The 43196-nt window shown below is 65.6% G+C and carries 33 protein-coding genes (1 of these 33 cut by a window edge); 17 read left to right on the forward strand and 16 right to left on the reverse strand.

Going from position 1 to position 43196, the window contains the following annotated elements; all coding sequences use genetic code 11:
• Positions 1 to 146, reverse strand: partial view of a tetratricopeptide repeat protein gene (locus G4L39_RS04055; RefSeq protein WP_165106124.1) — the beginning only. It extends 2116 nt beyond the left edge of the window; only the first 146 of its 2262 coding nucleotides appear in the window; it begins with the start codon at positions 144 to 146; its stop codon lies off the left edge, out of view.
• 268 nt (positions 147 to 414) lie between these two features.
• Here G4L39_RS04055 and G4L39_RS04060 point away from each other — a divergent pair, with 268 nt between their 5' ends.
• On the forward strand, positions 415 to 1284 hold the full coding sequence (locus tag G4L39_RS04060) for an HD domain-containing protein (RefSeq protein WP_165106125.1): 870 nt from the start codon (positions 415 to 417) through the stop codon (positions 1282 to 1284).
• Positions 1285 to 1326: 42 nt separating this feature from the next.
• On the opposite strand, the gene G4L39_RS04065 is transcribed toward G4L39_RS04060, so the two are convergent.
• Genes G4L39_RS04065 through G4L39_RS04080 form a run of 4 tightly spaced genes read right to left on the reverse strand, consistent with a single transcriptional unit; the run spans position 1327 to position 5374 of the window.
• Positions 1327 to 2793 (reverse strand): sigma-54-dependent transcriptional regulator, encoded by a 1467-nt coding sequence (locus G4L39_RS04065; RefSeq protein ID WP_165106126.1) that lies wholly within the window; start codon positions 2791 to 2793, stop codon positions 1327 to 1329.
• 3 nt (positions 2794 to 2796) lie between these two features.
• Positions 2797 to 3222 (reverse strand): hypothetical protein, encoded by a 426-nt coding sequence (locus G4L39_RS04070; RefSeq protein WP_205880768.1) that lies wholly within the window; start codon positions 3220 to 3222, stop codon positions 2797 to 2799.
• A 14-nt stretch (positions 3223 to 3236) separates the two neighbouring features.
• On the reverse strand, positions 3237 to 4718 hold the full coding sequence (locus tag G4L39_RS15715) for a tetratricopeptide repeat protein (RefSeq protein ID WP_165106128.1): 1482 nt from the start codon (positions 4716 to 4718) through the stop codon (positions 3237 to 3239).
• Complete coding sequence (locus tag G4L39_RS04080; RefSeq protein WP_165106129.1) at positions 4715 to 5374, reverse strand: hypothetical protein; 660 nt, start codon at positions 5372 to 5374, stop codon at positions 4715 to 4717. Before G4L39_RS04080 ends, G4L39_RS15715 begins: the two co-directional genes overlap by 4 nt.
• Positions 5375 to 5858: 484 nt before the next feature.
• On the opposite strand from G4L39_RS04080, the gene G4L39_RS04085 reads away from it, so the two are divergent.
• From G4L39_RS04085 to G4L39_RS04105, 5 genes are all read left to right on the forward strand, one after another.
• Entirely contained in the window at positions 5859 to 6374 is a 516-nt protein-coding gene (locus tag G4L39_RS04085) for a VanZ family protein (RefSeq protein WP_165106130.1), read from the forward strand.
• 20 nt (positions 6375 to 6394) lie between these two features.
• Positions 6395 to 8821: a ComEC/Rec2 family competence protein gene (locus tag G4L39_RS04090; RefSeq protein WP_165106131.1), complete on the forward strand. Its 2427-nt coding sequence runs from the start codon at positions 6395 to 6397 to the stop codon at positions 8819 to 8821.
• 173 nt (positions 8822 to 8994) lie between these two features.
• Positions 8995 to 11367 (forward strand): glycoside hydrolase family 95 protein, encoded by a 2373-nt coding sequence (locus tag G4L39_RS04095; RefSeq protein ID WP_165106133.1) that lies wholly within the window; start codon positions 8995 to 8997, stop codon positions 11365 to 11367.
• Positions 11368 to 11460: 93 nt separating this feature from the next.
• Complete coding sequence (locus G4L39_RS04100; protein WP_165106134.1) at positions 11461 to 12699, forward strand: ArsB/NhaD family transporter; 1239 nt, start codon at positions 11461 to 11463, stop codon at positions 12697 to 12699.
• 139 nt (positions 12700 to 12838) lie between these two features.
• On the forward strand, positions 12839 to 16333 hold the full coding sequence (locus G4L39_RS04105; RefSeq protein WP_165106135.1) for a pyruvate carboxylase: 3495 nt from the start codon (positions 12839 to 12841) through the stop codon (positions 16331 to 16333).
• A 654-nt stretch (positions 16334 to 16987) separates the two neighbouring features.
• Here G4L39_RS04105 and G4L39_RS04110 read toward each other — a convergent pair.
• The 3 genes from G4L39_RS04110 to G4L39_RS04120 all read right to left on the reverse strand — a co-directional run bounded on the left by G4L39_RS04110 (position 16988) and on the right by G4L39_RS04120 (position 21201).
• Positions 16988 to 18019, reverse strand: a complete 1032-nt coding sequence (locus tag G4L39_RS04110; protein WP_165106137.1) for a pectate lyase family protein — start codon at positions 18017 to 18019, stop codon at positions 16988 to 16990.
• A 224-nt stretch (positions 18020 to 18243) separates the two neighbouring features.
• On the reverse strand, positions 18244 to 18615 hold the full coding sequence (locus G4L39_RS04115; RefSeq protein ID WP_165106138.1) for a hypothetical protein: 372 nt from the start codon (positions 18613 to 18615) through the stop codon (positions 18244 to 18246).
• A gap of 168 nt (positions 18616 to 18783) precedes the next feature.
• Positions 18784 to 21201, reverse strand: coding sequence for a glycoside hydrolase family 127 protein (locus tag G4L39_RS04120; protein ID WP_165106139.1), 2418 nt, complete (start codon positions 21199 to 21201; stop codon positions 18784 to 18786).
• A 387-nt stretch (positions 21202 to 21588) separates the two neighbouring features.
• Between G4L39_RS04120 and G4L39_RS04125 the strand changes: the two genes are divergently transcribed.
• Entirely contained in the window at positions 21589 to 22905 is a 1317-nt protein-coding gene (locus G4L39_RS04125) for an AAA family ATPase (protein ID WP_165106167.1), read from the forward strand.
• Positions 22906 to 22908: 3 nt separating this feature from the next.
• Positions 22909 to 23550 carry a 5-formyltetrahydrofolate cyclo-ligase gene (locus G4L39_RS04130; RefSeq protein ID WP_165106140.1) on the forward strand — a complete coding sequence of 214 codons (642 nt, stop codon included), beginning with the start codon at positions 22909 to 22911 and terminating at the stop codon, positions 23548 to 23550.
• Between the two features lie 36 nt (positions 23551 to 23586).
• Here G4L39_RS04130 and G4L39_RS04135 read toward each other — a convergent pair whose 3' ends face one another.
• From G4L39_RS04135 to G4L39_RS04155, 5 genes are all read right to left on the reverse strand, one after another.
• Positions 23587 to 24876, reverse strand: a complete 1290-nt coding sequence (locus G4L39_RS04135; protein WP_165106141.1) for a glutamate-5-semialdehyde dehydrogenase — start codon at positions 24874 to 24876, stop codon at positions 23587 to 23589.
• A 36-nt stretch (positions 24877 to 24912) separates the two neighbouring features.
• Positions 24913 to 25914: an SDR family NAD(P)-dependent oxidoreductase gene (locus G4L39_RS04140; protein ID WP_165106142.1), complete on the reverse strand. Its 1002-nt coding sequence runs from the start codon at positions 25912 to 25914 to the stop codon at positions 24913 to 24915.
• 100 nt (positions 25915 to 26014) lie between these two features.
• Positions 26015 to 27007, reverse strand: a complete 993-nt coding sequence (locus G4L39_RS04145) for an NADPH:quinone reductase (RefSeq protein ID WP_165106143.1) — start codon at positions 27005 to 27007, stop codon at positions 26015 to 26017.
• A 51-nt stretch (positions 27008 to 27058) separates the two neighbouring features.
• Complete coding sequence (gene dprA, locus G4L39_RS04150; protein ID WP_165106144.1) at positions 27059 to 28165, reverse strand: DNA-processing protein DprA; 1107 nt, start codon at positions 28163 to 28165, stop codon at positions 27059 to 27061.
• A 90-nt stretch (positions 28166 to 28255) separates the two neighbouring features.
• Positions 28256 to 28648, reverse strand: a complete 393-nt coding sequence (locus G4L39_RS04155; RefSeq protein WP_165106145.1) for a polysaccharide biosynthesis C-terminal domain-containing protein — start codon at positions 28646 to 28648, stop codon at positions 28256 to 28258.
• A 144-nt stretch (positions 28649 to 28792) separates the two neighbouring features.
• On the opposite strand from G4L39_RS04155, the gene G4L39_RS04160 reads away from it, so the two are divergent.
• The 4 genes from G4L39_RS04160 to G4L39_RS04175 all read left to right on the forward strand — a co-directional run bounded on the left by G4L39_RS04160 (position 28793) and on the right by G4L39_RS04175 (position 33291).
• Complete coding sequence (locus tag G4L39_RS04160; RefSeq protein WP_165106147.1) at positions 28793 to 30172, forward strand: response regulator; 1380 nt, start codon at positions 28793 to 28795, stop codon at positions 30170 to 30172.
• A 173-nt stretch (positions 30173 to 30345) separates the two neighbouring features.
• Complete coding sequence (locus G4L39_RS04165) at positions 30346 to 31590, forward strand: MFS transporter (protein WP_165106148.1); 1245 nt, start codon at positions 30346 to 30348, stop codon at positions 31588 to 31590.
• A gap of 482 nt (positions 31591 to 32072) precedes the next feature.
• On the forward strand, positions 32073 to 32270 hold the full coding sequence (rpsU, locus tag G4L39_RS04170) for a 30S ribosomal protein S21 (RefSeq protein ID WP_165106150.1): 198 nt from the start codon (positions 32073 to 32075) through the stop codon (positions 32268 to 32270).
• Between the two features lie 106 nt (positions 32271 to 32376).
• Positions 32377 to 33291, forward strand: a complete 915-nt coding sequence (locus tag G4L39_RS04175) for a sugar phosphate isomerase/epimerase family protein (protein ID WP_165106151.1) — start codon at positions 32377 to 32379, stop codon at positions 33289 to 33291.
• Between the two features lie 64 nt (positions 33292 to 33355).
• On the opposite strand, the gene G4L39_RS04180 is transcribed toward G4L39_RS04175, so the two are convergent.
• Positions 33356 to 34246, reverse strand: coding sequence for a phosphoribosylaminoimidazolesuccinocarboxamide synthase (locus G4L39_RS04180; protein ID WP_165106153.1), 891 nt, complete (start codon positions 34244 to 34246; stop codon positions 33356 to 33358).
• Positions 34247 to 34608: 362 nt separating this feature from the next.
• Between G4L39_RS04180 and G4L39_RS04185 the strand changes: the two genes are divergently transcribed.
• The 5 genes from G4L39_RS04185 (at position 34609) to G4L39_RS04205 (ending at position 39510) form a co-directional block, all read left to right on the forward strand.
• Positions 34609 to 35409, forward strand: coding sequence for a hypothetical protein (locus G4L39_RS04185; protein WP_165106154.1), 801 nt, complete (start codon positions 34609 to 34611; stop codon positions 35407 to 35409).
• A gap of 78 nt (positions 35410 to 35487) precedes the next feature.
• Entirely contained in the window at positions 35488 to 35823 is a 336-nt protein-coding gene (locus G4L39_RS04190; RefSeq protein WP_165106156.1) for an FmdB family zinc ribbon protein, read from the forward strand.
• A gap of 25 nt (positions 35824 to 35848) precedes the next feature.
• Positions 35849 to 37306 carry a hypothetical protein gene (locus tag G4L39_RS04195; protein ID WP_165106157.1) on the forward strand — a complete coding sequence of 486 codons (1458 nt, stop codon included), beginning with the start codon at positions 35849 to 35851 and terminating at the stop codon, positions 37304 to 37306.
• A gap of 197 nt (positions 37307 to 37503) precedes the next feature.
• Complete coding sequence (locus G4L39_RS04200) at positions 37504 to 37980, forward strand: ACT domain-containing protein (RefSeq protein ID WP_343203295.1); 477 nt, start codon at positions 37504 to 37506, stop codon at positions 37978 to 37980.
• Between the two features lie 15 nt (positions 37981 to 37995).
• Positions 37996 to 39510, forward strand: a complete 1515-nt coding sequence (locus tag G4L39_RS04205) for an alpha-amylase family glycosyl hydrolase (RefSeq protein ID WP_165106159.1) — start codon at positions 37996 to 37998, stop codon at positions 39508 to 39510.
• A 36-nt stretch (positions 39511 to 39546) separates the two neighbouring features.
• On the opposite strand, the gene G4L39_RS04210 is transcribed toward G4L39_RS04205, so the two are convergent.
• Together G4L39_RS04210 and G4L39_RS04215 are read right to left on the reverse strand one after the other, a co-directional pair.
• Positions 39547 to 41073, reverse strand: a complete 1527-nt coding sequence (locus G4L39_RS04210; protein ID WP_165106160.1) for a PLP-dependent transferase — start codon at positions 41071 to 41073, stop codon at positions 39547 to 39549.
• A 400-nt stretch (positions 41074 to 41473) separates the two neighbouring features.
• Entirely contained in the window at positions 41474 to 42862 is a 1389-nt protein-coding gene (locus G4L39_RS04215) for a PhoPQ-activated protein PqaA family protein (protein ID WP_165106162.1), read from the reverse strand.
• Positions 42863 to 43196 lie beyond the last annotated feature (334 nt).

Raw genomic sequence — 43196 nt, forward strand, 5'->3', positions numbered from 1 at the left:
TAGCGGCTGAAAGCGGCGCGGTCGGCCGGAGTGAGGGTGGCGGGTGCATCGGGTGCACCTGCGGTGAGGCCCGGGGACGGGGCCGGACTGTCCGGGAGGAGGCACCAGAGCAGGGCAGCGACAACGGCGGGCCAGGCCACCGCCATTGGATGAGGTGGGCGGGCGGTTTGGCTTGGTTTGGCGGTGCGCTGCTTCACGGGCTCGGTTGGTCGGCTCCGGTCTCGCCGGGTGCGGTTTGAGGATAGAGGCATCGTTTGAGTGGCGCCAGCGGATGGGCGATTCTGGATGAGACAATGGTTGGGTTGGCCTGCGGAGACGCGGTTGGGGGATGTGAGGGGCCGGGCCGGGGTGGGGCGGACAGGGGTTGGAAAAGTCGTGCACGAACGGGTCGGTCCTTGTAGGTTTTGGGGCGCCATGCCGGTGCACGTGAGCTCCCGTGACCCTCACGCGGTGGCTGCTGTGGTGCAGGCCGCGTATGCGGAGATGTTTCCGGAGGGCGATCCTTTGTTTGTTTCGCGGGTGTTTGGTTGGGCGGTGCAGGCGTTTCGGGGCGAGTTGCCGGGTTATCAGCCTGCGGACACGGGGTACCACGACCTGGAGCACACGTTGCAGGAGACGCTGTGTTTTGCGCGGTTGTTGTTGAACTGGCATCGGGCGGGGTCGGAGCCGCGGCTGACGCGGCGTTGTTTTGAGCTGGGTTTGGTGGCGGTGCTGTTTCACGATACGGGTTACTTGAAGCGTTCTGGGGACACGGAGGGGACGGGGGCGAAGTACACGTTGGTGCACGTCCGACGGAGTGCCGAGTTTGCGCGGGTATTTTTGGAGGGGCGGGGTTATCCGGAGGAGGACATTCGCGCGGTGGAGAACATGATTTTGTGCACCGGGGCGGATGCGGAGCCGGCGCAATTGCCTTTTGGGGATGAGTCGGAGCGGCTGGTGGGTTGTGCGTTGGGCACGGCGGATGTGCTGGCGCAGATGGCAGCGGAGGATTACCTGGAAAAGCTTCCGGCGTTGTACGAGGAGTTTGCCGAGGCGGCTGCGTACGTGCGGGATCCGGAGAGTTACGTGGCCTCGTACCGGAGTTCGGAGGACCTGTTGCGGCGGACGCCGTCGTTTTGGACGGACTGGGCCCGGCCGAGGCTGGAACGGGAGTTTCGGGGTTTGTACCGGTACCTGAGCGATCCCTATCCGGACGGCCCGAACGAGTACCTGGAACGGATTGAGGCGCACATGGAGCGTTTGCGGCAGCGGTTTGGGGGCGGATCGGGCGGCGGGCAGGGGTAAGGGCCGACCCGGCGTGCGTGGGCCGGGCCGGGTGAGGAGGGGTCAGTCTCCGGTTTCGGCGGTGGTGACTTCGGGGTTTGTATCGGGTTGGTCTTCCTTGTCTTCGGCCTGGGGCCGGGTGCCGTGGATTTCGTGGAGTTTGTTGCGGAGGGTGCGGATGCTGATGCCGAGGATTCGGGCTGCGTGGGTGCGGTTGCCCTTGCAGTAGTCGAGCGCCGCCAGGATATGTTGTTTTTCGAGCTCGGCCAGGGTGGGGAAGTGGCCGTCGGGTGCCGGACCGGGTCGGGCGGCCGGCACAGCGGTGGGTTGTGGGTCCGTGGGCGGGCTGGAATGCAGCTGGATGGGGGTGGCGAGGCCGAGGTGGCCGGGTTCGATCAGGCCGTCGTCGCCGCAGAGGATGACGGCCCGTTCCACCACGTTTTGGAGTTCGCGGACGTTGCCGGGCCAGGAGTGGGATTGCAGTGCCGCCAGGGCCGCCTCGGAGAAGCCTTTGACGTGAACGCCGTGTTTGCGGCTGAACCGGCGCATGAATTCCTCGGCCAGCGGGATGATGTCGGAACGCCGTTCGCGCAGTGGGGGCAGGTGGATGGGCACGACGTTGAGGCGGAAGAAGAGGTCCTGGCGGAACTCTTTACGTTCGACGCTCTGTTCGAGGTTGCGGTTGGTGGTGGCGATGACGCGGACATCCACCTTGATGGTGCGGGTGCCGCCGACGCGTTCGAATTCGCGTTCCTGCAGCACGCGCAGCAGTTTGGCCTGGACGCTGGTGGAGATTTCGCTGATTTCATCCAGGAGGATGGTGCCGCCGTGGGCGAGCTCGAACCGTCCTTCGCGTTTGGCGATGGCGCCGGTGAAGGCGCCCTTTTCGTGGCCGAAAAATTCGCTTTCGATGAGGTTTTCGGGAATGGCGGCGCAGTTGACCTTGATGAAGGGGCCGTTGGCACGCGGGCTTTCCCGGTAGATGGCGCGTGCCACCAGTTCCTTGCCGGTGCCGCTTTCGCCCTGGATGAGGACGGTGGCCTGGGTCCGGGCGACCTTGCGGATCAACTGCCGGAGCTCCTGCATGGCGGGGCTGTTGCCGAGGAGCTCCTGTTCGGCCTCGTCGGTTTCCTGGGAGAGGAACCGGTTGACCTTGAGGAGTTGGGTGAATTCCTCGGCCTTGCGAAGGACGACTTCGATCTGCTCGGTGGAGAAGGGTTTGATGAGGTAGTCGAATGCGCCGTTTTTCATGCATTCGACGGCTGATTCGACGCTGCCGAAGCCGGTGGTGATGACCACCAGGGGCCGTTGGGGCCGTTGTTGCAGGGCTTTGAGCAGGTCGGTGCCGTCGCCGTCCGGAAGCCGGACGTCCAGGATGATGAGGTCGAAATTGTCCGCCTGGAGGTATTCCTGGGCCTCGGCGATGGTGGAGGCCAGGGCCACGTCGTAGCGGCGGCGCCGCAGCGTCTGCGCCAAGTTGTTGCGCAGGATGGCGTCGTCTTCCAGGACGATGATTTTCTCGATCGGCATGCTTCAGGCCGCGGAGTGACGACGGTATAGGTTGGCGACGTAATGAGGCTGCTGGGCGGCCGGCTTGGGCAGGTGATCGGCCGGCAGTAATCCCCTTCCCAGCAGGGCCTGCCGGTTGTCGCGATCCAACTGGAGGATTCGCATCAGCATGGTTTGGATCTCGTCGGTCAGGGCGCGCAGCTCGGTCCCGGGAACGGGGACCGCCGGGTCGCCGCTCCGAATCTGCCCGCGCCACCGCCGAATCTCAGTCAACGCCTTCTCCAATCTTGGAAGCAAGTCCTTTCTGCGCCGGTAAAAGAGGAAGGCGGGGTACTCTTGTCCGTTTTGGAGGAGCTGTTGTTCCTCCCGGTAGAGGGTCAGGGTTTCCTGGCAGACGGCCCAGTATTCCCGGAGGGCCGACCACAAACCGTTTTCGCTCGATGCCGTCATGGACGCGTTCATGGTTAGGGTGTTGATGGGATGGCCGATTCCAGCGGGGTGGTGCTGGCTTGGACGGGCGGGGCCAGACGCCGCAAGGCCAGCTCCGCCCGGGTCTGCCATTTGACGAAATCCATTCGCCAACGCGCCATTTGAATCAGGGCTTGCAAGCCCGGGGTGGCGTTGGTGCCCAGTTCACCGACCCGATCGAGGATCCGCTGGTATGTTTGGGCGGCCAGTTCCGGTTGTTGCAGGCGTTCGTAGGTCATGCCGACCTGGTAGAGCACCGGCAGTTGCCAGGCCGGCGAGGAATCCAGTTGGGCCAGTGTCAGGTAAATGTCGAGGGCCCTGGTGTAATCGCCTTCGCGGTAGAGTTGGTTGGCGATTTCGTTTCCGGTCCGACGCTGCCAGTAGGCCCAGACCTCAGGGCGGTCGGCCGTGCGGGCACGTTGTTCGGTGAGGAGCTTGAGCACCTGCTGGAGGGCTTCGCTGTTGCGTCCCAGTTGCTTCAAGGAGGTGGCAAGGAGGAACCGTACCTCGGGTTGCTCGGGCGCATCGGGGAAGCGGTCCAGGAAGTCATAAGCCTGGCTGGCGGCTTCATCGTGACGACCGACCGCGGCCAGCGAGCGGATCAATCGGTACTGGACGAGGGCACGGTTCAGGAAGGGGTTGTTCTGCCGCAAAAGGCGCTGGTAAAACTCGGCGGCCTCGGCAAATCGCCCGCTGAGGTAGTGGGTTTCGGCGATTTCGATCTGAGCCTGCAGCACCAGCCGCTGGTAGTATTCGAAGTAATCCGTCTTCAAAACCAGTGCCGCGGTCATGACACTGTAGAACTTGGCCAGGGCGAGGTTGTTGAGGCCCATGCGGCGAAAGAGCAGCCCCTGGCGAAGGAGCACCTCCGGCACGCGGGGGTCGGCAGGCCATTTTTGGACGAACTGCGCGTAAACCTGCTGGGCGCGCGGCAGATCATTTTCGTCCTGCGCGACCAGGGCCAGTTCCAGCAGGGCCGACCGCTGGATTTCCTCGGGGACGTCTTCGGCGAGAAGTTCCACTAGGAGGGGCGTGGCCTGAGCGGTTTGTCGGGTCAGCCGCAGATGCCTGGCCAGTTCCAGCTGACCCTGGAGTTGTTTGAGACGGTCTGCGGTTTCGGCAGCGATGGCGATTTCGGGGCGTTTGGGGGGCCAAACCAGAGGCGGTGCGGGTGAGTTGGTGGTGTCCAGGCCCACCAGGTTGGGAGGTTCGGCCGCGGTTACCGTGGCGGGCTGGGCATTGGAGAGGAGGTTGGGCGTGGGGGCGTTCGAGGTTCCCTGGGCGGGGGTGGGCGTGGACGGGACGGTGTTGGACGGGGGACCTGAGAAGCTGGGTGCCGTGGCAACTTCGCCCGACACGGGATGTTGTACGGCCAGCCAGAGGAGGGCGGCGACGCAAAGTCCGGGCACGAGGATCCGGCCCGGACGCAGGTCCGGCCGCCACCTGAGAGGGTCAGGTATTTTGCAAGCGACGCTCACTGGGTACGGTATATGGCCTGACTGGCTGGCGCCGGGCGGGCCAGGGGCGGCTGAAACTGGATGTCCGCCGGCACGAGGACCCGGACGGGCGCGCTGCTGGTCACGCCCGGCGTCGGTTTAAAAAACTCCACCAACATCTGCGGTGTCACGAGAAGCAGATCGCTTGCCGGACCGACGGTGTTGGTGGTTGTGGCGGTGGGGCTGGTGTTTGTGGTGGTCAGCAGCGGGTCGGCCAAGACGAACTCGTATTGGGGCATGGCTGGAGTTGGGTTGGCTGGCGGCGAGCTTGGTCCGGGGGTGGTGGGGTTGACGGTTTGGGCCGCCACATTGGTGGCCGTGCTGGGCGCGCTGGTGGCTTCTGGGGTTTTTGTTGACTGGTTTTGAGCGGTTACGGTTTGGTTCGTAGCCGACTCTGCTGCTTTGGCAATTTGTGACTCAATAACGATATCGACGTCTGTGAATAGGGATGTGCTGCCGCCCTGTAACGTTGTAAATCGCAGTGGCGGCGGGCCAAGCTCGGTCAGGTACCCTTTGGCGACGGCTGTCTCTGTGGCCAGGGTCAAAACAAGAATCTGCCACGTGAGACGGCCGGGTCGGCGCAACCGCCCGACGCAGTCGTAGACCAGAACGAATACGGTGTTGGCGATGTTCTTCACGGCCGGCCTTCGGCTATGAACCCGGTCGCGGTTGGGCCCGCCGGCCCTGGCTTTGGGTGGGCCGGTCAAAACCCGGTTCCGGCCGGGGTCGGCATTTGGCACCTTGCAAGGGACACGACTTGCTCATGGACGTTATCGGCAAATCGTGCCCGGACTTGAGGCAGATTTTGCAGGCAAAGATTTCCCGGAGGTGATTCATGGCCAGCTGGTGGGGTGGACCTTTGGCAGGGGTTGGCGGCCGTTGAGCCGCGTTTGCGGCCCGGGTCAAGAGTAGGCAGAGGAGGAATCCGGCGGGTTCGGTTTGACGGTCTCCGAGGGTGCCCCCGTACGGGGGGTGCGCGGCATTTTCTCAAGGAGTCTTGGTGGCGTGGATTCCCATGCCCGTGCCCCGTTCTAACAGGCCTTGGGCGCGTCTGCGGCTTTGGGGACATTGGGGCTGGCTGGGTGCTTGCGGGGTGGGGGGCTTGGTGGTTGTTTGTGGTGCGTGCGACGGTTGCGTGGTTGGCTGTGGTATTGGGTGCCGGTCGGGCTGTGGATGGCGCTGATCTTTACGGCTTCGGCGGACAGCGCGTCGGCACCGCGAACTTCCCGCATTATCGGTCCGTTGGTGCGGTGGTTGTTTCCTGACTGGCCGGAGGCGTGGGTTGAGGTGGCGGTGTTGGTTGTGCGGAAACTGGCGCATGTGGTCGAGTACGCCGTGTTGGCGTTCCTGGTTTGGCGGGCCTTATGGCGGCCGCGACGACCGGAGTTGCGGTTTTGGGAATGGCGTCCTGCGGTGTGGAGCCTGGTGGTGGTGTTTCTGTATGCGGTAACGGACGAGTACCATCAGACGTTTGTACCGGACCGGCAGGGGAGTCTGAGGGATGTGCTGCTTGACACGGCGGGTGGAATTCTGGGTCTGGCGTTTGCGTGGGGGCTGACGCGGTGGTGGTACCGGAGTCCGGCGCGCAAGGAGCGCACCGCCGGGGCGGCGGCGTCGCTGGGTGCCGGTGGTTCGTGACGGAGCGGTAGGACGGTGGCATGCGGCGTCCGGGGGTTTGGCTGGCGCTGTACTTTGCGGGTGGAATTTGGGCGGGGTCCTTTCTGCGTCCTCCGTTGCCGTGGGTGTGGGTATTTGTGCTGGCGTTGTGGGGGGTGTGTTGGCTGTGGCCCCGGGGCCGGGGTTGGCTGATTCCGATTCTTTGCGCGGCTCTCGGGGTGCTGGCGTTGACGCAGGAAACCACGGCCATTTGTCCGGTGGATTTGCGGCATGTGGTGGGAGATCGCGTGCCGGCCCTGGTGACCTTGCAGGGGCGGTTGCTGGAGACGCCGGTGGTACGGATGCGTGTGCGCGACGAGGAAACCTCGTTGCGGACCCTGGCGCGGCTGGAGGTGACCGCATTGTATCGGTCTGACCGATGGGAAGCCGCTCGGGGTCGGGTTCTGGTGATGACTTCGGGCGAATTGCCGGCCGGGTTTCATGAGGGGCAGCCGGTGGAGGTGCAGGGGGTGTTGGATGAACCGCCGTCGGCGGTGGCACCGGGGCTGTTTGATTTCCGACGGTGGCTGGCATGGCGCGGTGTGTACTACCAGTTGCGGGCGGCCGGCGTGTCCGACTGGCGGTTGTTGGGTCCGGAGGTGCCGGTGCCGTGGACGGATCGGTTTGGGGCGTGGGCGACCCGGCGGTTACAGGTGGGTCTGCCTCGGGACGCTGCGGTGGATTTGCTTCGGGCGATGACCTTGGGCTGGCGCACGGCTCTGACGGACGAGGCGGCGGAGGTGTTCATGCGGTCCGGGACGATGCACGTGTTTGCGATCAGCGGGCTGCATATCGGGCTGTTGAGCGGATTGTTGGTGGTGCTGCTGCAGGTTTCAGGGTTGCGACGGCCGGTGTGTGCGTGTGTGGTGGTGCCTCTGATTTGGTTTTACGTGGCGGCCACCGGGTGGCAGCCCTCGGCGGTGCGGGCGGCGCTGATGATGAGCGTGGTGGCCGGCGGGTGGCTGTTGAACCGGCCGGTGGACCTGCTGAACTCGCTGGGGTGGGCAGCACTGCTGATTCTGGTGTGGGATCCCCGGCAGTTGTTTCATGCCGGGTTCCAACTTTCGTTTGCGGTGGTGGGGAGTTTGGCGTTGTGGATGCCCCGGGTGGAGGGGTGGATTCGGAACTGGTTGCGCACCGATCCGTATTTGCCGCCCGAACTGACGAGCGGTTGGGGGCAACTGTGGCGTCGGGTGGCACGGCGGGTGTTGGAGGGTGTCGGGGTTTCCGCGTGTGCGTGGATCGGGTCGCTGCCGCTGATTGCCTGGCATTTTCATTGGTTTACGCCGGTGACCCTGGTGGCGAATCTGGTGGTGGTGCCGTGTGCGGCCCTGGCGCTGATGAGTTGTGTGGGCAGCTGGGTGGCCGGTGGGTTCGTGGAATGGATGGGGGAGCTGTTCAATCACAGTGCGTGGTTGTGGATGCGGGTGATGCTGAAGGCCAGTGAGTGGGCGGCCGCGGTGCCGGGGGGCAGTTTTTCCGTGGCAGCGCCCTCGATGGCGGAGATGGCGGGCTACTACCTCTGGCTGACGGGTGCGGCCGTAGGGGCGTTGAGCCGGGTCGGTTGGCGGTGGGTATGGGTTTTGGCCGGATTGGTGGGCTTGGGGCTGAGTGGCTGGCAACGTTGGGAGTCGGGCAGGGATGCACGGCTGACCCTGCTCCCGGCGCCTGAAGCGCCCGTGGCGTGGGTCCGGACGCACGTTTCGCCCCGGAGCTGGCTGATCAACACCGGCACTGCGGAGGATGTGGAATTTGTGGTGGGACCGTATCTGCGAAGCCGGGGGGTGAACCGTTTGTCCGGGATTCTGGTGAGCACGCCGCTGGCGGCGTACGCCGGAGGTGCGGGCGCGGTGGCGGAAAGGGTTGCGTCGGACCGGTTGTACCTGGGAGCGGGATTGGTTCGGTCTCGTGTTGTGCGGGAGGTGCTGGGAGCGGTCGAGCAGGCGGGTGTGGAGGTGTGCCGTGTGGAACGGGGCGTGCCGGTGGACGCCGGGACCGTCCTGCATCCGGGCGGTGCGGACCGGTGGGGGCGTGCCGCGGACGGCGCGGTGGTGTGGCTGGGGACGGTGCAGGGGATACGCCTTCTGTGGTGGGGTGGTTTGGGCGGGGAAGGTGCCCGGACGTTGTTGGCGCGGGAAAGGGATCTGGAGGCGGACCTGCTGATTGTGGGCGGGCCGGATCTGGACGTGCGGGTGTTGCCGGTCCTGTTGGAGCGGGTGAAGCCGCGGTGGGTCCTTGTGGCGGATGGAGTGCCGGGCCGGCCGGTTCGTGAACTGGGGGTGGTGCGCGAGATTCTGGGCCGCAACGGTGTGAATTTCTGGTGCACCAGCGAGGCGGGCGCGATTGAATGCTGCTGGAACGGGCGGTGGTGGCGGCTGAGTTCGGCCCGGGGCTGGCGATGGGAGATGGACCGGTCGGATGTGCCGTGAAAGGTCGGCTCCGGGTTGGGGACGGTCCGGGACATGGCGCTGGGGTTGCGGGAGGCGACCGGGTGACAGGTTGGGCATTTTGGTTGCCGGCGGGGTTCTGTGTCGCTGCGGAGTGGTGGGAGGGGTGTGGGTTGGGACTGGCTGACGGTTGAGAGAGTGTGCATGATCGAGCCATGCGAAAGATCGGTGGGTTTTGGCTCGTGGTGGGGTCGGTGTTGCTGACCGCGTGGGTTCGGGGGGCTGCAAGCCGGGATGAGTGGGATGCATCGCGCTGGGTGCTCTGGTACCGGCAACCGGCCCGCGAATGGACGGAGGCCCTGCCGGTGGGCAACGGGCGGTTGGGTGCGATGGTGTTTGGCGGGGTTTTGGAGGAGCGGATCCAGTTCAACGAGGACACCCTCTGGCTGGGCGAACCTCGCGACTATTCCCGGCCGGGCGCCTGGCGGCATTTGGAAACGCTGCGCCGGTTGTTGTTTGAGGGACGGCAACGGGAGGCGGAGGAACTGGCCATGCGGGAGTTCATGAGCGTGCCGTTGCGTCAGATGCCGTATCAACCGTTTGCCGATTTGATGCTGCGGTTTGCGGATCGGGGTCCGGTGGTGGCGTATCGGAGGGAACTGAACCTGGACGAGGGGGCGGTGCGGGTTCGTTACGTGGCAGGTGATGCGGCCTTTGAGCGGACGGTGTTTTCGAGTGCTCCGGACCAGGTCCTGGTGGTGCACCTGAGGGTCGATCGGCCGGGGACCCTCTCGTTTCGCGCCGGCTACCGGTGTCCGCACACCAACGCCACGGTCACTGCGCGGGGCGGACGGCAATTGATTCTGGAGGGGCGAGTACGCGACTTCGACGACAGGAACAAGATTCAAATCCTCAATCCGCTGCGGTTTCGGGCCGTTTTGGAGGCTCGTGTGCAGGGCGGGGCGGTGCGGGCCGAGGGTGGTGAACTGGTGGTGGAGCGGGCCGATGAGGTGACGTTGTTGCTGGCGGCGGCCACCAGTTACGTGAATTTTCAGGATGTCTCGGCGGACCCTGCCGGACGATGCGACGCGGTGTTGGAACGGGTGCGTCGCAAGAGTTTTGAAGACCTGTGGCGTGCTCACTTGAAGGAGCATCGGGACCTGTTCCGTCGCGTGACGCTGGATCTGGGGCGGGGTCCGGGGGATGAGTTGCCGACGGACGAACGGCTTCGACGCGCGCGGGACGCTGACGATCCGGGACTGGCGGCGCTGGTGTTCCAGTATGGTCGGTACCTGTTGATTGCGAGCAGCCGGCCGGGGACACAGCCGGCCAACCTGCAGGGGATCTGGAATGAGAGTTTACGGCCGCCCTGGGACAGCAAATACACCTGCAACATCAACGTGGAGATGAACTACTGGCCGGCCGAGGTGACGCACTTGGCGGAGTGCCATGAACCGTTGTTTGATGCGCTGGAGGAGCTGGTGACGTCGGGTCGGCGCACGGCGCGGAATCATTACAATGCGCGGGGCTGGGTGTTGCATCACAATTTCGATCTCTGGCGCGGGACGGCTCCGATCAATCACAGCAATCACGGCATCTGGGTGACCGGGGGTGCGTGGCTGAGCCTGCATTTGTGGGAGCATTATTTGTACGGGCAGGACCGTGAGTTTCTGGCGCGGCGGGCGTATCCCATCATGAAGGAGGCGGCGTTGTTTTTTGTGGATTATCTGGTGGAGGACCCGCGCACGGGTTGGCTCATCAGCGGGCCGTCCAACTCGCCCGAGCAGGGCGGGCTGGTGATGGGGCCGACGATGGACCATCAGATCATCCGTGCGTTGTTTGCCGCGGTGAGCGAGGCGGCGCGGATTCTGGGTCGGGACGAGGCCCTGGCGGCGGAGCTGGACCGGTTGCGTGCGCGCATTGCGCCGAATCAGGTCGGGCGTTGGGGGCAGTTGCAGGAGTGGCTGGAGGACAAGGACGATCCGAACAACAAGCACCGGCACGTCTCGCATCTCTGGGGGGTGTATCCGGGGCATGAGATCAACTGGCGCACGACGAATCTGTTTCAGGCGGCGCGCCGGTCCCTGGTTGCGCGGGGCGACGAGGCCACCGGTTGGAGCATGGGCTGGAAGATCAACCTCTGGGCGCGGTTTCTGGATGGCGATCATGCCTACAAGATTTTGCGGAACCTGCTGGCGCCGGTGGGGAGTCGTGCCGACGGCGGCCTGTACCCGAACCTGTTCGACGCTCATCCGCCCTTCCAAATCGACGGCAACTTTGGGGCCACGGCGGGGATTGCGGAGATGCTGCTTCAGAGTCACCTGAGGGATGAACAGGGGCGCTTCATTTTGCATTTGCTGCCGGCGTTGCCGTCGGTGTGGCCGGAGGGACACGTGCGGGGGTTGCGGGCGCGGGGTGGTTTCGAGGTGGACCTGGCCTGGGCAGCCGGTCGGTTGACGGAGGTGACGGTCCGGAGCCGGCCGGGTCGTGAATGTGTGCTGCTGTACGAGGGTCGGGAGCGACCTCTGCGGCTGCGCCGTGGCGGCAGTGTGACGCTGGACGGTTCGTTGCAGGAGAGGAAGCCGTAGGCCATCCTTTCCGGTCCCGGTGTGTGCGCCGGAGGGCGCCGGGTCTGCGAGTCGGGGATGGTCCGACCGCGATTGTCGGGAAAGGTCGGTGTCATGGACTCACGCACGGAGCTGTTCGCCATTTTGATTTTCGGGCTGACCTATTTGTTGATCAGCGGTCGGCGGCTGAAGGTACTGCCGCTGAACCGGCCGGCTGCGGCTGTGCTGGGCACGGTGTTGATGGTGGTGGCGGGCGTGCTGACGCCCGAGGAGGCCTACCGGGCCGTGGACTATGACACGCTGGTTCTGTTGCTGGGGATGATGTTGATCGCGGCGTACCTGCACCTGGCGGGTTTTTTTGAGTGGTGTGCGGACCGGATCCTGCGGCTGGCGCGGACGCCGGTGCGGTTGCTGGCCGGGTTGATGGTGGTGTCGGGGGTGGCCTCGGCGTTGTTGGTCAATGACACGGTGTGCGTGATGATGACGCCGTTGGTGGTGGCGGTGATGGTGCGCGGGGGATTGCCACTGGCTCCCTATCTGCTGGCGCTGGCCATGAGTGCCAATTTGGGGAGCGTGGCCACGCTGGTGGGCAACCCGCAGAACATGATCATCGGTTCCATGTCGGGGATTTCATTCACCAGCTTTGTGCGGTCGCTGGTGGTGCCGGCGGTTGTGGGGTTGATCGTGGCTTTTGTTGTGTTGTGGCTGGGGTGGCGGCGCGTGTTGCGGGCTGCCCGGATTCGGCGTCCGACAGGGCCGCCTCCGCCGATGGACCGGCGGCTGGTGTTGTTGAGTCTCGGGGTGCTGGCAGGCGTGTTTGGCGGGTTTCTGGCCGGGTGGAACCTGCCGTGGACGGCGCTGGGCGGGGCTGCGCTTTTGATGGTGCTGGCGCGGCGTGACACGCATGAGGTGTTGCGACAGGTGGACTGGCACTTGCTGGTATTCTTTGCCGCGTTGTTTGTGGTGGTGGAGGGGTTCAACCGGACCGGGTTGCCGGACCACTGGTATGCGCACGTGCGGCCGTTGTTTGGTACCACGGCCGCGTCGCAGGCCTGGCACATGGGCTGGTTCTCGGTCGTGGGATCGAACATATTTTCGAACGTGCCGTTCGTGCTGGTAGCAGGCCGCTGGATCCCGAACTTTGCCAACCCGGAGTTGATGTGGAAAGTGATGGCGCTGGCGACCACGTTTGCGGGGAACCTGACGATTTTGGGCTCGGTGGCCAACATCATCGTGGTGGAATCTGCGCGGGGGCATTGCGAGATCGGGTTTTGGGATTATGCGCGCTTCGGCATTCCGGTTACGGTGGTGAGCACCGTGCTGGGCCTTTGCCTGTTGTTGTGGTTGGGATAGAGGGGTTGGGGTCGGGCGGTCTGTGGGGGAGTGTGGCAGCAGACGGCGGTTTCGGGCTGCCGTCGGCGGCCGGCCCCCGGGGAACTGCGGCTTCCGGATTGTCTGGAGGGGACCGGGTCTCCAGAATGGCGGCGATCTGATGAACCCTGTAAGTGCTGTTCAACAAGAGCCCAGGAAACTGCTGGCGGCGAATCGAAGCGAGATCGCCATCCGGATTTTTCGTGCCGCGACCGAATTGGGATTTCGCACGGTTGCCATTTACGCGCAGGAGGACCGGTTTTGCATGCACCGGTTCAAGGCCGATGAGGCCTATGTGGTGGGCGAGGGCAAGGGCCCGGTGGGGGCGTACCTGGACATCGAGGGGATCGTGGGTTTGGCGAAGGAGAAGGGCGTTCACCTGGTCCATCCCGGGTACGGGTTCCTTTCGGAAAACGCGGATTTTGCGCGGGCGTGCCGGGAGGCGGGTCTGATTTTTGTGGGGCCGCGGACGGAGCTGCTGGAGCTGATGGGGGACAAGACGGCGGCGCGGGCGGTGGCCGAGCGGGTGGGGGTGCCGACCCTGCCGGGGACACCGGAGCCGGTGCGGGACCGTCGGGAGGCCTTGCAATGGGCGCGGCGGATTGGTTTTCCGCTGATGATCAAGGCGGCATTTGGCGGGGGCGGCCGGGGCATGCGGGTGGTTCGGGATGCCTCGCAGCTGGAGGTTTTGCTGGCGGAGGCCCGGGCCGAAGCACAGAAGGCCTTCGGCAACCCGGCGGTGTTTCTGGAACGCTACATTCCCCGGGCCAAGCACATTGAGGTGCAGGTTCTGGGCGATCAACACGGCAACGTGGTGCACCTGCATGAACGGGATTGTTCGGTGCAGCGGAGGCATCAAAAGGTCATCGAGGTGGCCCCGGCCGTGGGTTTGGACGAGGAGTTGCGCAGGGCGATTTGCGATGCGGCTCTGCGCATCGCCCGGGAGATCCGGTACGACAATGCGGGAACGATCGAGTTCCTGGTGGACATGGACCGGGGCGAGTGGTTCTTCATCGAGATGAACCCCCGGATCCAGGTCGAGCACACCGTCACCGAGGTGATCACCAACATTGACCTGGTCCGATCGCAAATCCTGGTGGCCCTGGGGCATTCCCTGTTTGATCCCGAGGTGGGGATTCCGCCGCAGGAGGAGATTCCGCGCAACGGCTATGCGATTCAGTGCCGCATTACCACGGAGGATCCGGAGAATCATTTCGCTCCGGATTATGGTCGGATTTTGACCTACCGATCCGCGGGCGGTTTCGGTCTCCGGCTCGACGGGGGGATGGGGTTTGCGGGTGCGGTGATCACCCCGTTCTACGATTCGCTGCTGGTGAAGGTCACGGCTTTTGGTCGGACGTTCGAGATCGCCTGTCAACGGATGGACCGCGCGCTCCGGGAATTCCGCATCCGGGGTGTGAAGACCAACATCCCCTTTCTGGAGAATGTGATCCGGCACGAGGTCTTCCGCCGGGGTGCGGCCACCACCACGATGATTGACGACACGCCGGAGCTGTTCCGGTTCACCCCGCGGCGGGACCGTGCCACCAAGCTGCTGACCTTCCTGGGCGAGGTGATTGTCAACGGCAACCCCCAGGCCAAGGGTTGGCAGCCGAAATCCCTGCCCAGGCCGCGCGTGCCGGCGTGTGATTTACGGCAGCCGCCCCCTCCGGGCACCCGACAGTTGTTGCTGGAGCTGGGACCGAAAAAGTTCAGCGAATGGATTCTGGCGCAGGAGCGTGTGTTGATTACGGACACTACGTTCCGGGACGCACACCAATCCCTGCTGGCCACTCGGCTGCGGACGTATGACATGGAACAGGTGGCCGGCGTGCTGGCGCGGCGCGTGCCCAACCTGTTCAGCCTCGAGATGTGGGGCGGGGCCAAGTTCGACACCTCCATGCGCTTCCTTCACGAGGACCCGTGGGTGCGGTTGCGGCGCCTGCGGGAACAGATCCCCAACATCTGTTTCCAGATGCTCTTTCGCGGGGCCAATGCGGTGGGTTACTCCAATTATCCCGACAACGTGGTGGCGGGTTTTGTAAAACACGCGGCCGCGCAGGGCATCGATCTGTTCCGGATCTTCGATTCCCTGAACTACCTGCCGAACCTGAAGGTTGCGATGGAGGCGGTGCAGGAGACGCACGCCTTGTGCGAGGGTGCCATTTGCTACACGGGTGACATTCTGGATCCGCGCCGGACCAAGTACTCGTTGGAGTATTACCTGAAACTGGCCCGGGAACTGAAACGGATGGGCACGCACATCCTGGGCATCAAGGACATGGCCGGCTTGTGCAAACCGTTTGCCGCCCGGGCGCTGGTGAAGGCGTTGAAGGAGGAGATCGGTCTGCCGGTGCATTTCCACACCCACGACACCAGCGGGATCGCCTCGGCCAGCGTACTGGCGGCGGTTGAGTCCGGGGCGGACATTGTGGACCTGGCGATTGCGCCCTTGTCCGGTTCCACCAGTCAGCCGTGTCTCAATTCGATTGTGGCGGCGCTGCAGCGACATCCGCGCGATACGGGATTGGATCTGGACGCTCTCAATGAGCTGGCCGACTACTGGGAGGTGGTCCGCGAATACTACGCGCCGTTCGACACCTCGCCCCGCTCGGGTAGTGCCCTGGTTTATGTGCATGAGATGCCCGGTGGCCAGTACACCAACCTCAAGGAACAGGCCGCGGCCATGGGGTTGCTGGATCGTTGGCCCGAGATCGAGCGCACCTATGCCGAGGTCAACCAGTTGTTTGGCGACATCGTCAAGGTCACGCCCAGCAGCAAGGTGGTGGGGGACATGACCATTTTCCTGGTGAGCCGCGGGATGAAGCCGGCGGACGTGCTGAAGCTGAAGCCGGGCAGCGTGTCCTTTCCGGAGTCGGTGGTGGACATGCTCATGGGCGGATTGGGTCAACCGCCCGGTGGTTGGCCCCGCAAATTGCAGAAGATCGTGCTGGGCGACCGCAAACCTTACCGGGGCCGGCCCGGGGCGCGTCTCAAACCCATTGACCTGGAGGCTGTGCAGCGGGAGTTGAGCACGCGTCTGCGCCGCGAGGCCACGCTGGATGACGTGTACTCCTACCTGATGTACCCGGACGTGTTTTTGAAGTTCGCAAAGATTCAGGCAACCTATGGCGACCTCTCCGTCCTGCCCACACCGGCGTTCTTCTACGGGATGAAGCCCGGCGAGGAGATCACCGTGGACCTGGAACCGGGCAAGACCCTGTACATTCGGTTGATCAGCGTCGGCCCGGTGGACGACGAGGGCAAACGGGTGGTTGCCTTCGAGCTGAACGGGATGCCGCGCCAGGTCGTGATCGAGGACAAGTCCGTCCAGCCCAGGGTCAAATCCCGACCCAAAGCGGATCCGCAGGATCCCTGGCAGGTGGGTGCCCCGATCCCCGGGGTCATCACCACGTTGCCGATCCGCGTGGGCATGACCGTCCGGAAGGGCGACCGACTGCTGGCCCTGGAGGCGATGAAGATGCAGACCAGTGTTCCGGCACCGCAGGATGCGGAGGTGGCCGAGATCCTGGTGGCTCCCGGTGACGTGGTGGAAGCCAAGGACCTGTTGGTGCGGCTTCGTCCCGTGACCTCCGAAAGTCCCAAGCGCGATTAGCGGTGTGATGAAAAACACCGGGGCGGTGGGAAGACGCGGCCTGTTGTTCAGACCCCTGCAACGCCGCGCGGTTTAAGTCACTGAGTTCTACATCCCGCCGGGTCCGTGTCCGGGCCCGGGACAAACCGTGGGATCTGGCGTCCCGATGGTTCCCGGTGCCTCCCAGCGGGCGTGGCGGGGCCGGAGTGTGTCTTGAAGGGCAATCGGCCGGTGAGCGGGGACCGCAGAAGTGGTAACAGGGCGTAGGGTTTTTGAGAACCGCACAAACGGGCGGAGAAAGCTCCCAGAGACCGGACAGCAGACCGCGGTGCCGAAGTCCCCGGGAGTGGGGTGGTGCCGGGTGCGGACCGGTTGAGCGCAATGTTTCGGAGGTCGTGGAGTGCGAGCCGGGGGAGCCTTTGTCGGAAGTGGAAGCCCGTGGAGAACCGTGCGTGCGGTGGGGTGCCGGCTCCGCTGTGGTGGCGGCCGTGCCCGGAGGGGTGGTCGGTGGTGGATCGGCCTTTGGGGGCGGTAAGGTGGATGCGCGGGGGCGACGTCTGCGTTGCGTACGGGTCGAGAACCCGAAAAACCGGTTCGGCGTTGGGAGAAAACGGTTGCAATCGGCCGATCGGCGGTGGCGGGCCGAGTGCGGGATCCGGACCGCGCCGGATGGGGTCAGGGAGCGAAGGGGCCGCGGCCGGCTCCGGCATGTTGGGTGACCCAGTCCGGAATGCGATGGGGCGGATCCGGGCGCCATGGATACGGCGGCACGAAGACCGAATCCGTTCCGGGCACCAGCAGGACGCGTCGGTCGGACGCCTTCCAGACCGTTCGCACCTCCACGTTTCCGGCGGCGAACAACCGGCCCTGGTCGCCCGTGGTGACGTAGACTTCCCACGGGTTTTGCACGTCTTCGAACCAGTTGAACTCGACGCGGACCTCGGCGAAGAGGCGGGAGCGGATGCAGTACCGGTTGCCCGGGGCGCGGTAGTAATTGTTGAACACGTGCACACGGCCGAAGCGGACCGAGGGCATGCGCTCGAGGCATCCCTGATCCCACCAGTTGTGGTGGTAGGTCACGCGGAGTCGGTCGCGGCAGGCGGTGTCGCGGTCGCTTGCACCGAGGAGGCTGGCGAGGCGGTGCTGGTTGCGCAGGTTTTGGTATCCGAAACGGCACCAGGAGATGGTGACTTCGTCCGTGCCATGGGTCAGGTCCACGAGCCCGTCGCCGCAGTCCATGATGGTGCAGTGGTCGATCCAGACGCGGCGTGCACCATACAGGGTAATGCCATCCTCGGGGGCATTTCGGATGATCAGGTTACGGATGACTACATTGGTGGCATGGCGGAGGAGGAGGGTACCGTTTTGGAGCACCGCGCCCTGACCGGCGCCCACGAGGGTCTTGTCGGATCCGACCCGCACGGTTCGTCCCTGGAGGTTCAGCTCGCCTTCGATACGGAGGACCCTGGGCCCGTCGGCCGAGGCCAGGGCGATCAGTGCCTCCACGGTTCGGACGGGAATCGGCTCCGCGTTTCCGCCGCCCACGGTGGGTGAACCGACGTGGGCGAAACCCACCGGATCGAAGTTTGGCTCTTGGGTGAAGGCCGGGGTGAAGGTGGCGAACCATGCCAGGACGAGAGTGACCCAAGTGGCGCGGGAGGCGGGGGCGGGGCGTGACGGGCCGGGTCTTATGGATCGGGGTTGCATGGGTACGCACGCGGGGAGCTCTGGCGGGTAAACCATGGTCCGAGCTTTGGAGTTGGTCGGTTTCGGTGTTTGGGCTGCTGGCCTCTCAAAGGTGGCGCAGGATTCCCCCGGGTACAAGCTGTGCACCCGGTCGGAGCGGTGTGGGGATGGTTCCTTAACGGTTACGGACTTCTGCATGGTGGGCGGGGCGGATTTACCATGGGTACCGTCCTGGCCGTCTCGGCTCAGTCCAGGATCTTCAAGCTGTAATCGGGCGAGAGTGCGCTGTCCGGTTGAGGGCCTCCGACGGCGTTGTAGAGGAAATCGAAGCGGAACCGGTAGTGGATGAGGTTGGTTCCGGGCGGCACCGGGATTTGGCCTTCCCAACGGTTGCGAACCATCGGGACGGGTCGCAGCGGGAACGACTGGTTGTTGACGATTACTTTCGGGTCGATGCTGTCCCAGCGCAGCGATTGTTGTCGGCTGTTAAAGGCCACTTCGACCGGATAGAGGTTGTTGGGGCTCCTCGGCATTTGCCGAGGGGTCAGGTTGGTGAATGTGGCCGTGCAACCGGTTAGCAACCAAGGTGCCAGCAAAAGTGCCAAAGCCTTCTTCATGTCGCCGGAGGCTGACACGGTTGGCGGAAGCTTGGCAAGGGGATTTGAGCGGCGATGTGGAGCCCGCCGGGGTGTGAGGGGCCATTGGGCGGGCGGGTTTCCGAGGTTTCAGTTGCAGCCAGGGAAAAGCGGGTCGGCAGGGATCTCCGGTTTTGCAGGGTTGATCGGTTATTCGACCTCCCACTCGTAGAGGCCGGCGCTGAAGCCGGGTTGGAGTCGGAGTTCCAATCGTAGTGCCCGGGTGCGCACGGGTTCGAACCTCACGCGTACGGGGTCGGCCTTGCGAATGGCGTAGTCGTCCAAGGCTTGGACGGGCTGCCATTGTCCCTGGGGGTCGCGATAGAGGACGCGCCAGGAGACCGGCAGGCGACATTCGCCGGTGCCGGTGTCATCGAACCAGGACACGGTGACGGCGCGGCATTCCTGCTCGGCGTCGAAGTCGTACTGCAACCATTCGACCGTGCCTTTGCGGGGCCAGAAATCGAATTGGCGGGCCTGGCCGTCGGGGTAATCGGCGGGGTAAAGCTGGTCCCGGATCGGTTCCGGGGACATGCCGCCGCGGGCGAAGGAAACGGACAGCCGGGCGTTGAGTGCGGGTGTGGGTCGTGGTGCGGGCCGGGCGCGGTCGGGCGTCCGAGCCACCCAGACGGTCATGGGGCTCAGGCTGCGGTTGGCCCAGGTGGCGTAGGGGATGGCCGTCAGACGGGTGGGGCGGGTGGTTCGGCCTCCGGATTCGGTCCGGATTACCCGTTGGGCGCCGTCGATTTCCAGGACTGTCACGCCCCCGAGCAGATCGGGTCGGTACCACGCCCTCACACGGGCTTCTCGGGGCAGGACGATGTCGAACACCGATCCCTGGTTGTCAATGCCTTCGAAGGCGTAGACGGTGGGACCACGCTCCAGCGCAACCTGATCGTGCGTGGCGGCGATGCGCGGGTGACCGAGGACACGCCGGACCGGCATGGCAAAGTGAATGCGGACCTCGTCGCCGGCGCACCATTCACGGGTCACGCGCAGGTAGCCCCGATCCAGATCGCGGGCCACCCTGCGACCGTTGACCTCCACCCACCAATCGGCCGGAGACGCGTCCTCGTAGCGGTAGAGGTCGGAGGGAAGCGGTTGGCCGCGTACCCAGCCCGGGATGCGCAGGCAGAGGGTGAAAGGCGTCGGCCGGGCCGGATGGAGTCGCAAGCGGATGTCCCCGTTCCACGGATAATCCGTGCTTTGTTCCAGCCGCAGGGGGACGTTGCTGATGGAGGTTTCCAGCAGGCTGGCACCGTACAGGTTGACGAACAAGCGGTCGCCCTGGAGCGCATAAAAGTATCCTCCCAGGGAAGCGAGCAGGCGGAAGATGTTCGGCGGACAACAGGCGCAGCCGAACCAGGGCGAGCGACCGTAGGTGCCGTCGGCTTCCAACGGGTTTGGGTAAAAGAAGCGGTCACCCGCGAGACTGACGCCGCTGAGTGCGCCGTTGTAGAGGGTGCGTTCGAAGACGTCCATGTAACGGCCGTCGCCGGTCATGAGAAACATGCGATGGCTCCAGAACAGGAACGCGACGGCGGCGCAGGTTTCATTGTAACAGCGGTGGGGCAGCTCGTAGGCCTCGCCGTAGGCCTCGCCCGAGGCCCGGGCGCCGCAGCCACCGGTGAGGTGGAGTTTGGTGCCGACCACGTCGTCCCAGAGCCGCACGATGGCGTTCCAGTAGGTGGTGTCTCCGCCGAGGGCGGCCACGTCGGCCATGCCGCAATAGAGGTAATTGGCCCGGACTGCGTGACCCACGGCTTCCCGTTGTTGCACCACGGGGAGGTGATCCTGGCTGTAGGTTCGACCGCTCTGGCCGCGGCATTCCAGGAAAAACCGTGCCAGGGTCAGCCAGCGGGCGTCGCCCGTCACCCGATACAGCTTGGCCAGCCCCATTTCGATGACCGGATGCCCGGGTGCAATGCGGGGTTCGCCGTCGCCGAAGTCCCGCCACAGCAGTTCGGCACTTTTCAGGCAAACGTCCAGCAACGACCGGGATCCGGTGGCCAGGGAATGGGCCACGCCGGCCTCATACAAATGTCCCAGATTGTAGAGCTCGTGGCTGAGCTCCGGGGATTTGACCCAGCGTTCCTTTCCGATCCACGGGTGGGCCGGTTCGTCCGGGTGCATGGTGCGCCAGGTGTACAGGTAACCGTCCGGCTCCTGGGCGGCGGCGATCCGTTGGATCATTGCTTCCAGGCGCTCCGCCAGCGCCGGATCGCGGTGCAGGGCCAGGCAGAACGAGGCACCCTCGATTGCCTTGTACACGTCCGAGTCATCGAAGGGGAATTCGGTGGGCGGTTTGATCTGGTAGTTGGTTTCGCCGGCGGCCCGTCGGCGCATGACTTCTGCGGCGAGGTCGAAGTTCTTGAGTCGGCCGGAGACCTCCAACTGCTGGAGGGCAAAGGGGAGGGTGACGAGCCGGTTGGTGGCCTGGCGGGCGGCGAGGTAACCGGAGGTCAGTTGGACCCGGGTGAAGGGGACCGGCTGCACCGGGTAATCCGCTGCGAGCCGTGCCGGGATCCCAAGGAGGGCCGTCAGAAGAAGCAGGCTAAACGCGCGCATCGCTGTGCAGGCTGGGTGGCCCGTGCCGGGGCTGTCAACCTCCAATTCCCGCGTCCCTTACAGGGGCGCTTTCAAGGGCTTGTCAGGGCCGGCTGGGGCCGGAGCCGACCGGACAGCCGGGCTGGTGCCGAGGTGCTGGAATCAGGGCATCCGCGGAGTGGGGACGCCGGGTTGTTCCTTGTGCGGTTGGTGGTCGTGCGAGCTGACCGGTTTCGACCCCGGATTTTCCGTGTGTCTCCCGGCCATGTGCGGGGACGGTTTTCCGGCTTGGGCGTCCCGGCGGGCGGGCCTACCCTTGGTTCCGTGCCCGAGGACGACCTGTTCAATCGCGCGCGGAAGGAGGAGGCGGTTGCCGACGCAACGGCGTCGGTTTCGATACCGCCCACCATGCCTTTGGCGGCCCGGATGCGGCCGCGGACGCTGGATGAGTTTGTCGGGCAAACTCACATCCTGGGGCCCGGCCGGTTGCTGCGCCGGGCGATCGAGGCCGATCGCATCCAATCGCTCATCCTGTACGGCCCGCCCGGGACGGGGAAAACCTCGCTGGCCGAAATCATCGCCCGCCATACCCGTTCGCATTTCGAACGGTTGAGCGGGGTGGAAACCGGGGTGGCGGAGGTGCGCCGGGTGCTGGCTGCTGCTGCGCATCGCCTGGAACGGACGGGTCGGCCCACCGTGTTGTTTCTGGACGAGATTCACCGGTTGAACCGTGCCCAGCAGGACGTGCTGTTGCCGGAGGTTGAGTCGGGTGTGATCCGTCTGATTGGTGCGACAACCGAGAATCCATTTTTCTTCGTGAATGCGCCGTTGGTGTCGCGGTCGCAGATTTTCGAGCTCCAACCCCTCACGGAGGAGGAGTTGCTGGTGCTGATGCGCCGGGCCCTTGCGGATGCCGAGCGGGGGCTGGGGCATATGCGGGTGGAGGTCAGTGAGGAGGCGTTACGTCACCTGGCGCGCGTGGCTGATGGCGATGCGCGCAAGGCGCTCAACGCGCTGGAGATTGCCGCTTTGACCACCCCGCCCGGACCGGACGGGATCATCCGGGTGGACCTGACCGCCGCCGAGCAGAGCATCCAGAAAAAAGCGGTGGTGTACGATGCGGCCGGGGACGCGCATTACGACACCATTTCGGCCTTCATCAAATCGCTGCGGGGCAGCGATCCGGACGCTGCCCTGTACTGGCTTGCCAAGATGATCCATGCGGGTGAGGACCCCCGATTCATTGCGCGCCGGCTGGTGATCTGTGCGGCCGAGGACGTGGGCCTGGCCGATCCCATGGCGCTGGTGTTGGCCGTGGCGGCGCAGCAGGCTGCCGAACGGGTGGGCTGGCCCGAGGCCCGCATCCCCCTGGCGGAGGCCACCGTGTATATCGCCACCGCCTACAAGAGCAACAGCGCCTACAAGGCCATTGAGGCGGCTCTGGCCGACGTCCGACAGAACCGCACGCAGCCGGTTCCGCGCCATCTGCGGGACACCCACTATCGGGGCGCGGAACGGTTGGGCCACGGCGTGGGTTACCAGTACCCGCACGATCATCCCGGGCATTTCGTGCCCCAGGATTACCTGGGCGTGGACAAGGTGTTTTACGAGCCCGGCGACCAGGGGGCCGAAAAACGGATTCAGGAACGCCTTCGGTACTGGCGCAGCCTGCGGGAGGGCGGTGGGCCGCCGGCTTCCACCCCGCCCCGGAACAACGCGGAATGACCCATGATCCCGCCGGATCCGACCGCGATCGAAAGGCTCAAGGCCCGGTGGCGCGCGGAAATGCGGCATCGCCTGGCGGCGATGCCCGAGGCCGATCGAATGGCCGAGTCTTGCAGGATTTGTGAAGTTTTGGCCGGCAGCCTGCCCTGGCAACGGGCGCGGGTGGTGTTGTTGTACGCACCTTTGCCGGGGGAACCGGACGTGCGGCCGTTGTGGCGGCGAGCGCTGGAGGAGGGCAGGCAACTGGCCTTACCCAGATACGATCCGGTCCGGGACGCCTACGTGCCGGCGCTGGTGACGCGGCCCGAAGAGGACCTGTGCCACGGTCGGTACGGTGTGAAAGAGCCCCGACCCGAACTGCCGGCTCTGAGCTGGGATCAACCGGACCTGATCGTGGTGCCGGGGCTGGCGTTTGATCCGTGGGGCGCGCGGCTGGGACGCGGCGGCGGTCATTACGATCGGATGCTGCACCTGACGCACGGTTTTCGTTGCGGGGTGGCGTTCCGGTGCCAGTGGACCGGGCGTTTGCCCGCACTGCCGCACGACGTGCGCATGCACGCCGTGGTGACCGCCGGCGGGTGGTTTGAAGTGGAATTGAAGGGGCCCGAACCACCCGGACAGGACCCGGCTGTTTCGACCCGGTAAGAGTCCAGTGGCGGTCGGGGGAAAAGGGTGGCTCGATCAGGTGCGGATCTGTCCCTGGCCGTAGCCGATCCACTTGTAGGTGGTCAGTTCCTCCAACCCCATCGGACCGCGCGCGCCCACCTTGTCGGTGCTGATGCCGATTTCGGCGCCCATGCCGAACTCGCCGCCGTCGGTGAAGCGGGTGGAGGCGTTCCAATAAACGGCCGCGGCGTCCACGCCCGCCAGGAACTCTTGTGCGGTTTGTTCGTTGCAGGTGACGATGGCGTCGCTGTGGGCGCTGCCATAGTTGTTGATGTGGGTGATGGCTTCCCGGACGCCGTCGACGACGCGCACGTTCAGGATGAGGTCATTGTATTCGGTGTACCAGTCCTGTTCGGTGGCCGGTCGAAGTTCCAGGGGCGGGTCGCTCTGGAGGCTGCGCAGGGTTTCGAGGGCGGCGGGGCAGGCGCGGATCTGGACCTTGCGCGCGGCCAGGGCGCGGCCGATGCGCGGGAGAAAGGAGGGGGCGATCCTCCGGTCCACCAGGAGGGTTTCCATCGCGTTGCAGACGGCCGGGCGCTGGCATTTGGCGTTCAGCACGATCTGCTCCGCCATGTCCGGGTCCGCCTCACCATCCACGTACACGTGGCAGACTCCCTTGTAATGCTTGATGACGGGCACGCGACTGCATTCGGCCACGGCGCGGATCAGGCCCTCGCCGCCGCGCGGGATGCACAGGTCCACGTACTGGGTGAGCGAAAGCAGGATGGGGATGGCTTCCCGGTCGGTGGTGGGAACCACCTGGATGGCCTGCATGGGGAACCGGTCGCCGAGGGCTTCCCGTCCGGCCGAGACCAGGATTTGTGCGATGAGCTGGTTGGAATGCAGGGCTTCGCGGCCTCCGCGCAGGATGGTGGCGTTGCCGGATTTGAAACAGAGCCCGGCGGCGTCGGCGGTGACGTTGGGGCGTGCCTCGTAAATAATGACGATGACGCCGATGGGCACGGCGACCTTGCGCAATCGCAGTCCGTTGGGCCGGACCCGTTCCTCGAGGATGCGGCCCACGGGATCCGGCAGGTCGGCCACTTCGCGCAGGCCCCGCGCCATGGCGGCGACGCGTTTTTCGTCCAGGCGCAGCCGATCCAGCATGGCCGGGCGCAGCCCTGCGGCCGTGGCGGCTTCCATGTCGCGTCGGTTGGCCTCGAGGAGTGCGGCGGTTTCCCGTTCCAGGGCATCGGCCATGGCGCGCAGGCAACGGTTTTTTTCGTCGGTGGTGAGCAGGGCCAGGGTTCGCGAAGCGGCCCGTGCCTGGCGCGCCAGCTCGGTCAGTTGTTCCTGCAGAGTCATGGGCCCAGCTTAGCGCGGGTCGGGTGCGGCGCAAAGTCAGGTTGAACGTTCGGGCGCTGCGGGGTCTGCAGAGGGGGTTTCGTGTGGATGGGAAACCGTGTTGAACCAGGCGACGAACCGCTGGAGGCCCTCCTCCAGCGGGACCCGGGGTTGATAACCCAGGCGGGTGCCGGCCTTGCGGATGTCGGCGTAGGTGATCGGGACGTCGCCGGGTTGGGCCGGTAACCATTGTCGTTGGGCCGGTTGGCCCAGGGCCTGTTCGAGCAGTTCAATCAGCCGATCCAGCCGCACGGGTCGGGAGTCGCCCAGGTTGAAGATTTCGTAGCCGAACTCGTGCTGCATGCAGGCCTCCACTCCGTCGAGGATGTCCGTAATGAAGGTGTAGTCGCGGGCGGAGGAACCGTCGCCGTAAACCGGGATGGGCCGGCCCTGGCGGATGAGCCGGGCAAACTTGTGGATGGCGAGGTCGGGTCGCTGACGCGGTCCGTAGACGGTGAAGAACCGGAGCATGACGATGTCCAGTCCGTAGACGTGGTGGTAGACGTGGCCCAGGGCTTCGCAGGCGATTTTGCTGGCCGCATAGGGTGAAATGGGGGCGGTGAGCGGGTCATCCTCGGAAAACGGCACCTTGGCGTTGCAGCCATAAACCGAGGAGGAGGAGGCCAGGACCAGCTTGCGCGTGCCGCTCTGGCGCGCGGCTTCCAACACGTGGACCGTCCCCTCAACGTTGACCCGTTGGTAGAGGGCCGGCTGTTCGAGACTGGGTCGCACCCCGGCCCGCGCGGCCAGGTGCACGATCTGGTCGAACCGAACGTCATGACAGAGGGCGCGCAATGGCTCCGGTTCGGTGATGTCGCCCTGGACAAAGGTGAAGCGGTCGGAGGCCCTCGCGATTTCGCGCAGGTTGCGTCGTTTGATGGCCGGATCGTAGAACGGGTCCAGGTTGTCCAGAGCCCACACCCTGTGACCCGCGGCCAGCAACCGCTCACAAAGGTGCGAGCCGATGAACCCGGCACCGCCGGTAACCAGGACCTTCACCGTTTCCTCCCGACAGGGTTGTTGGGTTTGCGTGACAGGATTGACACATCGGGGTCGCGGACCGCGCCCCGCCCCGGGGTCGGGGCATCGATCGTCGGCTTCACGGTTTCAACACGATTTTGCCGAACCAGTCGGCTGAACCTTTCAGCGTGCTTTCCTCCTGCAACCGGTGAGCCCGGGCGGCCTCGGCCAGGGGCAACACGTGCGCGATTCTGACCTGCAACCGGCCTTCGGCCGCCCATTTGGTGATGGCTTCGGCCGCAGGCCGCAGCTCCATGGCCGAGAAGTTGAACATGGCAAAGCCGTACAACGTGAGGTCCTTGACGTAGAATGGTCCGACCGGGAAGGGCGGCCGGGCGTCGCGCCCCGCAAACACCACCATCCGCCCGCGCAACCGGAGCAGCGACACCATCCGGTCGAAATCCGGGTTTCGGCCCGTCTCGACCCACACGTGCACACCCTCCGGCGCAAATTTTCGAATGGCCTCGACCGCCCTCGGGTCGTGATAGTCCAGTGCCAGGTCGGCTCCGAGTTCGCGACATGCCGCCACCTTGGCCGCGTTGCCGGCGAGTGCAACCACGCGCGCCCCGGTCAGCCGCGCCATTTGCACGGCCAGGGAACCGACCGCCCCGCCGGCCCCGCAAATCACCACCGTTTCACCAGGCGCCAGCCGTGCGCGGTCGAACAGCGCCAGGTACGCGGTCACCCCCACCAGCGACAATGCCACGATGGTTTCGTAACTGAGGCCCTCCGGGATGGGGTGAAGCCATTCCTCGTCCACGGCCGCCAGTTCGACAAACGTGCCGGGTCGGCCGCCGAACCCCTGCCCCGTGGCCCATACGCGGTCTCCCGGTTTGAAGCGTCGCACCTCGCTGCCCACCGCCACCACGTCGCCCGCCAGATCGCGCCCCGGAATCCAGGGAAAGGCCGGCACGGCCGGGACCGCCCCGCTGCGGATGTAGGTGTCGATGGGGTTGACGTCCACAGCGCGCACCCTGACCAGGCACTGGTGCGGCCCGGGTGTGGGATCCGGCAGCTCGCCGTACTCGATGACCTCCGGCGGACCGGTTCGCCGAATGAAGGCTGCTTTCATACCCGGTCAGCCAAGCCCGGGCCAACCCGCCGTGTCAAGGCCCCGGTCCCTTCATCGCGCGCGGACAAACACCTTGCCCGGCAACTGCCTGACCAGACGCTTCATTTCCAAGGCCAGCAACGCCACCGAAACCGTCGCCGCAGGAAGGCCGGTGAGACGGATGATTTCGTCCACGGACCGTTCCTCCGGGCCGAGTGCATCCAAAACGCGCTGCTCCGTCTCGGGCAGTTCCAGGGCCGGACCGGGCCCGGGTGGGGCGCCCGACCCGGCACGATTCGAAGGCGGGAACAGGTACTCGAACTCGGTGAGGATGTCCTCTGCGCTCTCGCAGAGTTTGGCGCCTTTTTTGATGAGGTCGTGGCAGCCCTTGCTCTGGGGGGAGTCGATCCGGCCGGGCACGGCAAACACCTGACGGCCGTAATCCACCGCGAAGTTGGCGGTGATCAGCGCCCCGCTGTGCAGGCCGGCTTCCACAACCACGGTGCCCAGGGTCATGCCCGCCACGATCCGGTTGCGGATGGGGAAGCTCTGCCGGTCGGCCGGCCGGTTGAAGGGAAACTGCGTGATGAGCGCGCCCTGGGCGGCGATGCGTTCAAACAGTTCGGCGTTTTCCGGGGGTGTGACCAGGTTGATGCCGGTACCCAGCACCGCCACGGTGCGTCCCTTGGCGTTGAGGGCCCCCTGATGAGCGGCCGTGTCGATTCCCCGCGCCCCGCCGCTGACCACGGTGACACCCACGTAGGCCAGCTGGTAGGCCAGTTTTCGCGCGGCCTCCTGCCCGTAATGCGTGGTCATGCGCGAGCCCACGATCGCCACTGCATTCCTGTCCCGGGGCAGCAGCCGGCCCTTCACATACAGCACCAGGGGCGGGTCGTACACCTGCCGGAGCAGTTCCGGGTACTCCTCATCCTGCGGGATCAAAACTCGGCAACCGAACTCGCGGATCCGCTGCAATTCCCGGCTCAGGTCCACCTGTTCTTCCCATCGTACGATGGACTCGGCAGTTTCCTCCCCGATGCCCTCCACCCGGAGCAGCTCCTCACGGCTGGCCTGAAGGATCCTTGCGGCGGAACCGAAATGGTTGAGCAGGTGCCGGGCCCGGACCGGCCCGATGTGATCAATCATGTTTAGAGCAATGAACGCTTCCCGCTCGTCCATGCCGCAGCTCCCCATACCGCGCCCGTGGCGCCGGAGCAAGCCTGCACGCCCGGCCCGGCTTGCCGGCCCCGCCCGGCCGGGCCCCCGGCCTCAGGCGTCAATCAAGACCTGCCGCACGGTGTCCGGGCGGGTCGGGTCATGCGGCCGGTTGGTGAAGGCGATGAGCACGATGGGCTCCGATCCCGTGTTTTGGATGGCATGAGCCACGCCCGGTGGAAAAACAAATCGCCGGGCTACCCCGGCCGGAACCTCCACCTCCTGCCGCCGCCCCGCCGCCTCCCAACAAACCCGGGCCGGACCGGTCACCAGCAACAGCTCCGTCGTCTCGCGATGGTAATGGTTCCCGCGGACATGGCCCGGCTCGGTCCAGACCACGTGAACGTTCCGGATCCCGTGCAGATCCTGTTCGTCCACCGGCTCGATCACCCACCCGCGTGCGTCGCGGATTACCCTCACCTCGGAGACCGTCACTTCCGGATTCATTACGGCAAGGGTAGCACCGTGGCGGCCGCGTGCGAGTCCCAACCCCGACCGCATCGCTTGCCCCGGCGGCCCTTTTCATGCGGGGGGACCGACCCGGCGAACCCGGCTTTGTGGGCCGCCGGGATTGCGGGCTTGAGATGGGGGGTGAGTCCTGTAAGATGCCCTTACGAGCGGGGCGAGTTTGCCGGGGCACAACCCCGGCAGGAATCGCATCAGCGGGGAACCAACATGAGCACCACGTTGATACCGGATGCAGCAAAGACGGCGCCGGTGAATGCTTTGCCGCACCGCAAACCGGTGCTGTTGATCGTGGACGATGAGGAGGGCCCACGCCAATCGCTGCACGTCATTTTCAAGGACGAGTTCGAGGTGCTGCTGGCCCCGGACGGGCCCACCGCCATTGCTCTGGCCCAACAACATCCCGTGGACGTGGCCATCACGGACATCCGCATGGCCGGCATGTCCGGCATCGAGGTGTTGGAACGTCTCAAGCACGTCAATCCGGGGATCGAGGTGGTGGTCATCACCGCGTACGAGACGACCGAGACCATCCGTCAGGCGCTGCGGCTGCAGGCGTGTGATTACATCAACAAACCGTTTGATGTCGCCACCATCCGGGCGGCGGTGCGACGGGCCCTCCAACGGCACACCCTGGATTACGAACTGCGCAACAACGCCGAACACGTCCAGGCCCTGCGTGCCGAGCTGCAGAACCAGCGGATTTCCGAACAGATCGCCCAAACGCGGGGGGAGATTTACGCCAGCATCATCCACGACATCAACGGCCCGCTGACGGTCATCTCCGGTTACCTCCAGATGCTGAACCAGCGGTTGAGCCAGACCGACCGGTTGGAGGGGCCGGACATGGAGTTTTTGCGCGATCGATTGCGGGTCATCACCCGGCAGGTGACCAACTGCATTGAAATCTCGCGCCGGTACCTGAGCTATCTGAAGCGCGGGGGCGAAGACGCCGTAAGCGGCCGGGTGGAACAGCTGCTGGGCGACCTGGCGCAGTTGGTACGGGTGCACCCCAGTGCGCAGCGGCATCAGTTCGTGCTCGAGCCGGTGGCCGAACCGGTGGCCGTCCGCACCAACGGCACGGATTTCATCCAGGTGTTGTTGAACCTGATCGTCAACGCGTTCCAGTGCACTCCCGAACCGCACCGTGTGGAGGTACGGGGCCGGGTGCTGGAAACGCCACTGGAACTGTCGCAATTCCGCGACGGCCCCCAGACGCGCTTCATCAACATGGAAGGTTTCGACAACACGCTGCCTCTGCTGGCCATGGAGGTCAGCGACAACGGTCCGGGAATGACACCGGAGGTGCTGAGCCGGATCTTCGATCCGTGGTTCACCACCAAGGACCGTCAACAGGGGACCGGGCTGGGACTGAACATTGTCCAGCGACTGGTGAAGGCGGCCCGGGGCGCAGTGCATGTGAAGACGATCCCGGGCCAGGGCACCACGTTCACAGTCTATTTTCCCGCGGTCCGACTGCCCGCTGGAGGGACGGGCGGTGTCTGAGCACCGGCCGGAGAGGACATGGCAGCGGTGGGATCAGCGGACCCTGGAAGGCGGGGAGGGTTGCGCCGGCCCGGGGCGCGTTCGATCCCGGGCGGGGCACGGCACGTCCGAGATCGGGGCAGGGGGCGCGGTTGCGTGAGAGGGTGGCGGCCGTTCATCCGGGGAGGTGAGGTGTGAGCCCTGCGGAGCTGCGCCAGACCACCTACTACTACGAACGCTGGCGCGCGGTGGCCAGCGGCATTCTCGAAACCGCGGGGACGACCTTCCTTTTGCTGATCGCCGTGCGGTGGTTCCAAGCCGGGCCGTGGGCCAAGGCCATGGTCGCAGGGGGCGGAAGCCTGGGATTTCTCCTGTCACCCTGGCTGGTGTCGCGAGTGGAACGGGCGCGGTGGCCGGTGACCCGGGCATCCGCGGCGCTGGCCTTTACGGGGGCCGGGATTCTGTTGGTCATGGCCCTGGTGCATGCACTACCGGTGTACGTGACGGGTGCGGCCATTGCGGTGGCCTGTCTTTCGCTGGCGGTTCCCCTGATGACCCAGGTCTTCCAGGACAATTATCCCGACCACGAGCGGGGCCGGCTTTTCTCGCGCACCGTAATGATCCGGATTGCCGCTGCGGCGGGGTTCAGTGAGCTGGCCGGGCGGGCCCTTTCCGGGCGCATCGAGGCGTGGCCCTGGCTGCTGGTGGTGTTTGCCGGGGCCTTCCTGCTAGCCGGCTGGGCCATGAACCGGTGTCCCTCCCGACCGCTGGAACAGACCGAGGGCACCCACCCGTTCAAGGCCATGCGGTTTGTCCGCCAGGACGCCTTGTTTCGTCGCACGCTGGTGATGTGGATGTTGATGGGGTTCGGCAACCTGATGATGCTGCCCCTGCGGGTCGAGTACCTTGCCAATGAGCGGCACGGGGTCACCGTGGGAGGTGAACCCTTGACCGTGGCCGGGGTGGCATTTTTGACCGGTGTGATCCCCAACCTGGCGCGCCTGGTGATGAGCCCGGTTTGGGGTTGGCTGTTCGACCGGGCCAACTTCTTTGTGCTCCGGATTGTGTTGAACCTGGGGTTTGCACTCGGCATTGGCACCTTTTTCACCAGCGACAGCCTGACCGGCCTGGTGCTGGCCGCGGTGCTGTTCGGCGTTTCCAATGCCGGCGGCGACGTGGCCTGGAGCCTGTGGGTGACAAAGTTTGCCCCGCCCGGTCGGGTGGCCGATTACATGAGCGTGCACACGTTTTTTACGGGCGTCCGGGGTTTGTTGGCGCCCTTGGTCGCGTTTGTTCTGATCGAGCACTGCACCGTGGGTCAGGTGGCTGCGATCAGTGTGGGCCTGATCCTCGCCGGCACGTTGCTGCTGGTGCCGGAGATCCCGGAGGGACGCCGGGGCCGCCGCGCCGAGGCACTGGTGGAGGAAGTGTCGGAATGATCCCCCGCCTCAAGACAGCGTTTCAGGTTGGTGGCCGGGCATCGACCGGATGCGCCGAAGGAAGGCAGCGTCCGGCTGACGTGGACTTCAGCCCCCTTCACCCTCCGTCGCCCGCCGTTCGGACGAGCCCGCAGGTTCCCTGCAGTTGCCGGCAGGGCGTTCAACAACGCCGGGCCGTAGCGGACGCGCTCTGGCAGGCGGCGGTTGCTGCCAGTGGTCCCGCGCCGGGACACGGCAGACCTGGCGATCTCGGTTGCGGGACGTTTTCGGGTTTATACGCCTGGATCGTTGGGCCGATCTCGTCCGAGCGGAGAGCTTTGCCGTGATTCTCCTGCTGGAGTCCGCGCCAAGGGCGGGTGTTGGAGGGTATTTTGGCCGTTGACAGGGGGCGGGGTGGTTTTTATGGTGAGGGGCCCTTGGACTTGAAGCCGGGGCCGCGGCCGGGACGGCCGGCACCGGCGGAAGAAAGGAAGTGATTGACCTTGAGCGAGATCCGACTGAAAAAGGGTGAACCGATCGACAAGGCCCTGCGGCGGCTGAAAAAGAAGCTGGACCGCGAGGGGATCCTGCGCATCGTGCGCAATCATCGGCACTACGAGAAGCCGAGCGAGCGACGCCGGCGCAAAGAGAAGGCGGCGCGGTTTGCCGCCATGCTCAATGCGCGTTACGCCGAGATGTAAGAAACGGTCGTCGCAACGCCGGCTGGAGCCCGTGGAAACGGGCCGGCCGGTTTTCTTTTTTCCAAGGGTCGGGTCCTGAGACGACCCGGCCGGAACGGTGGGGACCATGTACTCGATGTCCACATGCTGGAATTCGCACCGGCACACCGACGGCCGGGCCATGTTGCTCGAGATTCGCGAGCTGGGGTTTGAATATGCCGAGCTCAGCCACGGGATCCGGTTGAGCCTGGTGGAGGGTATCTTGCAGGCGGTTGATGCCGGCGAAATCCGGATCTCCAGTCTCCACAATTTCTGTCCCCTCCCGATGGGGGTCTCGCACGCGGCCCCGAATCTGTTCCAGTTTTCAGCCGAGTCCACCCGCGAACGGGAACTGGCGATCAAGAGCACGCTCAAGACCTTCGATTTTGCGGTACGGGTCGGTGCGCCCCTGGTGGTGCTGCACATGGGCAGCGTGGAGATGAAGGATTACACCGACCGACTGAAAGAACTGGTCGCCGAGGGCCGCCGGGAAACCCCGCGTTACGAGGCGCTGTTGGCCGAGGCGATCGAACAGCGCGAACGGCGCAAGGAACCGTTTGTGGAGCGGGCCTATGAAACCCTGCGCCGGTTGATTCCGGAGGCGGAGGCGCGGGGGCTGCGGTTGGGGATCGAAAACCGCGAGGCGGTCGAGGAGATCCCGTTCGAGACGGATCTGCGGTTCTTTTTCCGGGAGTTTGCCCGGCCCACGGTGGCCTACTGGCACGACACGGGTCACGCCCAGATCAAGGAGGATCTGGGCCTGATCCATCACATGTTGCATTTGGAATCGTTTGCCGATCGGCTGGCCGGGTTCCATATCCACGACGTGAAGCCGCCCTGTCGGGACCACTGTGCGCCGGGGACGGGTCGGGTGGATTTTGCGTCCCTGCGCCCCTGGGTGCGGCCCGAGCATGTGAAAGTGTTCGAGCTGAGTCCGGCCCTGAGCGTGGAAGAGGTGCGGGCCGGCGTGGAATACATCCGGCAGTTGTGGGGTGACGAGTAGGAGTGGGGCCTGTGCGGCAGGCTGCGACCGGGGCCGGACAGGTGCCGGAGGCGGCTGGCCCGGCTCACAGGGGCTGCCCGGTCAAACGTTCGTAGGCTTCCCGGTACTTGGCGGCGGTGGCGGCGACGATTTCGGGCGGCAGGACCGGCCCCGGCGGGGTTTTGTTCCAGTCCAGGCTTTCCAGGTAGTCGCGCACGAATTGTTTGTCGAAGCTGGGCTGGGGCCGACCGGGCTGGTATTGGTCGGCGGGCCAGAACCGGGACGAATCGGGCGTCAGCACTTCGTCAATGAGCATCAACGTCCCTGCGGCCAGGCCGAACTCGAATTTGGTATCGGCGATGAGGATGCCGCGCTGGCGGGCGTAGGCGCGGGCCTCGGTGTAAATGCGCAGGCTCAGGTCTCGCACCTGCCGGGCCAGCCCTTCGCCCAGGATCCGGCAGGCTTCGTCAAACGAGATGTTCTGGTCATGGCCCTCCTGCGCCTTGGTGGACGGGGTGAAGATCGGCTCGGGCAGTTCGTCCGACTCGCGCAAGCCCGCCGGCAGGCGCAGCCCGGCGACCGTCCCGCTCTGGCGGTATTCCTTCCATGCGCTGCCGGCCAGATAACCGCGAACGATGCATTCAATGGGCAGCGGCTGTGCCTTGCGCGCGAGCATCGACCGGCCCCGCAACAGCTCGCCATAGGGTTGCAACCGGGCGGGCAGGGGATCGTCGGGTCCGGCCAACAAATGGTTGGGCACCAATGACTCAAACCTCCGAAACCAGAAACAGGAGATCCGGGTGAGAACCTCCCCCTTTCGGGGAATGCCATTGGGCAGGACCACGTCGAAGGCTGAAATGCGGTCGGTGGCCACCATTAACAACTGATCGCCCAGGTCGAAAATCTCCCGGACTTTGCCGCTGCGCAGTTTGGGGATGCCCGGCAACTGGATTTGCAGCAGAGGTTCGGTCGCCATGCCGGGGATGCTGGGCCCGGCAGACCCGCACGGCAACAGGAAAACAGTTTCCGGGCCTGTCCCCACGGCGCCGGCTTGCCCGGCCAGAGAGGATTACGCCCCCTGGTGGGAGCGGTCGGGGACTTCTGCCGGACCGGTCGAGATGCGGCCGCCGGGGCGCGGCTTCGTTGGTACGAAGGGCCTGGTCGAGCCGCGCCCGCCGTTGGACGGGTGGGGTGATTGATGAAGGGGGGCGCGTCGCAGGACCCGTTTTCTCCAGGGAGGAGAGCATCGAAAGTCGTCCCCGGACCGGGTGCATGGCCGCCGGAGGGCGCCCCTGCGGGACTTGCCAAATGGACGGGAACCCGGCATTGTCGGCCCATATGAAAACCAAGGTCGTGGTGGTCGTGCTTGCTCTGGTGGCTGCGGCACTGGCGATCAGCCTGTGGATGACGCGGCAGAAGGCCAGAGAAGAGCAACAAAAGGCCACGGAAGCGATTTTGTTCCATTCCAACCGCTGGGTTACGGCGGAGACCAACCTGGAGAACGAGCGCCGCCGCAGCGGCGAATTGGAGCGGCAGTTGACCGAGCAACGGCAGGCACTGGCCCAGTTGACCAACGAGTTCAGCCAGCTGTCCGCGCGGTTGCAGCAGACCGAGGGTACCCTGGCCGAAACCCGTTCCCAGCTGGAGACCACGCGGAAGACCCTGGCGGAGCGGGAGGCACGGATTACCGAGCTGGAAAACCAGCGGGGTGAGCTGGATCAGAAGGCCCGCGAGCTGACGCTGGCGTTGACCAACCTGACCCAGCAAATTGCCGAGGTCCAGGCCAGGCTGGCGGCGGCCGAAGGGGACAAGGCGTTTCTGGAACAGGAGTTGAAGCGGCTTTTGGCTGAGAAGGCCGAACTGGAGCGCCAGTTCAATGATCTGGAAACACTGCGCGCCCAAGTGGCCAAGCTGAAAGAAGAACTCAACCTGGCCCGCCGCTTGGAGTGGATCCGGCGTGGCCTGCTGGGTTCCGGCACCGAAGTGCGCGGAGCGACGCTGCTCATGCGCGGTCCGGCCCGACCGGCCTCTCCGCCGGCCGGGAACTATGATTTGAACGTGGAAGTCAGCGCCGACGGCACGGTGCGGGTGATCCCGCCTCTCACCAACGCGCCGGCCACCAATGCACCGGCGCGTTAACGGTCCGGCCTGACGGCTCTGGTGTGGCGGGCACGGCCGCGCCGTGCGGGGCGGGAAATCGCGCGAGGAGGTTCGTCCATGCCGACGTACGAGTACATTTGCGAAAAGTGCGGTCATCAGTTCGAAACGTTCCAGTCCATCACGGAACCGCCCCTGACGGTCTGTCCCCGGGAGCTTTGCGGTCAGAAACGCTGGGGCAAGGGCCGCGTCAAACGGGCCATCAGCGGTGGGGCGGGCTTGCTCTTCAAGGGGAGCGGTTTTTACATCACCGATTATCGCAGCGAAAGTTACAAGCAGGCAGCCAAACGCGAAGCCGCGGTTGCCTCCGGCGGTAACGGCAAGGATGGAGGCAGCTCCGGCAAGGGCGGCTCGGGCAAAAGCGGCAGCTCCGGCTCGGGCAACGGTTCCTCCTGAGCCCGGCCCCTACCGGCGCCGGTCGATGACCCGCGGATTCGGCATGGGCCGGCGTGCCGGCGCCTTCGTATGGGGCACGCTGATTGGGTTGGTCGGCTGGACCGCGCTTCAGGCGGCCGCCCCGACCCCCCAGGTGCTTGTCAGCCAGTCCGGTCAGTTCCGTGTCAGCCGGCCCTTCACGGCTCGATTGCCGGCTGACCTGGAGATGGTCTCCACCAACGCCGCTTTTTTGCGTGTGGACCCGGCACTGCTGGTGGTGACCTGTGAACGCACCCGACAACGGCTGACCCAGGAACTGGGCGGGCTGCCCCCCGGGCGGGACCGCATTCTCATTGCGGTGATTCCGGCAAAAACACCCACGGATGCACTGACGCTCATGGCCGAGCGGCAGCCGGGGGGCTGGACCTATCGAATGGCCGTGCCCGAGGTGGTGCAGCGCCAGCGCCTGTTGGAAGGTCTGGTGGGGGTGATCCTCCTGGAGGTTGCCAACCAGTCGGCCGGGGAAATGTCCACCGACCTGCCCGCATGGCTGGTGGCCGGGTGGGCGGGGCGGCTGCGGGCGTTGGCGGGCGAGGAATTGTTGTTTGCTCCGCCCCGGGCGGGCGGGCCGGTGGCGGTTCAGCGCACCGTGGTGGAGCGTCGCCAGTACGACCCTTTACAGGAGGTCCGTCCCGTGTTGGAGCGCGAAGGTGCGTTGACCTGGCAACAGCTTTGCTGGCCGGGTGGACCCGACAGTCCCGGGCCCGAGAGCGAGTCGTTTCGCGCCAGCGCTCAGCTGCTGGTTCATGAGCTGCTGCGATTGCCGTCCGGTCGGGCCGCCATGGTCGCGTTCATCACTGGTCGGTCGCGGTACTTGAACTGGCAGACGGCTTTTCTGGCGGCCTACAGCAATGCCTTCGCGCGGTTGCTGGACGTGGAAAAATGGTGGGCGGTGCAGGTGGCTTGTTTCCAGCGGGCACCCTCATCACCCGCAATCGCACCCCCTGACGAGTCCGCCTGGCGCAGCCTGCAGGGCGCCCTCAAGGTCCCGGTGGAGGTTCGATCGTCACCGGACGAGCTGCCCATGGCCCAAACCAACTGGTCGTTGCAGGCGGTGATCCGGCATTGGGATTGGTCCCGCCAGCAAGCCGCCCTGCAGGCTTGTATGGCCCGTCTGCAGGCGTTGTCCCCCACGCTCCCCTGGGAGGCGCGGACCATGGCCTGGGCCTACATGCAAACCCTGGGCCGTTACTTGGACCTGCGACCCCGTACGGAGGTCTCCGTACCGGCGGCGGGTCTGCTCCGACCCACGTTGCCGCGGCTGGTCTACGAGACCCTCGAGCAGCTCGACCGCCTGGATGCCGAATTGCAGGCCAACCTTGCCAGGACCCAGCCCCGCCCGGTCGGGCCGGGTGAAAGCAGGGCCGGTTCGGTCGGCATCGTCACCAACGACCTCGGCACCGTCCCGGTGCCGGCAGTCAACGCCCCGACTGCGCGGCCCTGACCGCCCACGCCCGCACCGCCCGTGCCGGCAACGGATGTTGCGCCGCGACCGGCCGGCATTTCGGGAACGAGGGCGGCCCGGCAATATCCCGGGGCTGAATCGGGTTGCGGGCGGGCTCGGCCCCGCAACGCGCTTGCCTCGGCGGGGGTCAGCCCCACGGGCTGGCAAGGACGAACAGCCCCTGTTAGGATGCTGCCGTGAAAAGGACGACTCCCACCCGCGGACCTTCGGTGGTCTCCATGCAAATCGCCAAGCAACTGGCGATCTTTCTCGAAAATAAACCGGGGATGCTCGCCCGGGTTTGTGACGCCCTGGCCGAACACAACATCAACATCTACGCCCTGACCACCAGCGACACGGTGGACCACACGGTGATCCGGATGGTGGTCAGTGACTATCGAAAGGCGCTGCACGTTTTTGAGGAGCGCGGCACCCTGGTGGTGGAGGATGATGTTCTGTTGGTGGAGGGCCGCAATCAACCGGGCAGTCTGGCCACCATCGCGCATGCGCTGGGCGACGCCGGCGTGAACATCGAGTACGCCTACTGCGCCACTGCACCCGGCCAACAGAAGGGATTGCTGGTCCTGCGCGTTCGCGACGTGGCCAAAGCACTCAAGGTCCTCAACCTTCAAACCACCCGCACAACCCCCGCCCACCGGCCGGCCGGCAACTGAGGGAGGTTCCGTCCCATGCACCCGATTCTCTGGGAGGTGAACCTTCGCTGTCTTTTGGCGGAATGCGAGGCAGCCCTGGGGCGACCCGCCGGTTTGTCCGACCTGCCTGATGGGTTGTTGGATTTGTGGAAGGCCCGCGGCGTGACCCATGTCTGGCTCATGGGCTTGTGGCCCACCGGCCCGCGCGCCCGGCGGATCGCGCTGGAACATCCCGACCTCCGGTTGATCTACGACACCGTCCTGCCGGGGTGGCGGCCGGAAGATGTTGCCGGATCGCCTTATGCCCTCGCCGCCTACGAGGTGCCTGAAACCCTGGGGGGCCGGGACGCGTTGCAGCGGCTTCGGGATCGCCTCCACGCGCGAGGCATCGGTCTGCTGCTGGATTTTGTGCCGAATCACGTGGGACTGGATCACGCGTGGGTGCACGAACATCCGGAATGGTTTGTGAACGCGGCCGAGCCGCGCCCGGGCACGTTTGAGGCCCCTTCGACCGGAACCGCGGCTGCGGAGTCAAAATCGGGCTCGACGTCAGCGCCCCGCTGGCTGGCCCACGGCCGCGATCCGTACTTTCCGCCGTGGACCGACACGGCCCAGCTGGATCATCGGTCGCGCGCCACGCGCCGTGCGCTGGTTCAAACCCTGGCCGAACTGGCCGGGCTCTGCGACGGTGTTCGATGTGACATGGCCATGCTGGTGTTGCGATCGGTCTTTCACCGGACATGGTCCGGCTGGCCGATGCCTGCCGATCCGGCCGAGGGCGAGTTCTGGGCCGAAGCCATCGAGACGGTCCGACGCTCACATCCCGGGTTCCTCTTCGTGGCTGAGGCGTATTGGGGTTTGGAAGACCGGCTGCGCGAGTTGGGTTTCGATTACACGTACGACAAGGACCTGTACGACCTTCTCGTCCGGGGCGACGGCCCCGCCATACAACAACACCTCCTGAGCCGGGCTCCCGAGGCATTGGCCGCCGGGGTTCATTTTCTGGAAAACCACGACGAACCGCGGGCCGCCCAGACCCTGCCGGTGCAACGTCACCGGGCCGCCGCCTGGACCGTGATGGCTCTGCCGGGGATGCGATTTCTTCACGACGGACAGTGCGAGGGAGCACGCGCACGGGTGCCCGTCCAATTGCGCCGGCGGCCGGCAGAACCGCCGGATCCCGGGATCGTGCGGATTTATGAGGAAATTTTCCGGATCCTTCCGCCGGCCGGGATCGGCCGCGGGCGCGGAGCGTTCTTAATCCCGCGCGCCGCCTGGCCCGGCAACCCCAGCGGACTGAGTTTCGTGCTGATCTTGTGGCAGGAGCGCCCCGACCGTTTCACTCTCGTGGTCATCAACCATGCGCCGCACCCGGGCCAATGCCGTGCACCATGGCCCGCGGAGGCGGTCGCTGCCCGGCGCTGGCAGGTGCGGGAACATCTCGCCGGCTGGAGCGACCTGCGCGACGGCCCCACACTGGCCGCCGCGGGGATCTACCTGGACCTGCCGGAACACGGTGTTCAGGTGCTCGAGTTTGTCGCGGTGGATTGACGCCACCGGCCCGGCCGATCGCGCACGCCCGGCCGGTCAGTGGGTCGTACAGGAAGGGCGGGCGGGATCCGGGCAGGAAACCCCGGTTTGGCCCGGAGCCACCGCCGCCAGCGCCCGCTGCAGCCGGTTCCAGAGCTCTTGCGGGTCCTCCAATCCCACGGAGAGCCGGATCAGATATCGCGGCACGCCGCAGCTCTCGGCCCAGTCGAGCTCCTGGTAGTGCGCCAGGAGGGTGAACGGACAGGCCAGTGTGAAAACGGTGCCCAGGCTCGGTCCCTTGCACACCTCCAGCCGATCGTAGATGAGCGGGGCCGTTCGGGCCGCATCGTGGGGCAGAAACGTGATCAATGCACCCCAGCCGCCGCCCGGTCGGCGAACCGAATCGTACGCCTCGGCGCATTCCCACCGAGGATACCAGACCCGCGCCACCGCCGGGTGTCGCCGCAGTTGTTCCGCGATCCACAGGCCGTGCGCATTGTGCCGGGCCATCCGGTCCGGAAAGCTCCGGCACCCTTCCAGCACCACCGCGGCGTCCTCCCCCCGGAGCGGCTCGGGATTGACCCTCTCCAGCAGAGCCCGCAGTTGCGCACGCCACGGTGACCGCGGACAACAGATCACCGCGCCACCCATCACATTCCCGGTGCCGGCGATGAACTTGGTCAGGCTGGTTGCGATCAGGTCGGCGAACCCGCCCAGGTCCACGTTCCATGGCGTGGCCACCACGTCGTCCACCACCAGAGGGACCCCGTGTTGGCGTAGCAACGGACTGATGCGCCGAAGATCGGCCGAGCCGAGCAGCGGGTTGCCGGGTACTTCACAAAAACAAGCGGCCACGTGCCGGCGTCGCAGCAGCAGTTCCAAATCCTCCGCCGCGGTTCGAAGGTCATGCAACAGGGTGGCCCCGTGGCCGAATTTCTCCTGGAGCTTTAGCGTGTCCACGTACGGAAAACCGATCTGCACGGTGGGCAACCCCGGCCGGAGGGCTTGCACGGCCCGCAACGCCGCCCACTGTGCCGCCATGCCCGTTGGCGTCAGGATTACATCCGATTCTTCGCAGTCGTAAAACCCGGCCAGGCAGCGGCGCAACTCACGACGAATCTCGGCCGCCTCGGCCGGTTCCCGCCGTCCCGCCAACAGGCTTTCAGCCTGTCGGGTGGAGACGATCCGACCTGTGTGTTGCCAGAAAGCCTTCAGCGCAGGCGCGCCGGCTTCGGTCGTAACCACAATGGGCACCGGATCCACCAGGCGGACCTCCGCGGCCGCCCCGCTCTGGCGTCGGATGTAGGCGGCTGCGTCCTCCGCGGCGGCCAGGGAGGGGAACGGCAGGGCGGGGAGCTGCGAACCGACACGGCTGCGCACCAGCTCCATCACCGGTTGCGGGATCACAAACCGCGGGTAACCCGCCTGGAGCCGGTTGATCACTTCCGGCCGTTTTTCCTCGTACCCGACCACGTCCTCCCACCGCGGCAGGGCCACCGAGACCGCATGCGGGTCCGGCGGAATGGGCCGACCCAGCTCTTCCGGCCGCCACAACGGCCGCTGCAACAAATCGTATGCGCTCATCCTCCAAAGTAGCGTTCGTGACGGCCAACCTTAGCCGGTCCGTCTCCTCCCGCCAATGCCGGAGCCGTGGGTCGTTCAGGTCCCGCTTTCTCCGCGGTTTGGGGTCGCGGGCCACGCACGGGCCCGGGGCCGGGGGAGGTATGCTGCTCATGCCAGGCCGTGCGCCCGGGCCTTGCGGATTCGGCAGGCGACCCTCCCTCCGCAACGGGCTTTCGCATGGGGCCGAGCCCTGGCGGACCGTTCCGGTTGATCGCGGCAGGAGCAGGGTGCAGCGGGCAAGGTTGATGATTCAGGGAATCGACACCGGCTTTCAGAACTGTTTACGGTCGCACGCAGGGTACGGTGCCACGGTGGAGGGCACGGCTGCGGGCCTCTGCGGCTCCGGGGGAGAGCCACCGGTTTATCGGGTCCCGCGCGCGGCGTCGGGGACAAACCGGTGCAAGGTTCGATCCGGTCGCACGAAGACCGGCGTGGTCAGTTTGAACGGCGTGTTCAGCGGCCCTGCGTAGGTCAATTCCACCAGGGCGGCCGTCCAGCCCCGGTCCGGTTCCGGGATCCGAACCGAGAAGTGCCCGTCCTCGGAGGTCAAAGGCCGGGCCGACCAGTTGGTGCCGAAGGTTTCCAGGCGGAAATCCCGTGCCTCGGGATTGGTCGCCTGCCAGAGCTGAGCCTGCAGGGGGCGGGTTTCGCTCACCACCTCCAGAAGACCGTCCGACCCGAAATGCCACCGGAGCCGCGGGCGCGGCCGGTCTTCGAGGATCGAACCGTAGAACGCCTTCAGGGTGTCAAAGGCGTCGGTGCGGCGGAGTGAGTGATCCGCGTTGGGCACGTATCGGAGCAGTTTTTCCCCGGGCAAATCGTCGAAATAAAACCGGGACGAGTCCGGCAGGAAGAACTGGTCACCCGTGGCGTTGAGGATGAGCTTCGGCATGGTCAACCGGCTGCGGTAGCTGTAGGGATCTTCAATGGCCAACAGGGCCCTCATTTCGCGGGACCCCATCCAGTTCATGATGCCGTGGCGCACGTAATCGCCCACGGCCGGGGCCCAAAAGCCGTACGCGGCGTAGTGGTGTTGCATCGAGGCTTCCACGTTCAACACATCAATCACGACCGGCACAATGGCCACCACGCGATCGTCCACCGCCGCCGTGGTCCAGGTGGTCCAGCCGCGTTTGGACGCGCCCGCCACCACAAACCGGTCCACCTTGTGCCCGCCCCCGGCCGATCCGGCACAAAACGCCGTGATGGCGTCCATGGCGCGCACGGCTGCCTTGGTCATGGGCAGGCGCGCCGGCCAGCGCTCATCGCCGGTCCGCAAAAATTGGTCCCAGGTGTATGCAATCAGGTCATCCTCCACCCGTTCCTGACCGTCACCATGGAAGACCAGCGGTTGGTTCGGCACGTTGCGGAGTTCGGCCACCACCGAACGCGTTTCCACCGCCAACCGGGCCAGATTCCCGTCCATGTTCGAGGGCGGTTCAGCCTGGTTGCGACCTCCGCCGATGAACAGCAGGCCTGTCTGGTGCCGGACCTCGCGCGGCACCGCCACCAGCAGCCAATGTTCCCAAATCGTTCGATTGACCTCCGAGGGGCTGCGCCAGGACTGGGAGGTCAGCTTCAGGCAATAGACCGTCCCTGCCGTTGTCTCCTGCTGCTGCACCACTTCAAACCGATAGTTTTCGTCCGGGGCGGCCACGTACCGATCCAGAGCGGTCTGTTGTTCGGGGCGCGTCTCCCGCAGCCCGGCCAACGCCGTCCAGCCGGCCAGCAAAAGTCCGACCCAGCCCACTCGGCGGGCACCGCGCGAGGGCGCGCAGCGGTTTCGGCCGGAGGGGCCGGAACCGAACCCTCCACCTGCCGCCCCCCCGTGAAGGAGGTCGGCCGGTTGTGGAGCCGGCTCCTGTGCGATGGGCGCAGCAAATAGCCCTGCTGATTGAAATGAAAAGGAGGTTTGTCGAGGTCCGGGATGAGTTGAGGATTGCCAGGTCACAGCCCCAGCATAGGGAAGGGTGTTGAGGGGGCAACCGGTTTTTGCAGAGGGCGGGGTCCCGCCCCAAACCTTAGCCATCGCCTGAGGTATTGCACCGGCGGGTGAAGATTTTTTGGGTTCGGCGTTGAATATC

Source organism: Limisphaera ngatamarikiensis (assembly GCF_011044775.1).
Lineage (GTDB): Bacteria > Verrucomicrobiota > Verrucomicrobiia > Limisphaerales > Limisphaeraceae > Limisphaera > Limisphaera ngatamarikiensis.

What these genes read in the sequence shown, in the direction of transcription:
- G4L39_RS04155 (WP_165106145.1), bottom strand. Translation starts at nt 28,648, where the DNA reads ATGAATCCGGAAGTGACGGTCTCCGAGGTGAGGGTAATCCGCGACGCA.
- G4L39_RS04060 (WP_165106125.1), top strand. Translation starts at nt 415, where the DNA reads ATGCCGGTGCACGTGAGCTCCCGTGACCCTCACGCGGTGGCTGCTGTG.
- G4L39_RS04090 (WP_165106131.1), top strand. Translation starts at nt 6,395, where the DNA reads ATGCGGCGTCCGGGGGTTTGGCTGGCGCTGTACTTTGCGGGTGGAATT.
- G4L39_RS04100 (WP_165106134.1), top strand. Translation starts at nt 11,461, where the DNA reads ATGGACTCACGCACGGAGCTGTTCGCCATTTTGATTTTCGGGCTGACC.
- G4L39_RS04110 (WP_165106137.1), bottom strand. Translation starts at nt 18,019, where the DNA reads ATGCAACCCCGATCCATAAGACCCGGCCCGTCACGCCCCGCCCCCGCC.
- G4L39_RS04115 (WP_165106138.1), bottom strand. Translation starts at nt 18,615, where the DNA reads ATGAAGAAGGCTTTGGCACTTTTGCTGGCACCTTGGTTGCTAACCGGT.
- G4L39_RS04175 (WP_165106151.1), top strand. Translation starts at nt 32,377, where the DNA reads ATGTACTCGATGTCCACATGCTGGAATTCGCACCGGCACACCGACGGC.
- G4L39_RS04105 (WP_165106135.1), top strand. Translation starts at nt 12,839, where the DNA reads ATGAACCCTGTAAGTGCTGTTCAACAAGAGCCCAGGAAACTGCTGGCG.
- G4L39_RS04195 (WP_165106157.1), top strand. Translation starts at nt 35,849, where the DNA reads ATGACCCGCGGATTCGGCATGGGCCGGCGTGCCGGCGCCTTCGTATGG.
- G4L39_RS04185 (WP_165106154.1), top strand. Translation starts at nt 34,609, where the DNA reads ATGAAAACCAAGGTCGTGGTGGTCGTGCTTGCTCTGGTGGCTGCGGCA.
- G4L39_RS04130 (WP_165106140.1), top strand. Translation starts at nt 22,909, where the DNA reads ATGATCCCGCCGGATCCGACCGCGATCGAAAGGCTCAAGGCCCGGTGG.
- G4L39_RS04135 (WP_165106141.1), bottom strand. Translation starts at nt 24,876, where the DNA reads ATGACTCTGCAGGAACAACTGACCGAGCTGGCGCGCCAGGCACGGGCC.
- G4L39_RS04145 (WP_165106143.1), bottom strand. Translation starts at nt 27,007, where the DNA reads ATGAAAGCAGCCTTCATTCGGCGAACCGGTCCGCCGGAGGTCATCGAG.
- G4L39_RS04070 (WP_205880768.1), bottom strand. Translation starts at nt 3,222, where the DNA reads ATGACGGCATCGAGCGAAAACGGTTTGTGGTCGGCCCTCCGGGAATAC.
- G4L39_RS04205 (WP_165106159.1), top strand. Translation starts at nt 37,996, where the DNA reads ATGCACCCGATTCTCTGGGAGGTGAACCTTCGCTGTCTTTTGGCGGAA.
- G4L39_RS04125 (WP_165106167.1), top strand. Translation starts at nt 21,589, where the DNA reads ATGCCTTTGGCGGCCCGGATGCGGCCGCGGACGCTGGATGAGTTTGTC.
- G4L39_RS04065 (WP_165106126.1), bottom strand. Translation starts at nt 2,793, where the DNA reads ATGCCGATCGAGAAAATCATCGTCCTGGAAGACGACGCCATCCTGCGC.
- G4L39_RS04210 (WP_165106160.1), bottom strand. Translation starts at nt 41,073, where the DNA reads ATGAGCGCATACGATTTGTTGCAGCGGCCGTTGTGGCGGCCGGAAGAG.
- G4L39_RS04190 (WP_165106156.1), top strand. Translation starts at nt 35,488, where the DNA reads ATGCCGACGTACGAGTACATTTGCGAAAAGTGCGGTCATCAGTTCGAA.
- G4L39_RS04120 (WP_165106139.1), bottom strand. Translation starts at nt 21,201, where the DNA reads ATGCGCGCGTTTAGCCTGCTTCTTCTGACGGCCCTCCTTGGGATCCCG.
- dprA (WP_165106144.1), bottom strand. Translation starts at nt 28,165, where the DNA reads ATGGACGAGCGGGAAGCGTTCATTGCTCTAAACATGATTGATCACATC.
- G4L39_RS04180 (WP_165106153.1), bottom strand. Translation starts at nt 34,246, where the DNA reads ATGGCGACCGAACCTCTGCTGCAAATCCAGTTGCCGGGCATCCCCAAA.
- G4L39_RS04095 (WP_165106133.1), top strand. Translation starts at nt 8,995, where the DNA reads ATGCGAAAGATCGGTGGGTTTTGGCTCGTGGTGGGGTCGGTGTTGCTG.